At 58.9% G+C, this 54,775-nt stretch carries 62 protein-coding genes and 1 pseudogene (2 of these 63 only partly in view); 44 read left to right on the forward strand and 19 right to left on the reverse strand.

Going from position 1 to position 54,775, the window contains the following annotated elements:
* The 5 genes from amt to V8J85_RS17215 all read left to right on the forward strand — a co-directional run.
* Window positions 1-137, forward strand: the final stretch of a protein-coding gene (gene amt / locus V8J85_RS17195; protein ID WP_339955000.1) for an ammonium transporter. 1,234 nt of this gene lie to the left of the window's left edge; only the last 137 of its 1,371 coding nucleotides appear in the window; the start codon falls outside the window, past its left edge; the stop codon is at window positions 135-137.
* A 228-nt stretch (window positions 138-365) separates the two neighbouring features.
* Entirely contained in the window at window positions 366-1,367 is a 1,002-nt protein-coding gene (dgcN, locus tag V8J85_RS17200) for an N-acetyltransferase DgcN (protein WP_339955001.1), read from the forward strand.
* 45 nt (window positions 1,368-1,412) lie between these two features.
* Window positions 1,413-2,378 (forward strand): N-acetyl-D-Glu racemase DgcA, encoded by a 966-nt coding sequence (dgcA, locus tag V8J85_RS17205; RefSeq protein WP_339955002.1) that lies wholly within the window; start codon window positions 1,413-1,415, stop codon window positions 2,376-2,378.
* Complete coding sequence (locus V8J85_RS17210) at window positions 2,375-3,241, forward strand: D-amino-acid transaminase (RefSeq protein ID WP_339955003.1); 867 nt, start codon at window positions 2,375-2,377, stop codon at window positions 3,239-3,241. The genes dgcA and V8J85_RS17210 overlap by 4 nt, the downstream gene beginning before the upstream one ends.
* A 236-nt stretch (window positions 3,242-3,477) precedes the next feature.
* Complete coding sequence (locus tag V8J85_RS17215; RefSeq protein WP_339955070.1) at window positions 3,478-5,367, forward strand: SLC13 family permease; 1,890 nt, start codon at window positions 3,478-3,480, stop codon at window positions 5,365-5,367.
* 2 nt (window positions 5,368-5,369) lie between these two features.
* On the opposite strand, the gene V8J85_RS17220 is transcribed toward V8J85_RS17215, so the two are convergent.
* Genes V8J85_RS17220 through V8J85_RS17230 form a run of 3 tightly spaced genes read right to left on the reverse strand, consistent with a single transcriptional unit; the run spans window position 5,370 to window position 6,914 of the window.
* Window positions 5,370-5,816 (reverse strand): tellurite resistance TerB family protein, encoded by a 447-nt coding sequence (locus V8J85_RS17220; protein ID WP_339955004.1) that lies wholly within the window; start codon window positions 5,814-5,816, stop codon window positions 5,370-5,372.
* Window positions 5,817-5,871: 55 nt separating this feature from the next.
* The gene (locus V8J85_RS17225; RefSeq protein ID WP_339955005.1) at window positions 5,872-6,165 is read right to left on the reverse strand and encodes a DUF1244 domain-containing protein; all 294 of its coding nucleotides are present in this window, start codon (window positions 6,163-6,165) and stop codon (window positions 5,872-5,874) included.
* Window positions 6,166-6,176: 11 nt separating this feature from the next.
* Window positions 6,177-6,914, reverse strand: coding sequence for an N-formylglutamate amidohydrolase (locus V8J85_RS17230; protein WP_339955006.1), 738 nt, complete (start codon window positions 6,912-6,914; stop codon window positions 6,177-6,179).
* Between the two features lie 115 nt (window positions 6,915-7,029).
* Here V8J85_RS17230 and pyk point away from each other — a divergent pair, with 115 nt between their 5' ends.
* The 4 genes from pyk (at window position 7,030) to rplT (ending at window position 9,415) form a co-directional block, all read left to right on the forward strand.
* A complete protein-coding gene (gene pyk, locus V8J85_RS17235; RefSeq protein ID WP_339955007.1) occupies window positions 7,030-8,475 on the forward strand; it encodes a pyruvate kinase in 1,446 nt (481 codons plus the stop codon).
* 32 nt (window positions 8,476-8,507) lie between these two features.
* Complete coding sequence (locus V8J85_RS17240) at window positions 8,508-8,732, forward strand: hypothetical protein (RefSeq protein WP_339955008.1); 225 nt, start codon at window positions 8,508-8,510, stop codon at window positions 8,730-8,732.
* A gap of 108 nt (window positions 8,733-8,840) precedes the next feature.
* Window positions 8,841-9,041: a 50S ribosomal protein L35 gene (gene rpmI, locus V8J85_RS17245; RefSeq protein ID WP_339955009.1), complete on the forward strand. Its 201-nt coding sequence runs from the start codon at window positions 8,841-8,843 to the stop codon at window positions 9,039-9,041.
* Between the two features lie 14 nt (window positions 9,042-9,055).
* Window positions 9,056-9,415 (forward strand): 50S ribosomal protein L20, encoded by a 360-nt coding sequence (gene rplT / locus V8J85_RS17250; protein WP_339955010.1) that lies wholly within the window; start codon window positions 9,056-9,058, stop codon window positions 9,413-9,415.
* Window positions 9,416-9,451: 36 nt separating this feature from the next.
* On the opposite strand, the gene V8J85_RS17255 is transcribed toward rplT, so the two are convergent.
* Window positions 9,452-9,790 (reverse strand): hypothetical protein, encoded by a 339-nt coding sequence (locus V8J85_RS17255; protein ID WP_339955011.1) that lies wholly within the window; start codon window positions 9,788-9,790, stop codon window positions 9,452-9,454.
* Window positions 9,791-10,062: 272 nt separating this feature from the next.
* Window positions 10,063-11,127, reverse strand: coding sequence for a sensor domain-containing diguanylate cyclase (locus V8J85_RS17260; protein ID WP_339955012.1), 1,065 nt, complete (start codon window positions 11,125-11,127; stop codon window positions 10,063-10,065).
* Window positions 11,128-11,233: 106 nt separating this feature from the next.
* On the opposite strand from V8J85_RS17260, the gene pheS reads away from it, so the two are divergent.
* Window positions 11,234-12,307 carry a phenylalanine--tRNA ligase subunit alpha gene (pheS, locus tag V8J85_RS17265; RefSeq protein WP_339955013.1) on the forward strand — a complete coding sequence of 358 codons (1,074 nt, stop codon included), beginning with the start codon at window positions 11,234-11,236 and terminating at the stop codon, window positions 12,305-12,307.
* Window positions 12,308-12,661: 354 nt separating this feature from the next.
* Here the strand turns inward: pheS and V8J85_RS17270 are convergent, their stop codons facing one another.
* On the reverse strand, window positions 12,662-13,831 hold the full coding sequence (locus V8J85_RS17270) for a MalY/PatB family protein (protein WP_339955014.1): 1,170 nt from the start codon (window positions 13,829-13,831) through the stop codon (window positions 12,662-12,664).
* Between the two features lie 185 nt (window positions 13,832-14,016).
* On the opposite strand from V8J85_RS17270, the gene V8J85_RS17275 reads away from it, so the two are divergent.
* On the forward strand, window positions 14,017-15,414 hold the full coding sequence (locus V8J85_RS17275; protein ID WP_339955015.1) for a peptidoglycan-binding domain-containing protein: 1,398 nt from the start codon (window positions 14,017-14,019) through the stop codon (window positions 15,412-15,414).
* Here the strand turns inward: V8J85_RS17275 and V8J85_RS17280 are convergent.
* Complete coding sequence (locus tag V8J85_RS17280; protein WP_339955016.1) at window positions 15,384-15,593, reverse strand: helix-turn-helix transcriptional regulator; 210 nt, start codon at window positions 15,591-15,593, stop codon at window positions 15,384-15,386. The genes V8J85_RS17275 and V8J85_RS17280 overlap by 31 nt on opposite strands.
* Window positions 15,590-15,997, reverse strand: a complete 408-nt coding sequence (locus V8J85_RS17285; protein ID WP_339955017.1) for a hypothetical protein — start codon at window positions 15,995-15,997, stop codon at window positions 15,590-15,592. Before V8J85_RS17285 ends, V8J85_RS17280 begins: the two co-directional genes overlap by 4 nt.
* A 113-nt stretch (window positions 15,998-16,110) precedes the next feature.
* Here V8J85_RS17285 and def (V8J85_RS17290) point away from each other — a divergent pair, with 113 nt between their 5' ends.
* The 7 genes from def (V8J85_RS17290) to V8J85_RS17320 all read left to right on the forward strand — a co-directional run bounded on the left by def (V8J85_RS17290) (window position 16,111) and on the right by V8J85_RS17320 (window position 19,600).
* Window positions 16,111-16,632 carry a peptide deformylase gene (gene def, locus V8J85_RS17290; protein WP_339955018.1) on the forward strand — a complete coding sequence of 174 codons (522 nt, stop codon included), beginning with the start codon at window positions 16,111-16,113 and terminating at the stop codon, window positions 16,630-16,632.
* Window positions 16,632-17,093, forward strand: coding sequence for a peptide deformylase (def, locus tag V8J85_RS17295; RefSeq protein ID WP_339955019.1), 462 nt, complete (start codon window positions 16,632-16,634; stop codon window positions 17,091-17,093). The genes def (V8J85_RS17290) and def (V8J85_RS17295) overlap by 1 nt, the downstream gene beginning before the upstream one ends.
* Window positions 17,090-17,590, forward strand: coding sequence for a peptide deformylase (gene def / locus V8J85_RS17300; protein WP_339955020.1), 501 nt, complete (start codon window positions 17,090-17,092; stop codon window positions 17,588-17,590). Before def (V8J85_RS17295) ends, def (V8J85_RS17300) begins: the two co-directional genes overlap by 4 nt.
* Window positions 17,587-17,754 (forward strand): cytochrome oxidase subunit III, encoded by a 168-nt coding sequence (locus V8J85_RS17305; protein WP_339955021.1) that lies wholly within the window; start codon window positions 17,587-17,589, stop codon window positions 17,752-17,754. The genes def (V8J85_RS17300) and V8J85_RS17305 overlap by 4 nt, the downstream gene beginning before the upstream one ends.
* Window positions 17,754-18,653, forward strand: coding sequence for a methionyl-tRNA formyltransferase (gene fmt, locus V8J85_RS17310; protein WP_339955022.1), 900 nt, complete (start codon window positions 17,754-17,756; stop codon window positions 18,651-18,653). The genes V8J85_RS17305 and fmt overlap by 1 nt, the downstream gene beginning before the upstream one ends.
* The gene (locus V8J85_RS17315) at window positions 18,650-19,084 is read left to right on the forward strand and encodes a VOC family protein (protein WP_339955023.1); all 435 of its coding nucleotides are present in this window, start codon (window positions 18,650-18,652) and stop codon (window positions 19,082-19,084) included. The genes fmt and V8J85_RS17315 overlap by 4 nt, the downstream gene beginning before the upstream one ends.
* Window positions 19,085-19,159: 75 nt before the next feature.
* Window positions 19,160-19,600, forward strand: coding sequence for a GFA family protein (locus tag V8J85_RS17320; protein ID WP_339955024.1), 441 nt, complete (start codon window positions 19,160-19,162; stop codon window positions 19,598-19,600).
* Window positions 19,601-19,662: 62 nt separating this feature from the next.
* Here V8J85_RS17320 and V8J85_RS17325 read toward each other — a convergent pair whose 3' ends face one another.
* The gene (locus V8J85_RS17325) at window positions 19,663-20,151 is read right to left on the reverse strand and encodes a hypothetical protein (protein ID WP_339955025.1); all 489 of its coding nucleotides are present in this window, start codon (window positions 20,149-20,151) and stop codon (window positions 19,663-19,665) included.
* A 295-nt stretch (window positions 20,152-20,446) separates the two neighbouring features.
* On the opposite strand from V8J85_RS17325, the gene V8J85_RS17330 reads away from it, so the two are divergent.
* From V8J85_RS17330 to V8J85_RS17370, 9 genes are all read left to right on the forward strand, one after another.
* Window positions 20,447-21,220: a L,D-transpeptidase gene (locus V8J85_RS17330; RefSeq protein ID WP_339955026.1), complete on the forward strand. Its 774-nt coding sequence runs from the start codon at window positions 20,447-20,449 to the stop codon at window positions 21,218-21,220.
* 146 nt (window positions 21,221-21,366) lie between these two features.
* Entirely contained in the window at window positions 21,367-22,449 is a 1,083-nt protein-coding gene (locus V8J85_RS17335; protein WP_339955027.1) for a hypothetical protein, read from the forward strand.
* Between the two features lie 161 nt (window positions 22,450-22,610).
* The gene (locus V8J85_RS17340) at window positions 22,611-23,048 is read left to right on the forward strand and encodes a hypothetical protein (RefSeq protein WP_339955028.1); all 438 of its coding nucleotides are present in this window, start codon (window positions 22,611-22,613) and stop codon (window positions 23,046-23,048) included.
* A complete protein-coding gene (locus V8J85_RS17345) occupies window positions 23,049-24,164 on the forward strand; it encodes a hypothetical protein (RefSeq protein ID WP_339955029.1) in 1,116 nt (371 codons plus the stop codon).
* 118 nt (window positions 24,165-24,282) lie between these two features.
* On the forward strand, window positions 24,283-26,223 hold the full coding sequence (locus tag V8J85_RS17350; protein WP_339955030.1) for an ATP-binding protein: 1,941 nt from the start codon (window positions 24,283-24,285) through the stop codon (window positions 26,221-26,223).
* A 134-nt stretch (window positions 26,224-26,357) separates the two neighbouring features.
* Window positions 26,358-26,648, forward strand: a complete 291-nt coding sequence (locus V8J85_RS17355; RefSeq protein WP_339955031.1) for a hypothetical protein — start codon at window positions 26,358-26,360, stop codon at window positions 26,646-26,648.
* A 39-nt stretch (window positions 26,649-26,687) separates the two neighbouring features.
* Window positions 26,688-28,037: a DUF6638 family protein gene (locus V8J85_RS17360; protein WP_339955032.1), complete on the forward strand. Its 1,350-nt coding sequence runs from the start codon at window positions 26,688-26,690 to the stop codon at window positions 28,035-28,037.
* On the forward strand, window positions 28,037-28,312 hold the full coding sequence (locus tag V8J85_RS17365; protein ID WP_339955033.1) for a hypothetical protein: 276 nt from the start codon (window positions 28,037-28,039) through the stop codon (window positions 28,310-28,312). Before V8J85_RS17360 ends, V8J85_RS17365 begins: the two co-directional genes overlap by 1 nt.
* Before the next feature lie 9 nt (window positions 28,313-28,321).
* Entirely contained in the window at window positions 28,322-29,011 is a 690-nt protein-coding gene (locus tag V8J85_RS17370; RefSeq protein ID WP_339955034.1) for a DUF1523 family protein, read from the forward strand.
* A gap of 91 nt (window positions 29,012-29,102) precedes the next feature.
* On the opposite strand, the gene V8J85_RS17375 is transcribed toward V8J85_RS17370, so the two are convergent.
* The 3 genes from V8J85_RS17375 to V8J85_RS17385 form a co-directional block, all read right to left on the reverse strand.
* Complete coding sequence (locus V8J85_RS17375; protein WP_339955035.1) at window positions 29,103-31,421, reverse strand: aldehyde dehydrogenase family protein; 2,319 nt, start codon at window positions 31,419-31,421, stop codon at window positions 29,103-29,105.
* Between the two features lie 319 nt (window positions 31,422-31,740).
* On the reverse strand, window positions 31,741-32,640 hold the full coding sequence (gene deoC / locus V8J85_RS17380; protein WP_445285921.1) for a deoxyribose-phosphate aldolase: 900 nt from the start codon (window positions 32,638-32,640) through the stop codon (window positions 31,741-31,743).
* A 171-nt stretch (window positions 32,641-32,811) separates the two neighbouring features.
* Window positions 32,812-33,645, reverse strand: a complete 834-nt coding sequence (locus V8J85_RS17385) for a helix-turn-helix transcriptional regulator (RefSeq protein WP_339955037.1) — start codon at window positions 33,643-33,645, stop codon at window positions 32,812-32,814.
* Between the two features lie 111 nt (window positions 33,646-33,756).
* On the opposite strand from V8J85_RS17385, the gene rpe reads away from it, so the two are divergent.
* From rpe to V8J85_RS17405, 4 genes are all read left to right on the forward strand, one after another.
* Window positions 33,757-34,437, forward strand: coding sequence for a ribulose-phosphate 3-epimerase (gene rpe / locus V8J85_RS17390; protein WP_339955038.1), 681 nt, complete (start codon window positions 33,757-33,759; stop codon window positions 34,435-34,437).
* Between the two features lie 142 nt (window positions 34,438-34,579).
* The gene (locus tag V8J85_RS17395; RefSeq protein ID WP_339955039.1) at window positions 34,580-36,004 is read left to right on the forward strand and encodes a DUF4153 domain-containing protein; all 1,425 of its coding nucleotides are present in this window, start codon (window positions 34,580-34,582) and stop codon (window positions 36,002-36,004) included.
* On the forward strand, window positions 36,001-36,690 hold the full coding sequence (locus tag V8J85_RS17400) for a response regulator transcription factor (RefSeq protein ID WP_339955040.1): 690 nt from the start codon (window positions 36,001-36,003) through the stop codon (window positions 36,688-36,690). The genes V8J85_RS17395 and V8J85_RS17400 overlap by 4 nt, the downstream gene beginning before the upstream one ends.
* Window positions 36,675-37,598, forward strand: a complete 924-nt coding sequence (locus V8J85_RS17405) for an ATP-binding protein (RefSeq protein ID WP_339955041.1) — start codon at window positions 36,675-36,677, stop codon at window positions 37,596-37,598. Before V8J85_RS17400 ends, V8J85_RS17405 begins: the two co-directional genes overlap by 16 nt.
* A 9-nt stretch (window positions 37,599-37,607) precedes the next feature.
* Here V8J85_RS17405 and malG read toward each other — a convergent pair whose 3' ends face one another.
* The 4 genes from malG to V8J85_RS17425 form a co-directional block, all read right to left on the reverse strand.
* Window positions 37,608-38,498, reverse strand: coding sequence for a maltose ABC transporter permease MalG (gene malG / locus V8J85_RS17410; RefSeq protein WP_339955042.1), 891 nt, complete (start codon window positions 38,496-38,498; stop codon window positions 37,608-37,610).
* Window positions 38,499-38,556: 58 nt separating this feature from the next.
* Window positions 38,557-40,086 (reverse strand): maltose ABC transporter permease MalF, encoded by a 1,530-nt coding sequence (gene malF, locus V8J85_RS17415; protein WP_339955043.1) that lies wholly within the window; start codon window positions 40,084-40,086, stop codon window positions 38,557-38,559.
* A 106-nt stretch (window positions 40,087-40,192) separates the two neighbouring features.
* On the reverse strand, window positions 40,193-41,347 hold the full coding sequence (gene malE / locus V8J85_RS17420; protein WP_339955044.1) for a maltose/maltodextrin ABC transporter substrate-binding protein MalE: 1,155 nt from the start codon (window positions 41,345-41,347) through the stop codon (window positions 40,193-40,195).
* Between the two features lie 24 nt (window positions 41,348-41,371).
* A complete protein-coding gene (locus tag V8J85_RS17425) occupies window positions 41,372-42,991 on the reverse strand; it encodes an alpha-glucosidase (protein WP_339955045.1) in 1,620 nt (539 codons plus the stop codon).
* A 141-nt stretch (window positions 42,992-43,132) separates the two neighbouring features.
* Here V8J85_RS17425 and V8J85_RS17430 point away from each other — a divergent pair, with 141 nt between their 5' ends.
* The 3 genes from V8J85_RS17430 to V8J85_RS17440 are packed head-to-tail and all read left to right on the forward strand — an operon-like array spanning window position 43,133 to window position 46,230.
* A complete protein-coding gene (locus V8J85_RS17430; RefSeq protein ID WP_339955046.1) occupies window positions 43,133-44,176 on the forward strand; it encodes a substrate-binding domain-containing protein in 1,044 nt (347 codons plus the stop codon).
* The gene (locus V8J85_RS17435; RefSeq protein ID WP_339955047.1) at window positions 44,167-45,240 is read left to right on the forward strand and encodes an ABC transporter ATP-binding protein; all 1,074 of its coding nucleotides are present in this window, start codon (window positions 44,167-44,169) and stop codon (window positions 45,238-45,240) included. Before V8J85_RS17430 ends, V8J85_RS17435 begins: the two co-directional genes overlap by 10 nt.
* 9 nt (window positions 45,241-45,249) lie before the next feature.
* The gene (locus V8J85_RS17440) at window positions 45,250-46,230 is read left to right on the forward strand and encodes a hypothetical protein (RefSeq protein ID WP_339955048.1); all 981 of its coding nucleotides are present in this window, start codon (window positions 45,250-45,252) and stop codon (window positions 46,228-46,230) included.
* Window positions 46,231-46,263: 33 nt separating this feature from the next.
* On the opposite strand, the pseudogene V8J85_RS17445 reads toward V8J85_RS17440, so the two are convergent.
* A pseudogene (locus tag V8J85_RS17445) lies at window positions 46,264-46,353 on the reverse strand (urate hydroxylase PuuD); the annotation flags it as partial.
* 243 nt (window positions 46,354-46,596) lie between these two features.
* Here V8J85_RS17445 and V8J85_RS17455 point away from each other — a divergent pair.
* The 3 genes from V8J85_RS17455 to V8J85_RS17465 all read left to right on the forward strand — a co-directional run bounded on the left by V8J85_RS17455 (window position 46,597) and on the right by V8J85_RS17465 (window position 49,492).
* A complete protein-coding gene (locus V8J85_RS17455) occupies window positions 46,597-47,910 on the forward strand; it encodes a uracil-xanthine permease family protein (RefSeq protein WP_339955049.1) in 1,314 nt (437 codons plus the stop codon).
* A gap of 5 nt (window positions 47,911-47,915) precedes the next feature.
* The gene (gene pobA / locus V8J85_RS17460; protein ID WP_339955050.1) at window positions 47,916-49,082 is read left to right on the forward strand and encodes a 4-hydroxybenzoate 3-monooxygenase; all 1,167 of its coding nucleotides are present in this window, start codon (window positions 47,916-47,918) and stop codon (window positions 49,080-49,082) included.
* Window positions 49,083-49,303: 221 nt separating this feature from the next.
* The gene (locus V8J85_RS17465; protein WP_339955051.1) at window positions 49,304-49,492 is read left to right on the forward strand and encodes a YgaP family membrane protein; all 189 of its coding nucleotides are present in this window, start codon (window positions 49,304-49,306) and stop codon (window positions 49,490-49,492) included.
* Between the two features lie 41 nt (window positions 49,493-49,533).
* On the opposite strand, the gene V8J85_RS17470 is transcribed toward V8J85_RS17465, so the two are convergent.
* Both V8J85_RS17470 and V8J85_RS17475 read right to left on the reverse strand, forming a co-directional pair.
* Window positions 49,534-49,821 (reverse strand): type II toxin-antitoxin system RelE/ParE family toxin, encoded by a 288-nt coding sequence (locus V8J85_RS17470; RefSeq protein WP_339955052.1) that lies wholly within the window; start codon window positions 49,819-49,821, stop codon window positions 49,534-49,536.
* Complete coding sequence (locus tag V8J85_RS17475; RefSeq protein ID WP_339955053.1) at window positions 49,808-50,077, reverse strand: ribbon-helix-helix domain-containing protein; 270 nt, start codon at window positions 50,075-50,077, stop codon at window positions 49,808-49,810. Before V8J85_RS17475 ends, V8J85_RS17470 begins: the two co-directional genes overlap by 14 nt.
* 173 nt (window positions 50,078-50,250) lie before the next feature.
* Here V8J85_RS17475 and V8J85_RS17480 point away from each other — a divergent pair, with 173 nt between their 5' ends.
* The 7 genes from V8J85_RS17480 to rplP form a co-directional block, all read left to right on the forward strand.
* The gene (locus V8J85_RS17480; RefSeq protein ID WP_339955054.1) at window positions 50,251-51,000 is read left to right on the forward strand and encodes a hypothetical protein; all 750 of its coding nucleotides are present in this window, start codon (window positions 50,251-50,253) and stop codon (window positions 50,998-51,000) included.
* The gene (locus tag V8J85_RS17485) at window positions 51,000-51,971 is read left to right on the forward strand and encodes a hypothetical protein (RefSeq protein ID WP_339955055.1); all 972 of its coding nucleotides are present in this window, start codon (window positions 51,000-51,002) and stop codon (window positions 51,969-51,971) included. The genes V8J85_RS17480 and V8J85_RS17485 overlap by 1 nt, the downstream gene beginning before the upstream one ends.
* Before the next feature lie 192 nt (window positions 51,972-52,163).
* A complete protein-coding gene (gene rplB, locus V8J85_RS17490) occupies window positions 52,164-53,006 on the forward strand; it encodes a 50S ribosomal protein L2 (RefSeq protein WP_339955056.1) in 843 nt (280 codons plus the stop codon).
* A gap of 3 nt (window positions 53,007-53,009) precedes the next feature.
* Window positions 53,010-53,288, forward strand: a complete 279-nt coding sequence (gene rpsS / locus V8J85_RS17495) for a 30S ribosomal protein S19 (RefSeq protein ID WP_339955057.1) — start codon at window positions 53,010-53,012, stop codon at window positions 53,286-53,288.
* A gap of 3 nt (window positions 53,289-53,291) precedes the next feature.
* Entirely contained in the window at window positions 53,292-53,672 is a 381-nt protein-coding gene (rplV, locus tag V8J85_RS17500; RefSeq protein WP_339955058.1) for a 50S ribosomal protein L22, read from the forward strand.
* Window positions 53,672-54,373 carry a 30S ribosomal protein S3 gene (gene rpsC / locus V8J85_RS17505; RefSeq protein WP_339955059.1) on the forward strand — a complete coding sequence of 234 codons (702 nt, stop codon included), beginning with the start codon at window positions 53,672-53,674 and terminating at the stop codon, window positions 54,371-54,373. Before rplV ends, rpsC begins: the two co-directional genes overlap by 1 nt.
* A gap of 13 nt (window positions 54,374-54,386) precedes the next feature.
* Window positions 54,387-54,775, forward strand: the 5' portion of a protein-coding gene (gene rplP, locus V8J85_RS17510; RefSeq protein WP_339955060.1) for a 50S ribosomal protein L16. Its footprint extends 25 nt past the window's final position; only the first 389 of its 414 coding nucleotides appear in the window; its start codon is at window positions 54,387-54,389; its stop codon lies beyond the right edge, outside the window.

The raw sequence follows: 54,775 nt of genomic DNA on the forward strand, positions 1-54,775 counted from the left end.
TCTTTGTGGTGAGCCTTGTGATCTGGGTCATCCTGAAAGGTGTCATGGGCATTCGCGTGACCGAAGAGGCCGAGATCAACGGTTTGGACATGTCCGAGCTGGGGATGGAAGCCTATCCCGATTTCTCGAAAGGCTGATCTCCTTCCATCAGTCTTATTACTGGCCCGGGCGTTTCTTGCGCCCGGGTTTTTTGTACAGGGTGGGCGGAGGTCGGCCTCGTCAATTCATGCATGATTGTTCGAGAATATAGCTATTTTGCGCATGTTTATCCTGCCATTCCCGCCTGCTCCTGTCGAAATGGCGATGACATCGCTGGTCAGGCGCGCAAACCTTCGCGAGTGAACGAATCTTTTGGGGGCAATGCTATGATCCAGACACCTTATCTTTTGTTTCTTGGCGATGCGCCTGACCAACTGGCGGCCAAGGTCGCCCAAGGGATCAAGGACTGGCGTCCGGAAAACGCCGTGGGCCAGTTGCGCCTGAAAGGTTGCGGTGCCGATCTGGGTTTGCATGATCTGACGTTGGACGAAGCCAAGGCCGCGGGGGCGCAGACCCTTGTCATTGGTGTGGCCAATCGGGGTGGTGTGATTTCGCAGGCGTGGAAGGACGTGCTGGTCGAGGCTTTGCAGAAAGGATTCGACATCGCGTCGGGTCTGCACAATCTGCTGCGTGATGAGGATGAACTGGTCGCGGCTGCGCGTGTGAACGGCCGGACGCTGTTCGATGTGCGAATCCCGTCGGTGGCTTATCCGATTGCCAATGGCAAGAAACGTACCGGCAAGCGGTGTCTTGCGGTGGGCACCGATTGTTCGGCTGGCAAGATGTATACCGCCATGGCGATGGATGCCGAGATGCAGAAACGTGGAATGAAATCCACTTTTCGTCCTACGGGTCAGACGGGCATTCTGATTACGGGCGGCGGGGTGCCGTTGGACGCTGTGATCGCTGACTTTATGGCTGGTGCCGTGGAATATCTGACCCCAGACAATGACCCGGATCATTGGGATCACATCGAAGGGCAGGGGAGTTTGTTTCATGTGTCCTATTCCGGTGTCACGATGGCCCTGATCCACGGCGGTCAGCCGGATGCGTTGATTTTGGCCCATGAGCCGACCCGGACGCATATGCGCGGCCTGCCCGATTATCCGCTGCCGAGTCTGGAGGAGTTGCGGGACACTGCCTTGCCCCTCGCGCGGTTGGCCAATCCCGCCTGTCAGGTGATGGGGATATCTATCAACACCCAGCATCTGGCCGAGAATGAGGCGCTGGCCTATATGGCCGAAGTCGAGGACCGGATGGGCCTGCCGACGGTTGATACCTATCGCCAGGGTGCCGGGCGGTTGGTTGATGCGTTAATAGATCTTTAACTTTTATGCCTTCGACGGGGATATTTTTGGCCAAGAGAGGATGTAATGCAGATTGACGTCACCCGCGATGTGTTTGCCCTCGCTCAGGCCTTTACGATCAGTCGTGGGTCTCGGACTGAGGCGCAGGTTCTGACCGTCTCGGTGACGCAGGATGGCGTGCGTGGGTGGGGGGAGTGTGTCCCCTATGCCCGTTATGACGAGACTTTGGATAGCGTGAGCGCGCAGATCGCAGGCTTGCCGGGGTATGTAACCAGCGAAAGTTTACAAAACCTTCTCCCTGCGGGTGCTGCGCGGAATGCGGTGGATTGTGCGCTGTGGGATCTGGAGGCGAAGCAGGCGGGGCGGCGTGTTTGGGACCTGTTGGGGTTGGCGGCGCCGGGTCCGGAGGTGACCGCCTATACGTTGTCGTTGGACACGCCGGAGGTGATGCAGCGGCAGGCGGCGCAGAACGCACACCGGCCGCTGTTGAAGATCAAGCTGGGCACGCCGGATGATATGGCGCGGTTGGAGGCGGTGCGGCGCGGTGCGCCCGGTGCGCGGATCATCGTGGATGCGAATGAGGGCTGGACGGCGGAGGTTTATGCCGAATTGGCCCCGCACTTGTTGCGTCTTGGGGTGCAGATGGTCGAGCAGCCATTGCCTGCGGATGCTGATGATATGCTGGCGGAAATCGACCGCCCACTACCTGTTTGTGCTGATGAAAGCTGCCATGATCGGGCCAGCCTGCCTGCGCTGAAGGGTAAATATGATATGGTGAATATCAAGCTGGACAAGGCGGGCGGGTTGACTGAGGCCTTGGCGTTGAAAGAGGCAGCGATGGCCGAAGGTTACGGCATCATGGTGGGCTGCATGGTGGGGTCTTCGCTTGCCATGGCCCCGGCCACGATCCTCGCGCAGGGTGTGGCATTCACCGATCTTGACGGGCCGCTTTTGTTGGCCGAAGACCGGGCAACACCTTTGATATTCGATGAGCGTGGCGTGCACCCGCCCGCGGTAGATTTATGGGGATGAGCATGCGGACTGTTTACGTCAATGGCGATTATGTGCCTGAGAATGAAGCGAAAGTCTCGGTCTTTGATCGCGGGTTTCTTATGGCCGACGGGGTCTATGAAGTGACGTCGGTGCTGGATGGTAAGCTGATTGATTTTGCGGGGCACGCGAAGCGGTTGGAGCGGTCGTTGAATGAGCTCGACATGCCGCATCCTGCTGAAATTCCTGATCTTTTGGAGATTCACCGCGAGCTGGTGCGGGTGAATGAGATCGAGGAAGGGTTGGTTTATCTGCAGATCACGCGGGGCGCGCCGGATGATCGGGATTTCGTATTTCCTGATCCCGAGACGACCAAGCCGACCGTCGTCCTGTTCACTCAGAACAAGCCTGGTTTGGCCGACAGCCCGGCGGCTAAGAAGGGGATCAAGGTAATCTCGATTTCCGATCAGCGCTGGGCGCGGCGGGATATCAAGACGGTGCAGCTGTTGTTTCCGTCGATGGGCAAGATGATGGCCAAGGCGGCGGGTGCCGATGATGCCTGGATGGTCGAGGATGGGGCAGTGACCGAGGGGACCTCGAACAATGCTTATATCATTAAAAACAATACGATAATCACCCGTCATCTTGGGAATGAGATCCTGCACGGGATCACCCGCGCGGCCGTGCTGCGTTTTGCCAAAGAGGCGCAGATGAAGGTCGAGGAACGCAGCTTTACCATTGATGAAGCGCAGAGTGCGGATGAGGCGTTTATCACCTCGGCCAGTACGTTTGTGATGCCTGTGGTTGAGATTGATGGCGTGGCTGTGGGTGAGGGCAAACCGGGGCCTGTGGCGGCACGGTTGCGCGAGATTTATCTGGAAGAAAGCCGGAAGGTGGCTGTCTGACTTCACCGTGGCGAAACCTTTACTAACAAGGTTGTTTGTCGAGTTTTTGCCGTCGGAATTCTATCGGACTTTCATATGACTCCTCGTCCAGACAAGCGGCATTAATGCGCCGGACGGTCCAAAGCTGAAGATTGTGCAAACGCCGAGCAATGCATGCGATCTGGCTACGAACCCCGGTTGGACTGGTCCTATGCGCCACCGGCAACTGTCGCTAGGCTCTGGCCCGGGGAGAGATGATGGCAGCGACGGTTCTGACGTTCGAGATGATGGTGGTCCTTGGGCTGCTGGCGTTCACCGTGTTTCTGTTCGTCTCTGAAATTATCCGCATCGATCTGGCCGCGATCCTCGTGATGGTCATTCTTGGGGCGCTGAGCACGTTGCCCGGTCTTGAAAACCTGTCCAACCGCGCCGACCTTTTTGCCGGATTTTCGTCGAACGCGGTCATCTCGATCATCGCGGTGATGATCATCGGGGCGGGGCTGGACAAGACGGGCCTGATGTCCAAGGTGGCGACGCTGATCCTGAAACGCGGTGGGACGACCGAGGCGCGGATTATCCCCATCGTTTCAGGCACCGTCGGTGTAATCAGCTCTTTCATGCAGAACGTGGGTGCGGCGGCGCTGTTTCTGCCGGTGATCAGCCGTATTTCGGCCCGGACCGAAATACCGATGAGCCGCCTTGCCATGCCGATGGGGTTTTGCGCGATCCTTGGCGGGACGATCACGATGGTCGGATCATCGCCGTTGATCTTGTTGAACGATTTGCTGATCTCGGGGAACAGAACCCTGCCTGCGGATCAACAGATGGAGCCTTTCGGCCTCTTTTCGGTCACGCCCATCGGGGTGATGCTGGTGCTGACCGGTGTGCTTTACTTCATGCTTCTGGGGCGCTGGATTTTGCCGGGTAAGCGTGGGCGGGGAGAGGATGCCGGCGCAGCGCGGTCGATGCAGACCTATGTCGAGAACACCTATGGCCTGCGCGCCGACATGTTCGAGGTGCGGGTGCCAGAGGGGTCGATCCTGATCGGTCAGACGCTGGCGGATATCATGGTGGCGCACCATCTTTATATCCTGGGAACGTCGCACAGAGGCCACAAGGTCATCGCGCCGATGGCTGATACGACGATCGAAGCGCCCGCGCGCCTGGCCGTGCTGGGCTTGCGGCGGGTGCTGGAAGATGAATTTGCAGAGCCCTATGGCCTGGAAATTTTGCCTGAACTGAACGTCTTCGCCGATGACTTTGCCGCCACAGAATCTGGCGTTGCTGAGGTGGTGATCCCGCCGGGGTCGGCTGTCATTGGGCAGTGCCCTATCGACCTGCGGCTGCGGCAGACCCACGGTCTGTCCATTCTGGCTATCCACCGTGGCGAAGAAACGATGAGCCATGTGGAAACCGAAGATCATGTCGCAACCCATATCGGCAAGGTCAACCTGCAGGCGGGCGATACGTTGGTCGTGCATGTTCAGTGGGAGCGGCTGACACGGCTCAAATCGGATCAGAATTTTGTCGTCGTGACGTCTGACTTTCCACAAGAGGAATTACGCCCGCACAAGGTGAACTGGGCGCTGGGATTCTTTTTGATGACGCTGGGATTGATCCTGTTCACCGACCTTTTGTTGTCGCTTGCCTTGTTGGCGGGTGCGGTGGGCATGATCCTGTCGCGGGTGCTGTCCATCGATGAAGCCTATGACGCCGTCAGTTGGAGCACGGTGTTTCTGCTGGCCTCACTGATTCCGCTGGGCATGGCGGTGCAGAATACGGGTACGGCGGCGTGGATTGCCGAGCAGGTGCTTGTCTTGCTGGATGGCTGGCCCGTTTGGTCATTGCAGGCCGGTTTGGCGATCCTGGCGACGGTCTTTACGCTGGTGATGTCGAATGTGGGCGCCACCGTGTTGCTGGTGCCGTTGGCGATTTCAATCGCGATCTCGGCTGGCGGCGACCCGGCAATCTTTGCCTTGACGGTCGCGATTTCGACCTCGAACTCATTTCTCATACCGACACATCAGGTGAATGCGTTGATCATGGGGCCGGCGGGCTATCGGGTTGCGGATTTCGTTCGGTCAGGTGGGATCATGACCGTCTTGTTCCTGATCGTGTCGATGGTCGGACTGACGCTGTTCGCCTAAGGCTATTGCGCCGCTTCGGCCTCGGCCTGGATCGCTTTGGCCCGGTCGTCGGGGATGTCGAGCGCCGCCTCGATCTGGTGCAAGAGCCGGTCCTCTTCCTTGTGCATGATTCCGTCGGCATAGGCGACGGACCAGAGGGCGCGCAGCGTCGCCTCTTTCTTTTCCATGCTGACGGCGTTGTTGAGGATGGCGGCGATTTCGACCGTATTGGGGATTTCGCGTTCGAGTTTCTCACAGGCGGCGCGCATCTTGGCAGCCTCGACCGGGTCAAGCCCGTGTTGCCGCGCAAGGACCTTGTCGATGCGTTGGATTTCCGCGACCTGGTATTCGTTATCGACCTTGGCCGCGCGGACGAGGAGCGCGCCCATCGCATGCCGCGCGTCGGCTTCGGGCAGTTCGGTTTCGTAGCCGCCCGGATTACGGAACAATGCGAGAAGACCTTCGAACATGCCACACCCCCTGACCCACGTGTTCAGTTAACGAAGTTATGGTGTCGTGTGCAACCTAGCCGTGCGATTTCTTGAAGGCCTCTTGCGCATCGGACGTGGCTTCGGTCTGGTACTTTGCTTTCCATTCGGCGAAGGGCATGCCGTAAAACGCGTCGCGCCCTTCGTCTTTGCTCATCTCGATGCCCCGTTCGTTCGCGGCCTCTTGATACCAGCGCGACAGGCAGTTCCGGCAGAACCCGGCGAGGTTCATCATGTCGATGTTCTGCACATCTGTCCGGTCTTCCATCAGATGCTGGCGCAGGCGGCGGAAGGCGGCGGCTTCGAGTTCAAGCTGGGTTTGTTCATCCATTTGTTTTCTCCCTAAAGGCCGCTATCGGCCAGTACATCTGTCAATATAGGCGCCAATCGTTCGGCCCACAGGGTTTGTCCGGCCTCATCCGTAATCAGGTCGTGCCGAAGTTCGATCAGGATATTGGGCCGGTCATGCTGTAGCGCGTGGCGGTCGACGGCGTCACCGGGCAGGTGACCCGCATAGGGCTGGTTGTCGCCGGTCACCCAACCGGCGGCCCGGCATGCGTCGATCAGCGGTTTGGCCAGCCGGTCGTCCTCGGCATAAAGGATGCCGATTTCCCATGGACGCGGGTGTCGTCCGCGTAATCGTGGCGTGAAGCTGTGGACCGCGCAGATGATCGGATCGGTCATCTTGTTGGCGAGGTCGGCATAGGCGGCGTGATAGGGGCGGTAGAGACGGCGGAGCCGTTCGTTGATCTCGTCTTCGTCCGCATGCCGGTTGCCGGGGATGATTGTCCCGTCGTAAAGGCGCATGACAAGGGTCGGGTCATCCTCGCCCCGGTTTGGATCGATGACCAGCCGCGAGAATTGGGACAGAATGGCGGGGCTGTCGAGCAGCCTGGCCAATTTCCGGGTGACGCCAGCCGCCCCGATGTCATAGGCGATGTGCCGCGCCATATCTGCCGCAGGCAGCCCAAGATCGCCATCCGATACCCAATCGGGCACGTGATTTGTCGCGTGATCACAGGCCAGAAGCCAGCGTCCGGGTCGATCAGCGCCTTCGATTTTGTAGGGGGTGTCCGTCATGCCGTGTCATTCCTTTGTCACCGCGTTTAGGCTAGTTGTCGCGGGAAGGGAATTGCGCAATAAGGGCGCAACATAGGCTGTTACCGCTAACGGCTCAAAGACCAAGGGGACGTGTATGAGACGCCATCGGAATGTGAAAATTGTCGCCACGCTGGGGCCGGCATCCAATGATTACGAGATGATCCGCGCGCTGCACGAGGCAGGTGCAGATGTGTTCCGGTTGAATATGTCCCACGGTGATCATTCCGAGATCAAGGCGCGGCATGCGATCATCCGTAAGGTCGAGAAAGACCTGGATAGCCCGATTGCCATCCTGGCGGATTTGCAGGGGCCCAAGCTGCGTGTCGGCGTGTTCGCGAACGGCGAGGAAGAACTGAAAGAGGGTGCCCCGTTCCGTCTTGATCTGGATGATGCAGAGGGCGACGCAACGCGGGTGAAGCTGCCGCACAAAGAGATTTTTGATGCGCTGGAACCCGGCGCGCATTTGCTGGTGAACGACGGCAAGATCAAGCTGCGGGTCAAGGAATGCGGCGCTGATTTCGCGAATTGCGAAGTGATCGTGGGGGGCACGATTTCCAACCGCAAGGGTGTAAACGTACCTGATGTGACGCTGCCTGTGGCCGCGCTGTCGCCGAAGGATCGCAAGGACCTCGAATTCGTCTGCGAATTGGGTGTCGACTGGTTGGCGTTGTCATTTGTGCAGCGGGCCGCCGACGTGGAAGAAGCACGCGAGTTGTGCAAAGGCCGTGCGTCGATCCTGTCGAAGATCGAAAAGCCGAATGCGGTGAAATCGTTTGACGATATCCTTGCCGCGTCAGACGGGATCATGGTGGCGCGGGGCGATTTGGGTGTCGAACTGCCAGTGCAGAACGTGCCACCGATCCAGAAGCAACTGGTGCGCAAATGCCGTGCAGCGGCCAAGCCGGTGATCGTGGCGACGCAGATGCTGGAATCGATGATCGAAAGCCCCATGCCGACGCGCGCGGAAGTTTCCGATGTGGCGACCGCAATCTATGAAGGTGCGGATGCCATCATGTTGTCCGCTGAATCTGCGGCCGGATCATATCCGATCGAGGCGGTGACGACGATGAACAACGTCGCGGGTGAGGTCGAGGCCGATCCGAACTATACCGAGATTATCGAGGCATCCCGCAAGGCCGAGGGGATCACGGTTGCCGATGGTATCGTGTCTGCGGCCCGCGAGATCGCGGAGACGACGGATGTGAAAGCGATTTGCTGTTTCTCGCAATCCGGGACGACCGCGCTTTTGGTGTCGCGCGAACGGCCCCGTGTGCCGATCATCGCGCTGACCAACCATATCGAAACGGCGCGCAGGCTATGCCTGTCCTGGGGGACGAATTGTGTCGTCACCGGTCCGGTCCATCGCTTCAAAGAAGCAGTGATCGCGGCCGTCCGCGCCGCAGTGGCGCAGGAATTGGCATCGGAGGAGGATATGATCGTCGTTACCGCCGGGGTGCCATTCAACACGCCGGGGTCGACCAACATTCTGCGCGTCGCCCCCTGTGCCGAGCGTTTGATCTATGCCGCTGATCCGGAGTAGCTTGCCCTGAACATCAATGAAGGGCACGCGCGATGGATCTGGATGTGATTTTCGTCATTGGACTGATCATTGGCGCGTTTTCGATCCCGGCGATGATCAATGCATTTTCCGATGGACGGTGGCCGCGGGGATCGTTCGTGGCCTTGGTGATCGGGGGCGCGATGGTGGGCTTTGCCGCTTGGACGGAACCAGCGACCTATACGTTCGCGCAGGTGGATGACGTCTTTGTCAGCGTGCTGGCCCGTTTCCTGAATTAGGTCTTGCGTGGTATCTTGATCGGCCCTATACGGCGCACTTCACCCGCGCGTCCGGCCAATATGGCATGCCGAGTCGCGCGTTTCGACCGAACCCCAGAGGAGACGGAAATGCCGAAGATGAAGACGAAATCGAGCTGCAAGAAGCGGTTCAAGGTCACGGCCTCTGGCCGTGTTGTGGCGGGCCAGGCTGGCAAGCGCCACGGCATGATCAAGCGCACCAACAAATTCATTCGCAACGCACGTGGCACGACAACGTTGTCGAAGGCTGATGAGCAGATCATCAAGCCGATGATGCCATACGCACGCTAAGGGGGATTTGAGATATGCGCGTTAAAGGTGGAACCGTCACGCATCGGCGTCACAAGAAAGTTCTGGATCAGGCCAAGGGTTATTACGATCGCCGTTCGAAGACCTTCAAGGTCTCCAAGCAGGCTGTCGACAAGGCCAACCAATATGCAACCCGCGACCGGCACAATCGCAAGCGTAACTTCCGTGCGCTGTGGATCCAACGGATCAATGCCGGTGTCCGGGCTGTGGATGAGAGCCTGAATTATTCGAAGTTCATCAACGGTTTGAACCTCGCCGGGATCGAGGTCGACCGCAAGGTGCTGGCTGATCTGGCGGTGAACGAGCCCGAAGCGTTCGCGACGATCGTCGGCAAGGCGAAGGCGGCTATGGCGTAAGCCATACATATAGAATTCTGGAAGGGGTGCGATTTGTTACGGGTCGCGCCCCTTTTTCTTTTTTGTTTCTGATTTTGAACGGAATCGGGTGGTGGCGCTCATCAGGTCGAAGATCGATCCGGTATGCGTTATGGAACGTTCCGCCTTTGTCTTTGTGCTGCATTGTTTGCCTGCATGGGCGGTGGTGACCTTCCAGACCATGGGGATGTGGTCGTGGGTCAGGCGAGCCTGCTGGTTGGCACGATCGGCGGTGCGTAAGGTGGCAACGGGCTGCCGTTTGCGACAGCCGCAGATATGCCTGAGACGTTTTGAAGGTATGCCCGTCGCCGTAAAAATGGCGCGGTTTCCTCGCGACTGCGATACCCGGCGGGTCACGATGATCGTTCCGGACGAGACCGTCGCCTTTGTCCGACGGGTCTATGACGGGTATTACCGCGATGCTATATTCAAGACGGATGAGGTGACCTAACGATCTGTCGGAAACGCGAGATCATGCGATGCGGGCAACAGCCGGATCGGCCGCACATTTTAAGGCGCTGAAGGTGAGTGGATCGCTGGAACGGTTTTGCTGGACGCCGAATTCTCGGACTGAGTCAGAGCTGCGCGGCTGTTGGGCGCGGACACCTTTGCCGGGATACTGCCACCGATCAGGCTGCCATATCCGCCCCTTCGAGCCAGACGACCTGATCACGCCCGCCCTCTTTCGCACGATACAGCGCCCTGTCAGCCCGTTTCAGGACGTCGTCGAATCCGTGATCCGCTGTATAAACTGTGGTGACCCCAAAGCTGGCTGTGACGTCCAGATGCCGGTCGCCGATAGCAAAGGGGCTGCCGCCGATCGTGTCGCAAAGCCGCGCCGCCTGGGCCATCGCGATTTCGATTCCGGTATTTGCCATCAACAACCCGAATTCCTCGCCGCCCATGCGCACGCAGCCATCGTCGGGACGTCCGCGTGCCATGATCCGCTTGACCAATGTGCAAAGGACGCCGTCGCCGACATCGTGCCCGTAGGTGTCGTTGATCTGTTTGAAGTAATCGACGTCCACCGACACGAAAGAGAAAGGCGTTTGGTCCTGTTTCCAGTTCTGCCATAGCTGCGCCGCCTGATCATAGAGCGCATAGCGATTCTGCGCGCCGGTCAGCGGGTCGGTGCGCGCCTGGGTCGCCAATGCCTCCATCTGTTCGACGATCAGCAGTTGCGTGGCGAGGCAGCAGCCGATCGCCTCGAGCTTGGCCTTGATCGCGGCGGGTTGGTCGATCTGTGCGTGAAAGCTCGCGAAGATCACCCCAAGGCAGCGGGACGCGGTGACAAGCGGTGCGGCGGCGAGCGCACGATAGCCCATCTGCGCCAGTTGTATCAGGCCAGGTGAAGGGACCTGTGTGATGTTGGGGACGAAGATCCCTTGTTTGCGTCGGAAAACAGCGCCTGCCAACGTGGTGTGGATGTCATAGTGCGCGCCATGGGCGATGCCCTTGCTTCCGTCCATGCTGCTCACCCGCAGCGTTTGCTGCCCCGTATCCAGCGCGATCGAGCAGCGTTCCGCCCCGACGATCCGCCGTGACCATGCCGAATAGGTCCGCAAAATGTCGGTCTGGGTCGTGGCCGCCCCCAATTCGCGCAGAAATCCGATTGGCACGCTGAGTTCCGCCGCATCATCGTGGGCTTGGGCGGCAGCGTCGAAGATTGCCTGGTATTCGGGCCGTTCGGTCATGCGGGTTGATAGACCGCCAACCCTTAATGTCCGCCTAAGCCGGGCGGGTCCTTGCGCGCTGTCCCCTGTCGCGGTAGCACGTCGCGGCGTATAAGAGGTGCCCACAATGGATGATCTGAAACAGAAATACCTTGGCCTGATCGCCGATGCTGCTGACGAGTCGGCGATCGAGGATCTGCGCGTGCAGGCCGTCGGCAAAAAAGGTGAGATCAGCCTGAAGATGCGCGAATTGGGCAAGATGACCCCGGAAGAGCGGCAGGTTGCAGGCCCCGCGCTGAATGCGCTGAAGGATGAGATCAATTCGGCGCTGTCCGCCAAGAAGGTTGCGTTGGCCGATGCCGCGCTGGATGCACGGTTGAAAGATGAGTGGTTGGACGTGACCTTGCCCGCCCGCGGGCGTCGTCAGGGGACGATCCATCCGATTTCGCAGGTGACCGAAGAGGTGACGGCGATCTTTGCGGATATGGGGTTTTCGGTGGCCGAGGGCCCGCAGATCGAGTCGGATTGGTACAATTTCGATGCGCTGAACATTCCCGGCCACCACCCGGCGCGGGCCGAGATGGACACGTTCTATACCCATCGTCGTGAGGGCGATAACCGCCCGCCGCATGTGCTACGCACCCATACATCGCCGGTTCAGATCCGGTCGATGGAGGCGAATGGTGCCCCTTTGCGTGTGATCTGCCCGGGTCGTGTGTATCGCGCGGATTATGATCAGACCCATACGCCGATGTTCCATCAGATCGAAGGGCTGGCGATTGATCGCGATATCTCGATGGCCAACCTGAAATGGGTGCTGGAAGAGTTCGTGAAGGCGTTCTTTGAGGTCGATGGCGTCGATCTGCGCTTTCGGGCTTCGCACTTTCCATTTACGGAGCCATCGGCCGAGGTCGATATCCGCTGTTCCTGGGAGGGTGGCACGCTGAAGGTAGGTGAGGGGGATGACTGGCTGGAGATTTTGGGGTCCGGCATGGTGCATCCGAAAGTGCTGCAGGCGGGCGGGATCGACCCAGCTGAATGGCAAGGCTTTGCCTTTGGCATGGGGATCGACCGGATCGCGATGCTGAAATACGGCATCCCGGATCTGCGGGCGTTCTTTGATTCAGACCTGCGGTGGTTGCGGAATTATGGGTTTGCCGCGCTGGATATGCCGGATCTGGCGGGTGGGTTGTCGCGTTAGCGATGCACATTTTCGGTGTCGTATTGGCGGCATTCTATGATTGGTGTTTTGCGCAGGTCGGTCGTGTCGGTGAGTTCACCGGTGTACTGATTTGGATGCTTCCGATTGTGATTTGGCCGTTTCTTGCGCAGACTTTTCCGCGCTGGCTTTGGGCTATGGGCATGATTGTCGTATGCGTATTCGCAATCACGATGGCTGTTGCTCACCATAATTACTGGAAAGAGAGACGCGGTCGGTAGGGTGGGTGAAACCCACCCGCGATTGGATTTCGCACGTGTTTCGCTGAAACGGAAAAGGCTCTCTATCCCCGCTCGGCCGTTGTGCTCTTTCTTCGTCGCGTGGGTTTCACCCACCCTACTGTAGGTCTTTGAAGGCGGTTTGGAGGCGGGTTATGGCGTCTTCGACCTGTGATCTTGGGGCGCCGAGGTTGAACCGCAGGAAGCTCTCGCCGCCTTTGCCGAAGGTGGGGCCGTGGTTGGCGGCGATTTTGGCCTTGTCTTCGACGCGGGCGGTGAATTCTTCGCGGTTCATCCCCGTATTCGCGAAATCGACCCAGGCGAGGTACGTGGCTTCCAAAGGCATCGATCGCAGGCCGGGGATCGCGTTGACGCCGTCATCGAAAATCTGTCGGTTGGTGTCGATGTAAGCGCGGCATTCATCGACCCAGGCGGCGCCCTCTGGCGTGTAGGCTGCCGTCGCCATGAACAGGCCGAAGCTGTTGGGCGACATGCCGAGGGCGGCCATGCGCTTGCCGAAGCGGGCGCGCAGGTCCGGGTCTTCGATGATGACGTTGCCGACGTGGCTGCCGGCGATGTTGAAGGTCTTGGTCGTCGCGGTCATCATCACCAGCCGATCTGTGATGCCGTCGATATGCGCCATGGGGATGTGGGTCTGGCCGGGCATGGTCAGGTCGTGGTGGATTTCGTCGGAGACGAGGACCAGTTCGTGCCGTTTGGCAAAGGCGGCGATGGCCTGCAGTTCGGATTTGGTCCAGACCCGCCCGCCGGGATTATGCGGCGAGCAGAGGATGACCATCCGTTCATTGCCGGTCATCTGGGCGTCGTAGGCGGTAAAGTCCATCTCGTACCGCCCGTCATTATTCACCAACTCGCATTCCATCACCTGCCGGTCGGCGGCAGCGATGACGCGGGCGAAGGCGTGGTAGACGGGGGTGAAGAGGACGATGCCGTCGCCCGGTTGCGTGTAGGCGTCGATGCACATGGCGGTGCCGTTGACGAGGCCGTGGGTGGTGAAAATCCATGATGGATCGATCTGCCAGCCATGCCGTTCGGCCATCCACCACTGGATCGCGGCGCGGTATTTGCTTTCGTCGCCGAAATAGCCGTAGACGCCGTGATCGACCATGTCCTGCACGGCCTTCTGGATGGGTGGCGCGGCTTTGAACTCCATGTCGGCGACCCACATGGATAGCCCGTCATCGGGGCTGACGCCGAACAGGTCCTCCATCGCGTCCCATTTCACACAATGAGTGTTGCGACGGTCTGGGGCGTGATCGAATGACATGGGGCTCTCCTGATATTCAGCCTGCGCAGGCTACGACAGGCGGGGCGGAGTGCAAGGGGCAGTTTCGCGGTATGCCGTTTTGTGGTAGGCTTTGCCTGCTGCGCGATATTTTGCAGCACATACTTTGCGAAAATCATTCATCTGCGCGGCTGTGCTGCGCTGTCTATTTGAGAAAGGGATATTTTATGCCGACATTGATCATGTCCTGGTCGGGGGTGAACCCGCTGGGCGATTCAACTGCTGTTATCGAAATCACGAACAACGCGGCGGGTATCATGGTGCCGCCCGAGGCCTGCGGCTTTCGCCTGGAGCGACCGGGTCAGCTGTGGCCGGAGTATTGGGGGTTTCTGACCGGCGATGGTGTGGGCGCGGAGGTTGAGATTGAAACGCCTGGTGGCGGTAATGACCTTGTGCTGTCATCCAGCAATCCCAACATCCCGACGACCGAGTTGATCGAGGCGCGCGGGCCTGTGGGTGGCTGCGCGGGTGGTGGGGGCAACTATGTTTTTGTCACGCCGCTTGGGGCGCTGGGCATCGGGTTGACCTTTCCGACGGATTTCGGTGCGGGGTCGTTTATCGCTGATTTTGCGACCGAGGACGACATTACTTGGCTGGATTTCGACGGCACCGCGATTGTCGTCGATCCGCCCGGAGCGAGTGTGCCGACCGCGACCCTTCCGCCGGAATTCTTTGAACAACCGCCCAGCGTGAAAGGGTGTTTCCGGGATTTCGAAGGGAAGCTGCATTGTCCTGTCGATGCCGATAGCGCCGGTCAGGCGGCGATGGATATGTCAGGGACCGGTTTCGCGATGATCATGGCCCGGAACGCCACTGTTTTGCCGGGCTTCGGCGTGGTGCCGTCGATCGCAGCGACGCCTGCGACCGTGGCGTCTGGTGCCCCGCTGGAGGTCACGTGTCCGGTGGAATTGCGGATGGAGGTCAGGTTCGTGAAGGCGGCGGATGTACCGCCGGGCAATGTCCGCTATCGGTTCCGGTTCGCCCATGGGCCGATGTCGACGACGTTTTCACGTAACGTGATCGACAATGGCGTCACGAGCGTCGTCCATTCCGTCCCGTTGCCGTTGCCCGAGCCGCGTGATCCGCCCCGTGGTGGTGCCGTTGGCCCTGGCGCTGGGGATTTCGCGATCTTTCGTCCGCCGGTCGATCCGCTGCCGCCGGGGAATCCGACGCCGCAGGGCCCGGACGGCCTGACGATCGAACCTTTGCCGGACAATCGCCACAAGGGATCGGTGCGTGTCGAAGTGCTGAACAGCAGCGCCGGGATTATCGTATCGGGTTGGGCCACATATGATGTCATCTGCGCACCGGGGTCGAATATGGGGACGGTGACGCCGGGTCTTGTCGGGCCCGAGGTTGTTTCGTTGCAGGTTTCATTGAACCAATGGCTGGATGAGCAGGATTTGCCCCGGCTCAATGCTGATGGCCGTTTCGCCGCCGAGACCGAGCGTGTGGTGCGCCAGTTCCAGCGGCAGGCAAGATTAGATGAGGATGCTGTCGTCGGCCGCCGGACATGGCGGGCGTTGATGGGGCGTCAATCCTCTGGGAGGGCGAACAGGTCGTGAACGCTGCACTCCAGCTCGTCCGCGAGGGATAGGGCGAGATAGGTTGACGGTGTGAAAACGCCGTTTTCGATCGTGTTGATCGTTTTGCGGGATACGCCGATGGCAGCGGCGAGGTCGGCCTGAGTCAGGCCGGCCTTCGTCCGGTGGGTGCGCAGATGCACGATGAGCTTACCGCTCATTCAGCGTGTCCGCGCAGAATCGCGACAAGGTAGTAGGCGGAGGGGACCGCACCCAGCACCGGCCCCAGCCAGTAGAAGGCCATTGCGGGGTCCATTCTATTGGTCAGGCTGAGGGCGAGGAAGATCAGGAATACCGTCATGACCGACCAGAACCCGAAGATGATGCTGTTGCGATAGGCGTGGCTGTTCTGTTCATCCCAGGCGGCGTCGGCTGCGTCGGGGTGGCGCAGCGAGATGACGAAGGTGAAGATCGCGTAGCTGATCGCGATCCCGCCGATGATCGCGGCCCATGTCAAGCCGGATGGTCCGATGGATAGCAATGCGGCGGCGACAGCGGCGAGTGTGGCGATGACGATGGCGGCGCTGCCGATCAGGCGCGCGCGGCTGACGGGGTTGGTCGACATGGATGCTCCTTTCTCTGAGTAACCTTTGGGTTACATAATAACGCCGGTGTGTAACGTCAAGGTTACATCTCGCATCCGTTGCATTTCCCGCCTTCGCAGCCTAAATCACGCGCATGGCTTTGCGTAATATCCTCATCCATCCTGACCCCCGTTTGAAGAAAATCACCGATCCGGTGGCTGAGATCACGGATGATGTGCGGCGTTTGGCGGATGACATGCTCGAGACGATGTATGACGCGCCAGGCATCGGCCTGGCGGCGCCGCAGGTGGCTGTCATGTCACGTATGATCGTGATGGATTGCGAAAAAGAAGATGATGCCACCCCGCGCCCGATGGTCCTGATCAATCCGCAAGTTGTCTGGTCGTCCGAGGATCGCAACGTTTATGAGGAAGGCTGCCTGTCGATCCCCGAGCAATATGCCGAGGTGGAACGCCCGTCCGAGGTTGACGTCGAATGGTTGGGCCTTGACGGCAAGACACAGCGTGAACGCTTTGACGGGCTTTGGGCGACGTGTGTGCAGCACGAGATCGACCATCTGGATGGCAAGTTGTTCATCGATTATCTGAGACCGCTCAAGCGGCAGATGATCACCCGCAAAATGCAAAAGCTGAAACGCGAACGGGCCCGTGCCTGATGGCCGTTCGACCTTTGCGCTTTGAAGGTGATCAGGTCCTGCGCGAAGTTGCGTCGCCGGTCACCCATTTTGGTGACGAATTTCAGACATTGATCGCCGATCTGTTCGACACGATGTATGATGCACAAGGTCGTGGTCTGGCCGCGCCGCAAGTGGGCGTGTCGACCCGCGCCTTTGTCATCGACACAAGGTGGAAAGAGGGGGAGCGAGAGCCGATCGCTTTCGTCAATCCCGAAATCCTTGACCAGGCCCCGTTCCTGCAGCAGGGACCCGAGGCCTGTCTGTCGATCCCTGAGCGAACGTTCAACGTGCAGCGCCCGGTCTGGGTGGATCTTGCCTGGACCAGCCCGTCGGGTATCCGACAGAACGCACGTTTTCATGGGGTGCAGGCGGTGTGTGTCTGCCATGAGCTTGATCACCTGAACGGTGTCTTGATCACCGATCACGGCACCGAAGTATGAACCATAGGCCTTACGTGATGTGGCCGCATCCACTCTTGCGCCGCGCGGCGACACCAGTTGACGCGATCACCGACGAGGTCCGTGCGATTTGGGACGAGATGATTGACGCGATGGACACGATGCCCGGTGTGGGTCTGGCCGCACCACAGTTGGGGATCGACATGGCCCTTGCGGTCGTCGATGCGTCCGAAGCGCGGGGACAGGCGGTACGGATGGCGAATCCGGAAGTGCTGCATGCGAGCGTCGAACTGCGAGAGCACGAAGAGGGATCGCCCAACCTGCCGGGCGTCTGGGCCAGGTTGAAGCGTCCTCGGGCGGTGACCGTGCGCTTTATGGATGAGGCGGGCGAAGTTGTGGAGCGTGACTTTGTCGACCTTTGGGCCACTTCTGTCCAACACCAGATCGACCATCTGGCGGGCAAGATGTTTTTCGATCGCATGACTCGTGTGAAGCGGGACATGCTGATCAAGAAGGCGCGTAAGGTGGGGCGGGGATGAAGACTCGCCATATGATCCTGCTTGGATGGATATTGTTCACCCTTTCGGCCACCGGCTATATCATCGCCAGCGTTGGCGACTTTTGGGCAATGTTCGGCAGTATCTGTTTTCTTGTCGCCTGCCTTGTTTTTCTGGCCGCCTATTTCAAGGAAGGTGCTGACTGATGAAAATCATCTTTATGGGCACGCCGGAGTTCTCCTTGCCTGTTCTGGATGCGCTGGTCGTCGCCGGGCACGATGTCCTCGCGGTTTATTGCCAGCCTCCGCGTCCCGCGGGGCGGGGCAAGAAGGATCGTCCGTCGCCTGTGCAGCAAAGGGCCGAGGCGCTTGGTCTGGTCGTGCGCTATCCTGTGTCGTTGAAGACGCCGGAGGCGCAGGCGGAATTTGCTGCGTTGCAGGCCGATGTGGCTGTCGTTGTCGCATATGGTCTGATTCTGCCGCAACCGATCCTTGATGCGCCGGCCCGTGGCTGCCTGAACATCCATGCGTCGCTTTTGCCGCGTTGGCGCGGGGCCGCCCCGATTCATCGCGCGATCATGGCGGGCGATGCGCAGACAGGTGTGTGCATCATGCAGATGGAGGCGGGGCTGGACACCGGGCCGGTGCTGCTGCGCGAAGCGACGGCAATCGGCGCGGAAGAGACGACCGGTGCCTTGCATGATCGCCTTTCGGCGATGGGGGCGCGGCTGGTCGTGGATGCTTTGGCACGCCTGCCCCATCTTGAAGCGGTTGTGCAGCCCGACGAGGGCGTCACTTATGCCGACAAGATCGACAAGGCCGAGGCACGGGTGGACTGGACCCGTCCAGCGGTCGAGGTCGATCGTCTGATCCGTGGCTTGTCCCCGTTTCCTGGGGCCTGGTGCGTTGTGGGGACAGAGAGGGTCAAGCTGCTGGGATCAGCTTTGGCGGATGGCGCAGGTGATCCAGGGCAGATATTGGACGGCACCATGATCGCTTGCGGCGACGGCGCTGTGCGCATCACACGCCTTCAGCGTGCGGGCAAAAGGCCGATGGCAGCTGCAGAGGCGTTGCGTGGCCTTGATCTGGGGCAGCGCGTGTCATGAACATCAAAGCAGCCCCGTTCACGCTGGTTGGGATCGACCATGTGGTCTTTCTGGTCGACGATATGGAGCGGGCCTTGGCCTTTTATCGCGACGCACTGGGGTGCCAGATGGGCTATTCCTATCCCGATCTGGGGATGGAGCAGGTCTGGGCAGGCGCGGCCTTGATCGTGTTGTGGGATACCACACATCCTGGTGCCAAAAGCGCGGTGCCAGAGGTCGCGGGTGGGCGCAATGTCGATCACATCTGCATCGCGACAAGCCCCTGCAGCCCGGACGACATGCGCGCGTTTCTTGCTGCCAATGATGTTGCGATCGAACGCGAGGCCGTTCATGGCGGCGCGCGGGGTGTAGGGCATTCGTTCTATGTGTTCGATCCGTTCGGCAACCGGCTGGAGTTGAAGGGCCCCGCGGAATATCCGGATGGGCGGTGAGAGTCTGACCGTCTGGCTTGTGGCAACGAGAAACAACTCTGGACGCTTTCAACGCTTTGCAGCAAGCTCAAGCTGATGCCGGAAACAACAGACATAACAGGCGGATGCCAATGCGGTGCGGTGCGCTATCGTGTGGTCGCATTGGGTCGATCTTCCGTCTGCCATTGCCGCATGTGTCAACGGGCTTTCGGCGCGTTTTACGCGCCGCTTGTCATCGCGCATGGCCTAGAATGGACGTCAGGCGAGCGGCGGCTGTTTGCGAGTTCGAATATCAGCCAGCGTGGGTTTTGCGGTGACTGCGGGACGCCGCTGAGCCTTGAGAACTTCGACGACGATCAGGTCGAGATCGCGACCGGAACGCTGGATGATCCCGAGATCGCGCCGCCGACAGTCCAGATCAATCATCGCTATGCGTGCAGCTTTGCCGATGGCATCGGTGGGTTGCCCGAACCGGATGAGGCAGCGATCGCCGAAAATGAGGCCTGGAACGCCACGGTCGTGTCGCGACAGGGTTAGCCGCCACGCAAAACAACCGGGCGATGGCCCGGTTGTTTTGTTCAGAGGAGAGAGTTTAATGCTTAGGCGTGGGCCGGGGCCAGACGCGCGGCTGGGGCTTTGACCGCGCCGCGCGCTTCCATCACCCAGGCGGCGACGACGGCAAAGACGATATGCCCCCAAAGCGCCACCCAGGTGATGCCGGTGAAACCGAGGAACGGTTTGTTGCCAGCCACCAGATGCGCCATGACGTAAAGGGCGAAGACCCAGAGCACCACGCCATAGGCCGCGGCGGTGACCAGCCATGGCAGGTTGGGCATGATCCGCATCTGGGTCGGGCGCGCGACCCAGAGATAACCCAGTGTATAGGCGACCATGCCGGTGAAGACGTGCAGCAAATGCGCCAGACCCGACGGGTTGGAACCAAAGACGGTCTTGAGCGTTTGACCGGCTAATCCTACGGGGGCGAGCTTCGAATAGCCGAATAGCGGGCTGAGCCCTTGGCCGAATGCATCGAAAGCGATGGTGGCAAAAGCGCCAGCGGCGAGAACGGTAAAGACGGTGGACTTCATGGGCTTCATCCTTTGTATACGTTTGTATGCTGTTGCGATTAACGATCTTATCCGCGATTTTTGCGGGCCTGTGCAGCGGCCTCACGCAAGGGTGACGGCGCAGGTCTGGGATGAAACAGAAAATGTAATATTGTGCGAACGGCTCTGATATCGCCGTGAACGCGGCGTAACACTGTAACAAAATGCAACACAGATGCCCGGAAAGCAGCCGGGTGGTGTTTTGCCCTTTGCCCCCAGAATGTTAAGAGCGGATTCGCGCAACCGAGGTGTGAACGGAATGACGATGAAGACGAAAATGACACGACGTACGTTCGGAGCCATGATGCTGGCGACGACGGCAGCCTGCGCGCGGCCACCCACACCCCCAGCATTGCCTGCGCAAGAGGACTTTCTTGACGGTTACGGGCCGATTGCGGATGCGGGATACAATCTGCCGGGCATTCCGTCGAAATATCTGCAGGGCGTGAACCGCCGTATGTCGGGTATCTATAATGGTGAGCAGGGGCCGAATACGCTGGACGTCGATCCGTTTGCCAAGTTTCTCTATCATGTGCGCGCCGATGGTACGACAACGCGCTATCCCGTTGGTGTCGGCCGCGCGGGCCGGTCGATCCGGGGCTCTGCCACAATGAAACTAAAACGGAAATGGCCCGGCTGGACGCCGACGCAGAACATGTTGCGGACCGAGCCCGAGGTATATGGCCCCTTCCGCGAGGGCATCCCCGGCGGTCTGCGAAGCCCCCTGGGCGCGCGGGCACTGTATCTGTATCGGGGCAATCGTGACACGTTCTATCGTATCCATGGGACGAACGATCTGGAATCGATCGGTAATTCCGGCTCGGCCGGGTGCATCCGCCTGTTCAATCAGGATGCGATTCATCTGTATGATCAGGTTGACGTGCCGATGCGTGTGCATATTCGGTCGCGGGAGGAGTCACTGCGCGTGGATCCCGAAAACTATGAGCGGGGAATCGAGTTGCCGCCCAAGATCATCTCGCCCGAGGAACTTTTGGGTGCGGGAGCTGAAGAGATGGACCGGCCGCCGGAGTTTGATTTCGATCGCATTTAGGGTCAGGCGTTCCATGCCTTTTATTTGTCAAACTGTCGGGCCAGTATAGACCTGAAAGCGCATGTATAATGTATGCGTTATATTGCAATGCGGGCACCAAATACTTATCTACTTGTAAGTATTTGAAAAAATGAGGGACATACTGAATGGCGAATTTCGAAACCCAGATCAAGGAATCGCAGGCGCAGGTCGCCGAGGCGCAAAGCAAAATCTCGGAACTGACAAGCCGTATTGAAACGGCCCGTACCAAGATGGCGGAAGGCACCGATATCGCGGTCGATATCGAGAATGCATCGCTGGACGATGTGCATCAGCACAACGAGGTGATGAACGCCAACATTGCCGAACTGATCATGGGTCTCGATGATGTGACATCCGCCTTTTCCAAGGATTTCGACGAAATGCGGTCGAAGACCGGGATGGAGACGTTTGTCGGCTTTTTCAGCAAGGCCAAGGCGGATTCGATGCGGCAGGAACGCATGCGCACGGCCTCGATTGATGACAAGCTGCAGGACCTGATCAGCAAATCCGACGTGATCATGAAGCTGCTGGAAGGTCAGCTGGGTGTGCTGAACGAACAGAAGGTCAGCGTTGAGAAGAACCTTGCCGGCACGCTGGAAGAGCGTGAGGCGGTTGTCGGTGAATTGGAGACGTTGAAAGCCAATGTGCTGGCGATGGACCCGAAGATCATCGAGCTTGAGAACAAGATTTCGGTTGAACAGGATGCCGCTGCACGCACCAAGCTGGAAACCGAACTGGCTGCGCTCAACACCCAATACAACGAGATGGTGCAGGAAGAGCAGGTCAAGATCGCGAAGTCGCAGACACTCGAGCGCTACATCGAGAAAGGCAAGACCTGGATCGATTCGCTGCAAAACCAGGCGGCGACCCAGATGGTGCTGATCAACAAGCTGCAGACAGACACCAAGCAGCGGGTCGTGTTGTATGACGCCCTGTCCAAGTCGTTGAAAACGGCACAGCAGCAGGATGTGGCGCACAAGATCAACGAGATCGGCGTGCAGACGGATCAGGAAGCACAGACAGCGATGGCGGCCATTGGCTCGGCCACAAATGCGCGGATGGCAGATATGCTGGAAGCGCACGAAGACCATATGGTCTTTGCCCGCGAGGTGCTGGAGCAGAAGGCGAAGGCGGATGAACGCTTTGTTCGCCGGTTCCAGAAGATTGTGGAGAAGCATGACAGTAATGCGTATGGGGCTGAGTCTTGATCTGCCGCAGCCCCGGACGTGATCCGGGGCCTCTTGCTGATGTTGATCATGAGGTCCCGGGTCAAGCCCGGGACTGCGGCAAACCGGGCGGGTTTTGAGACCATTGATTTCTCAGCGAAGAGTCATGCTATCTTGTGTCCCACAACTTGCATGGATTTTAGATGCAGTTAGGTAATATGCTCCGCAACCTTGCCGGGATAGCTTTCTTATCGCTGTTCTTTATAGCGGCGCTCAATGACGATGATCCGGTTGGATCAACGTTGTTCCTAGTAATTGTATTTGGCGCTATCTTTGCGACGAGTGTAAAGGCACCCAAACCTCAAGGGATAGACGATAGTCGGACGCATAGGGATATTCGGTTACCGTCATATGTTGAAAATGCGATGACCGGTCGCTGGTTTGTATTGATACTCGGCGGTTTATTGACCGCAGTAACGAAGTCTGCGTTGCTTTGGGGCCTTACGGTGGCAGGCTTCATACTTTTGACGGACTATGCATCTCGCAAGTATTACCACGAAAATCCTGTCGAATGGGAAATCGCCTTTCACAACGACGTCGATGGCTACCATAATGGTGACGGCGATGGGGATGGCGATTGAATGACTGACCTCCAAGCCGACCATATCAAGCTGGACGATACCCGGGTCACCCGCCGCTATTTTGGGAAGTTTTCCAAGATCACCGGCTACCTCACCAAGGTCGCCGCGACGATAGAGGCGGAGGGGCGGTTTTCGCGGGAGGATATCGAGGCGCTGGCCCGCTATCTGGTCGGGCTGAATTGGACCTTTACAGCGCTGTCGCACAAGTACCATTTCTCGGGCCGGTATCAGCATGCGGGCGCGCTGACCTTTGATCGGCGCGAGAGTGGATTTCCTGTTTATCAGGAGCTTTTGGAAATGGCGAACGATGTGCTGCAGGCGGAACGGCATCTGGCCTCGCAACCCTCGGTGGATGATCTGAAAGACCAGATGGTCCGCGTGATCCTGCGCGATCAGGAGATCCCGACAAAGCTGCAATACGCGCTGTCGCAGCGGCTTTATTATGAAGAGCTTTTGCGGGGGGATCAGTTCTGGGCACGGAATGATCCGCAAGCTGTCTGGATCGAGAATGTCAGTGATCGGCGGAAGTTCATGGTGCATTGGGCGGTCTATGACAGCCAGGTGAACCTGCCAACGATCTATCTGATGGATCTGGAGGATACGGGCCGCACCGGTCTGCCCAAAGATGAGCGGCGCTGGCCGGAAGTGCAGGCCCATTTGATGGCGCAATCGGTGGCGCATTTGAAGCTGCTGACCATTGCCAAGGGCTTTGACGAGGACTTTGGCGACCTGCACCCCACCCGGCTGCGCCGGTTTCATATCGGGCCGATGTATTCACATGCTTTTACGCGACAATCGGGGCCGCTGCGCGAAGTGCTCGAGGCCGCCAATGCGCCTGTGGGCGAGGATTGGGCGCTTGTGTGGACCGAGGAAGAGTTGCGTTCGGAACGGGTCGAGCAGGTGAAATCGGGTTGGTTTGGCACCGTGGAGCGGCAAATCTTTGCGCTGGATCCGTTCGAGGGTGGTGGTGGTGACACCGGGGCCAGCCGGATGGAGCGGTCTTTGATCATGCCGGAGCGGCCGTATCAGGCGCTGGCCGAGCGGAACCCGCCCGGGTTTCGCGATGTGCGCAAGTTTGTCGTCAGCGGCAAGGGGCGGGTGTTGAGTTACAGGTAGGGTGGGTCAAGACCCACCTTACGGTGTGGCGTCTGTATCGCGTTGATCAGACGCTTGGAATGATGACCGACGTCGGAGCCTCCGGCGGGAGTATTTTGAGCAAGATGATGAGGATTTGATGAGCCAGACAAGCGATCAGATGGAATTGCGCGAGGACGATATTCGCGCGCATTATGCGGCGGCTTTGGACCTGTTGGACGGGTTCGATCATGCACCGCGGATCGCGAAGGCCTCGGCTGAGCCTGCTGTGGCGACGGAGCGATCGCCCGGGATCGGGACGCGGCGCGCGTTTCGGTCGACGACGCCGGGTCTGGTCACCCGCCGTGTGGCACGGCAGGAAGGCGTGCAGCTGACGACACGGGTTGAGGCCGTCGAGGGTGGTGATGGTCTGGTGTCGCCGTTGCAGGCGAGTGTTTTGCAGGGGTTGCGCCGGGCCGTGGCGGTCGCCTTGGCCGTGGCCGAACAATACGCAGAGCGCACGCCGCTGAAGGACCTCAAGCGCGCCAATCTGGAGGGATCGCTTGCCGATGGGAAGCGGGCCGAATTTTCAGAGTTTCTGACGGCTGAGGCGCTGATCACCTTATATGTATTCGGGTCCGCCACGGCCTATTTCCTTGGCAGCCATGCAACCGAAGAGGTTGTCGAAGTGGGTGAGATCGACGAGATGCTCGTCGACAATGGTCAGCTTGCCTTGCACGGCGCCTTATGGGAGCTGGATCAGGATATTGCACAACATGCGGCGTCCGAACCCAAGCTGGTGGCGACTGTTCTGGCGTTTGCCGAGAACCTGATGGACAAAGTCGCTGCACGGGCCGCCAATACCGGACGGTTGGAGCCTTTCAATACGGCCTCTTGGCGTGTCGATGCGGATGACTTTGTCGTGCAGGGGTTTTCGCCCGCGCGGAAGGCCAAGGGTTCGACCCTGACGATGACCTTCAAGAAGCCCAATGAGGTCGTCGGCAACCATATCGCCAAGTATCAGGCCATGAAGCTGTCCAAGATGCTGATGGCCTATGATTTCGACCGGCGTCTGAACCCATTCGCGGAATTGGGTGGCTTTATCTTTACCTTCATGGGGGACGGCAAGCCGGGGACGGGCAAGACGACCCTGATCCAGATGATGGCTGGCATGATCAACGAGTATTGCCAGATTGCCGGATATCCTTTCCGTTATCAGAACCTGTCGACCGACAATATCGATAGCTATCAAGGTAAGTCGGGCCAGAATGCGAAGGCGTTTATCAACAACGTGCTTGATCCGCATGTGATCGGCTTTGGCACGATTGATGATATTGATCAGCTGGCGGGCAAGCGCGGGGATCGTCAGTCTTCTGCCGGGCAGTTGGAGATTACGGCTGTGCTGATGGAGAGCTTTGCCGGTGCCAATACCGTCGTGCGCGGAAATTGTACGTTTGGGATGTTTTCGAACTACCCCGAGAATGTGGATGATGCGCTGCGCCAGCGGGCCGGTGCCCGATTCTTGGTCGATGGGCCGCAGACGCGGGATGATTACATCGATATCCTCTATCTACTGATGGGCAAGAACCATGATATTCCAGTTGGCGAGCATGAGGTGTTCAGTGCGCAGGAAATCAAAAAGGCTGTCGCCGCGTCGTTCGACAGCCATGCGAAGCCACACGAGGAAGGTCTGCAGCGCGTGTTCGAGCGGGTGCATGGCCAGATCGGCGATCTGGATACGATTGCAAAGCTGGGAACCTATCTGAAGGGTATTCAGGAGGCGGATGACCGGTTTACGGGCCGCGCGATCAAGAACATCACCGATGCGGTGAAGGTGCGGGCGATGGATTTCGAATTGCCCGATGTGTGGATGGAAGAACCGGACCTGTTCCTGTTCAAGGATTATGAGACCAAGAAGGGCATGATCTCGGAGTTGCGCCAGCCAATTACGGTGGAAATGGTTATCCAGGAGATCAACCGATATGCGGATTCCGAATTCCGCTATGCGGACAAGTCGGATGAGGTCGCGATTGAGGCGATGGTGCGTGATTTTGGCCGTCAGGAAGAGGCGAAGAAGCGGTATCTGGAGGGGAAGGGGTGAGTTTCGTGCGACGCAGTCCCAGACATGATCCGGGACCTCTTGGTTGGTTCAGCATACAGGTCCGGGGCTGCGGTTAGACGATGGGGAACATAATTTCAGAAAGCCTGTTTTTGCCTGCCGCGGTTCTTGCAGTATTGGCATTTTTTGTACCGCGGGTTCTGGGGCGCCTATTGCCAGAAGGGGTGAAGCCGCTTGTGTTGAATACGTTTCTTTCGACAGTTCTGTTGTTTGTCATCTCGGCCCTTTTCTTTCTGTGTTTGTATCTGTGGCAAGGGCTAAGCCCTGCCCAGATCATGGAACCGGGCTTGAGCGCGAATATCCTGCATTTCGGGCGGCTTGGGCTGACCTCAGCACTGATCTGGGCACCGATCATGATTTTGTCGGTGGCTGGTCTGCCGCGCAAATGGATACATGAGACATGGTGATAGCGCGCGTGGGTTTCACCCACCCTACGGAGGGGCGGGATGCATAGGCTGATCGAAAAGGGCCTGATGTTCGGCAACCTTGTCCGGGTGGATTCGCCTATTCTGGTGGAGCGGTATAATCGTGCCTTGCAGCATTTGGTTAGCAAACAGACCAAGCTCACCGATTTTCATATCGACATTTCCGGCTATTCACCCGAGATCGGGGATGAGTTAGGCGACGATCTTTATCTCAACCATCATGGCGTGAACCGGCAGTTTATCCTGCTCACGACCGAGCAGGTGGATGCGCCGCTTTTGAATGCGAAATTCTCGACCTCGCGCGGGATTTTGCAGCAGTTCATGGTGGATAATCGGGCGGAGTTGTTTGCCCTGACCGCGCGGGACGCGGTGGCGGGGGAATTGGTGAATACGGTTTACAATTTCAGTGATCCGGCTGACCTTTTCAAGATCCGCAAAGTGACGATAGAGGCCGATACGACCAGCGGCACGGTCGCCACGGCGAAGAAGCTGGGTGGGCTGATTGACCGGTTCAAGTCCGAGCCCGATGCCTGGTTTGACGATGTCCTCATTGCTGAGATGATCGGGCTGGCCAAGGAAACGGGCGACGTGTCGCGCAATCCGGTCAATCTGCGGCACATGGCGTTCGGGCAGGACAATTTCTGGACGGCGCATTTTGGCGGGATTTATGCTTTTCGTGGGGTGGAGCATCCGGCGGCGATTGTCGCTGGTAACAAGAGCAAGGTGGGCGATTTGCCGATCCCCTACACCTTTGATTTCAGCCAGCGGTCCGCGATTGCGAAGTTCCTCAACCTCAACGATCTTGTCGAGCCGATTACCGATGCGCGTGGCGTCGATGCCGCCGCGATCCTCCGGCAAAAGATGGATTTCATTGTGGTGGCCGTTGCGGCCTCGATGAATGAATACCTGACCGGGGCGATGCGCCGTGATCTGCGTGTGTTGGGCCGTAAATACGCGAAGCTGCTGCCCGAGGCCTGGCATGGTCTGGATGCGCTTGTCCGCTGGGCTGAGGATGACGGGCCCTGGCCCAAGATCACGTCGGACCATCCGGCATATTTCTACACTTTGCGTGCCAAGGCCCACCCGGATGCAAGCCTTGTGAATATGCTCTTGGCCGAGATGACGCCGCTGGACGTCCGGCAGTTATTCATTTGCCACAAAGAGGTTTTCTACAAGGCCTATGCCAAATGGCCCGAGGAAAAAAAGGCCTATGTCGTTGATTTTCTTGACCGCGAATACCAAGTCGATAAGGCGGGAATGCGCGAGGCGTTGTTTGGTCACGATGTCCCGATGGATGCGCCCGCGCCGGCCAAACAGCCGGACCTGATCACGCGGGTCGGCCCGTGGGGGTCAGTGGCGAGGAGGAATTGATGCAGTTCGTCAGGTTGATTATTTTTTGGTTCATCGCGATGACGGTCGTGTATTTTTGCATCTCGCTTTACTCTCGATCGGTCCGACGTGAAAAGCTGGAAGATGCTTTTGACGCCGATCATCCGGATGGCGGTGCGCCCGGTATGCGTGATGCGTTTGTCGCGAAGGGGATGGAAGACTACCATAAATCCATCCGGCCCAAGCTGATCGCCCTTGTCTACGTCATTCCGTTTTTCGTGATTTCGACGATCGTCTACATCGTCAATACAAACTGAGGATTTCTCATGCGTCGTATCCGCATCGTCTTTCGCCTGATCGTTGTTTTGGTATTTGGCCTGTTGTTCCACTACGTCCTGCCGCAGCATGATGTTGTGAAAGTCACTTCGACCGAGATCATCCGGACCGATTTCAGCGCGTATAACCGTATCTTTTACGCGCAGGCCGACAGTGGCGGGTCCGAGCAGCCGACCCGCGATCTGCGCCTGATCAATACGCAAAAGCAGCGCACGATGTTGTTGGGTTTCATCCCGACCGGCGGATCACATGTGATGGTTTATCGGAATGAGGATACGGGTTGGATCTGGCCACCCTATTTCAAGTTCGACAGTTCCGATTTGCAGGCCGAGGCCGCCAATCTGGCGAAAGGTGACGAATGGGCGGTAATCACCCATTACGGATGGCGCGTACGCTGGGCCAGCATCTATCCCAACGCCGTCGCTGTTCGCACCGTGTCGGGCCCGGATGCGACGATTATTCCGTGGTTCAACATCTTCTTTTTCATTTTTCTTGCGGCGGCGTTGTTGTTCATCCGTGCCATGTGGCGCCAATTTCGGGAGCGGACGGTCGATCCGCTTTTGGGCAACGCGGAGGACCGGGTTGACGAAGTGCAGGCCAATGTGGCGGAGAGGCGTGGCCGGTTCCGTCGCTGGCTGAACACGTGGCGATCGAAAGATAATCAGCTTCCGCCAGAATGACGGCTGCGCCGAAGACATTTTGGGGTAGGGGCTTTGCCCCCGTCCCGTACCGGGACTCCCCCAAGGTATTTGTGAACAAAAGAAGCTGGATCTATTCGCCGTAGGGAATCCAGATGTTTTTGATCTCGGTCGCGGCTTGCAGATAATCGTGTATGTTGGGTTCCAGAGCTTTGCCGTTGTTGACCCAGGTCCGTTTAAGGTTGCCCGCGCTTTCACGCTCGATCACGGCGGATAGGTCAGTTGATGAGAAGGACCAGACTGCATCGATATCCATATGGCTGGCGATGGTTGGCGCGAGTTCCGCGTGGCTGCCGGTAAGGATGTTGACCACGCCTGCTGGCACGTCCGAAGTTTCGAGGATCTGGTAGAAATCGGTGGCAGCCAGCGGTAAGGGCTCGCTGGCGATCATCACCGTCCGGTTGCCCATCGCGATCGCGGAGGCCATGGTTTCGATCAGACCTGACAGCGGCTGTGCGTCATCGCAGAGGATGCCGATATTGCCGACGGGTTCCTTCATGGCCAGTGCCACGCCGCGGATCGGGACGCCGTGTGCCTGACCGTCGTATTTGTCGGCCCAAGCGGCATAGGTGAAGAGGGTGCGGATGCTGGTTTCGACCTCGTCCGCACCTGTTTTGCCGCCGGTCATGTTGTTGATCCTGCTGGCGAATTCATCGGCGCGGGCTGAGAGATTTTCGGCCGTATAGTAAAGGATCTGGGCCCGCAGGTGGCCAGTCGTTTTGGACCAGCTTTTCGCGGCATTGCAGGCCTCGACCGCGTTGCGGATGTCTTTGCGGTTGGCTTTTGAGACGTGGCCGAGCAGTTTACCCTTCGGGCTATAGACCGGTGTGGAATAGCCGCCGTCGGGCCGCGCCTGTTTGCCGCCGATGTAGAGCTTGGCCGTTCGGTCCAGCGGGTCGGCGGGGTGGCCGTCTTCGGTCGTGTAGGGGTCGATTTTCTTCAGTTGTTTGGCGGTAGTTTTGGGTTTGGTGTAGCCCGCAAGGCCTTCCCAGCCGCCTTCACGGCCAAACCCGCTTTCACGTACCCCGCCAAAGCCTGCGGCGGCATCCATCATGTTGGTGCCGTTAATCCAGACGATGCCGGCGGCGAGTTTTGGGGCGATATCGAGGGCGAGGTTGATATTTTCCGACCAGACCGATGCGGCGAGGCCGTAGCGGGTGTTGTTGGCGATTTCGACGGCTTCGGATGGTGTGCGGAAGGTGGTTGCCGCAAGGACGGGGCCGAAGATTTCCTCTTGCATCAGGGTTGACGCAGGGGAAAGGCCAGTGATCAGGGTTGGAGGGTAGAAACAGCCGTTTGGTGCGGTGGTCTGGAAGGTTTCGCCTTCGGTGTTGGCGTCGACCATTTTTGTGATCTGGTCGAGTTGTACCGGGTCGACGATGGCGCCTACGTCGATGCATTTGTCGAGCGGGTCGCCGATGCGTAGGTTTTGCATGCGGGCCTTGAGTTTGGTGTAGAACCGGTCGGCAATGCCCTCTTGCACTAACAGCCGTGACCCCGCGCAGCAGACCTGACCCTGATTGAACCAGATGGCGTCGACGAGGCCTTCGACGGCGGAATCCATGTCCGCGTCATCAAAGACGATGTAGGGGCTTTTGCCACCGAGTTCGAGAGAGAGGGCCTTGCCGCTCCCAGCGGTCGCTTCGCGGATTTTGCGGCCCACTTCGGTGGAGCCGGTGAAGGCGATTTTGTCGACGTCGGCATTGACGAGCGCCGCACCTGTTTCGCCGTCGCCGGTCACGATGTTCACGACACCGGGGGGGACGCCAGCCTCGGTACAGATTTCGGCAAAGATCATCGCGGTGAGCGATGTGTATTCGGCAGGCTTCAGGACCACCGTGTTGCCCATCGCCAGCGCGGGCGCGATTTTCCAGGCGAGCATTAGGAGTGGGAAGTTCCATGGGATGATCTGGCCGCAAACACCGAGCGGTTCGCGGTCGGGCAGCTCAGACCGCATCAGTTGGGCAAAGCCCGCGTGATGGTAGAAATGCCGGATGGCGAGCGGCACGTCGATGTCGCGGCTTTCGCGGATGGGTTTGCCGTTGTCGAGCGTTTCCATGACGGCGAGCAGGCGGGAATGCTTTTGCATCAGCCGGGCGATGGCATAGAGGATGCGGGCGCGTTTGTGGCCCGATTTGGCCCATGTTGGCTGGGCTTTGCGGGCCGCAGCGACTGCCGTTTCGATTTCCTCTACCGTGCCCTTTGTGACGCCTGCGAGCTTTCCGCCGGTGGCCGGGTTGTTGGAGGGGAAATCGTCGCGCAGCGGACCCCATTTGCCGTTGATGTAGTGACCCGCGATGCCGCCACGGTCGGCGATCCATTGCAGCGCCTCGGAGACGCTTTCGGGGGCTGGGCCGTAATCCATGGTTTCGAAGATTTCTTTGATGGTCATTGCTTCGCCTGCCTTGTTTGCACCGCGGCTCGTTCAGGTATGGAAATGCCTGCGGCTCGTAGCTGTAGCTCAGGATCCCAACCTTTTGGCGGTGTCTCCAGATTCGACCACCAAGCTGCGTTGCGGCCTACAAACCAATCGGCGCGAACGCTCCTTAGTTGCGCGTTTTCGTTGGGTGACGAGTATTCACATCCTGACTCACATCCGCATGATGGGCAGATTTCCCAAGTTGTGAACCCGTCCTTGAAACAGTTGAATTCAGGGTATCCACATACAATGCAGTGAGTGATGTCTGCTTCGTTATTGTTTTTCATCCCGCTCACCCAATTGCGTGTCGCCACGACGCCGAGTAGGCACCGGTGACGTGGTGTTCGAGTTGGCGTTCGATGTCCCCGAGAAGGCTCGATGCGCCAAAGCGGAAGAGGTCGGGTTGTAGCCAGGCGTCGCCCAATTCGTCCTTGATCATTGACAGATAGACGAGGGCGTCTTTGGCCTTTGAAATCCCGCCTGCGGGTTTGTAACCGACTTTGATGCCCGTCCGGTCCTCATAGTCGCGGATGGCGCGGATCATTGTCAGGGTCACGGGCAGGGTGGCGTTGACGGGTTCCTTACCGGTGGAGGTCTTGATGAAATCGGCGCCGGCCATCATGCAGACGAGGCTGGCACGCGCGACGTTGCGCAGGGTGCCGAGTTCGCCGGTGGCGAGGATGGCTTTTACATGGGCGTCGCCGCAGGCTTCGCGCATTTCTTTCATCTCGTCATAAAGCGCCTGCCAGTTGCCGGTCAGGACGTGGCGGCGGCTGATGACGATGTCGATCTCCTCGGCCCCAGCGGCGACGCTTTCCTTGATCTCGGCGATGCGCAGATGAAACGGGGACAGACCGGCGGGAAAGCCGGTGGAGACGGCGGCGACGGGGATGCCGGAGCCTTGCAGGGCGTCAACGGCAGTGGGGACCATGTCATGGTAGACGCAGATAGCGCCGGTTGTCAGGCCCTCCATGCCGAGCGCTTCGAGGATCGGTTGTGACACAGGTTGCTTGGCCTTGGCACACAGGCGGCGCACGCGGCCTTCGCTGTCGTCACCGGAAAGCGTTGTGAGGTCCATCAGGCTAATGGCCTTGCAGAGCCATGCCGCTTGGTAGTCTTTCTTGACGCTGCGCCTGCCGGGTAGCGTCTTGGTACGCCGTTCGATGGCCGATGTATTGGCCTGCACCGCCATGACCCAATCGAGGTCAAGCGCCGCGCCGTCATTGCGCTGGTGCTGCACTTGCGGCAGCTGTGTTTCGACGATGGTCGGGGATGCGGTGGTTTGCAAAGCGGCCTCCTCGGGTGCCTGATCAGCGTGGCATGGCGCAAGGGTCTTGGCAAGTTTTGACCAAATGGTCAAATGCTATCGCGGCTGCACCACCTGGCGTTGGAATTTCTGACGATACTGCAGTGGAGTCAGGCCATGGGCCGCCCGGAAAAGTTTGTGGAAATGAGACATGTTCGGGATACCGCAATCGGCTGCGATCTGGCTGACGGCTTCGCTATCCGTGGTCAGTGCGCGGGCGGCATAGCGCATGCGGATGTCGTTGATGTAATCCGACGGGGTCAGGCCAAGATAACGGCGCATGGAGCGGCTGACATGCGGATGCGCCTTGCCTGTCAGTGCCACCAGCCCGGCAGCGCCATCGCGGAACACCTCCGGCTCTTGCGCCGCAGCGCAGGCGGTGGTTAGCCAGGCTGGCATGTCTGGGGGAAAGGACTCTGCCGTCAGGTCGGCACAGAGTGGGAGCAGGAATGCCTCTGCCGCCAGTGTATCGCAGGCACTGCGTTCCATTTGCACGGCCGCCTGGTTGAGCGCGGTCAGTTGCCGGATGTCACGGCGCCTGCGCACCGGCCCATGTTTCGCCCAGAACAAATGCCCTTTCAGGCTGGGATGGCGACGTGCCAAGGCATTTACGGTCATCGGGTGGATGCAGATCGAGGCGACAAGCGCGTGCTCACCCCGCCCTTGCAGTCCGTGCGGCTGACCGGGTTGCAGGAAAATGACATCGCCCTCGGTCAGATTCTCGCCACCGTCCGGTAGATGATGACGCACGGTGCCGTTCTGTATCCAGAAAAGCTCGAAAAAGTCGTGATCATGCAGCATTTTAGGCCGCGCGCTGGTCAGCGTGGTACGGGTCAGATGGATCTGAGCGTCGTTTTGCAGGATGTCGCGGTGGTGCAGCGTATAGGTCATGATGGCAAATTAGCACATGAATTTCTGCGCTGCAGCGGAAAAATTCGGACCTGATGGCTGACAAGCCGAAACGCGCGCGTTATGCCCACGCTGACCAGCCGGAGACTCGACATGACTTTTGATCGTTCCCTGAAGATCGCCCCGTCGATCCTTGCCGCGGATTTCGCCAATTTCGGTGCAGAATGTGCGGCAGTCGAAGCGCAGGGGGCGGATTGGGTCCATGTCGACGTCATGGATGGGCATTTCGTGCCCAACATCACATTCGGCGCAGCCATGTGTGCCGCGATCCGGCCTCACATCAAGACGGTGATGGACGTGCATTTGATGATTGCACCGGTTGACAGATTTATCGACGATTTCGCCAAGGCGGGGGCTGATATCATCACCGCCCATGTCGAGGCGGGGCCGCATATCCACCGCACCTTGCAGGCCATTCGCGGCGCTGGCGTGAAGGCCGGCGTCGCATTGAACCCCGGAACGCCCGCCGAAACTGTGGCAGAATTGCTGGACATGGTGGATCTGGTCTGCGTGATGACGGTGAATCCCGGTTTTGGCGGGCAGCAATTCATCGACATGACGGCCAAGGTGCGGGCGCTGCGAAAGATGATCGGGGACCGGCCCGTGCACATCGAGATTGACGGAGGGGTCGATCCAACCACAGCGCCGCTGGTTGCCGCAGCTGGCGCCGATGTGCTCGTGGCGGGCTCTGCGGTTTTCAAGGGCGGGTCAGTGAGTGATCCCGCGCCGTATGGCGCGAATATCAAGGCCATTCGCGAGGCGATTGCCCGTTAGAGGGGGCTCTGCCCCCGCCCTGCGGGCTCCCCCGCGGTATTTTTGAACAAAAGAAGTTTGCTTGAAATCTGCACATTTGTGCGGTGGCTTTTGCACGTGCGCCGCCTAGTCCCGGTCTACAAAGACGAAATGAGGGACAATCATGGTGATCAGAGGCGTGCCAGAGCGGTTGGCAAAGGATGGGTGGTGGCTGGATGGCACACCAGCCTGGCGTATATCGCCGGTTTGGCTGTTGGTTGGCGTTGTACTATGCGCAGACCTTGTGCTGTGGGGGTTGTCGCCGGGCCTTGGCTTTGTCGTCTGGCTATTCTGCGTCGCGGCGGCTGCGCATGTGGCGCTGGGCTGGTCTGTTTCGCTGAAACGGGCTGGTTTGGCTTGGGGTGTCCTGGTCGTGGCGGTGCTGCCCGCTGCTGATCTGGTGCAGGCCGTGTCGGTTGGACTGGCAGTGTTGGGGCTGGCGGCCTTTGCGGTGATCCTGACCACGCCAAGCATGGAGGCTGGGATGGTTGCTCGTGCGTTCCGCCGTCTGCCTTCATGCGGCGCGCTGCAAACATGGGAGGATGCCTTGACTGCGCGATTACCGATCCCGCCTGCGGGGGCATTCGCGGCCATGGCGCGTGACTGGCTGCTGCCTTTGACAATCGGGGCGCTATTTATCGGGTTGCTTGCGATGGCCAACCCGTTTGTGGACACGTGGATAGGGCGGCTGCGGACGATGGACGCGCAATGGACGTGGAACCCTGCGCGCATCACCTTTTGGGTCCTTGTTGCAATCGCGGTCTGGCCAATGTTGCGTCTTGGTCAGATGATCGGCCGCTTGATGAAACCCGCTCGCCCGCTACCCGCGTTGCGCAGTGGGTTGGTGACAGGACGGTCGATGCTGCGCGCGCTGGTTCTGTTCAATATCATCTTCGGGGTGCAGACCGTGCTGGATGCTAGCTATCTTTGGGGCAGCTTGGCTCTGCCCGAGGGGATGACCTATGCGGAATATGCCCATCGCGGGGCTTATCCGCTGCTGGTCGCTGCGTTGCTGGCTGGGGGTTTCGCATTGATCGCCCAACCGTTTCTTAAGGCGCGGCCCGTGCTGCGCGTGCTACTTTACGTTTGGATCGGTCAAACGGTCTTGCTCGTCCTGTCATCGATCCTGCGGCTTGATTTGTATGTCGAGGCTTATGGGCTGACCCGTCTGCGCTTTGCTGCGTTCATCTGGATGATTGTCACGGCGCTTTGGTTGGTTTTGATGATCATGCAGATGGTTGGACGCCAGAGTATCGGGTGGTTCATGATGCGGTCTGCCAGTCTTGGTCTGCTGGCCCTTTATGTGGTGTCCCTGGTCAACGTGGACGGCTTTATTGCCCGCCATAATCTGGCCACGGGCAAGAATGATTACTGGTATCTGTGTCAGCTGAGTGAGGGTGCTGTTGTCGCGATTGCAAAGTATCAACCTGAGCCATGCTATTCCGATACCTTTCCCCAGCTGACCGCACCACAAGACTGGCGCGAATGGGGGTTCCGCAATGCCCGTCTGCGCCGTAGCTTGGCAGAAATGAACGAGGTGCAGGGATGAGTGGTCAGATTCTGGTCGCCGACGATGACAGCCAGATTCGCGATGTGCTGCGGATCGCGCTGACGCAGGCGGGCTTTGGCGTGGCCGAGGCCGGTGATGGACAAGAGGCGTTGGAAATGGCGCACAGCCTGACGCCTGACCTGATCGTCCTCGATATCGGGATGCCCGAGATGGACGGGCTGGCCGTGTGCCGCGAATTACGAAAAGCCTCCGAGGTTCCGGTGGTGTTTCTGACCGCGCAGGGGGATGAGATCGACCGGGTGGTGGGCCTTGAACTGGGTGCGGACGATTATGTGCCCAAGCCGTTTTCGCCACGGGAACTGGTGGCGCGGGTGCGGGCGATCCTCAAGCGGACGCAGAGTGAAGCGGCGGCGCAGCCGGTTTTGCGGCGCGGGGTTCTGAGCGTCGATCCCGAACGGCACCTTTGCCATATCAGCGATGCGCCGGTGACGCTGACCGGGCGCGAGATGCAGCTGCTTGTCCGGCTGATGGGCCGTCCCGACAATGTGATGTCGCGCCCGCAGTTGGTCGACGCGATTTATGGTACGAATATCCACGTCAGTGATCGCACGATGGACAGCCATCTGCGTAATCTGCGGGGTAAGCTGGCCGATGCAGGCTGTTCCGATGCGATCGAGACCGTCCACGGCGTTGGCATCCGGATGGGCGCATGTCGCGGCGGATAAGCCAGAAGTGGCGGCCACCATTGGCCTTGGTGCTGGGTGGGACGCTGGCCGCCGTGTTCTTTTTGCCGATCATCGGGATTGGGTACTTTCAGCTGGCTGGCGGCATCCTGGGCTGGGCCGAGACATCTTGGATGATCGGCTGGATGGCCATGGTGGCGACACTGGTGCTGGGTTATCTGCTGTGGCGGCTGGTGCTGCAGCCGGTACGTGCCTTGACCGAGTATGCGCAGCGTGAAGGGGTGGTCGCACCGCCCGCCCGTTTTGGCACGCCGGAGTTTTCGCAGCTGGGTCGCGCCGTTATCGGGATGACCAAAACCCTGCAGGGGCGTGAGGCTGTATTGCGGTCCTATGCCGACCATGTCACGCACGAACTGAAATCGCCGTTGACGGCGATCAGGGGCGCGGCGGAATTGCTTGAACACCCTGATCTGGTGGATGAGGACCGGGCCAGGATGCTTGCCAATATCGGGGGCGCCGTCGACCGGATGGAAGCCCTGCTGGACGGACAGCGCGCCCTCGCGCGCGCGCAGGAACCATTGGCAGCGGGCTCATGCCTGCTGTCCGATGTGGTGTCGGGCGATGACGTCGCTATCCTGCAGGATGGTGAGGTTCCATTGTCATCAGATGTGGTCGGGATGATCGCAACCCACCTTATCGGGAACGCCCGGGCGCACGGCGCCACACATGTGACCTTTGATTTGCAGTCGGATCGGCTGGTGATCAGCGATGATGGACCGGGCGTCTCAAAGGGCAACCGAGATCGGATTTTCGATCCGTTTTTTACGACGCGCCGGGCCGGTGGCGGGACGGGGATGGGGCTGCCGATCGTGCGGCGAATGCTTCAGGCGCAGGGGGCAGAGATCATGCTGATCGATGGGCCCGGCGCCACGTTCGAGATCAGGTTTTAAGTTGGCGTTCTACCCTTTGACTGCCCCATCGCTGAGCCCCGATACCAAATAGCGTTGTGCGATCAGGAACACCACGGTGATGGGCAATCCGGACAGGATCGCGGCGGCCGCGAAATCACCCCAGAGGTATTTGAACTCGTTCAGATAGAGCCGGGAGCCAACGGCCAATGTCATTTGGCTTTCCGACCTGATTAATACGGAGGCGATAGGGTAGTCATTGATGAACCCGATGAAGGCGAGCACGAAAACGACGCTCATGATCGGCACCGCGAGCGGCAGGAAGATGTGCCGGAACGTCTGCCATGGTGTCGCGCCGTCGATGGCTGCGGCTTTATCCAATGCGGTGTCAATGCTGTCGAAATAGCCTTTGATCGTCCAGATATGCAGCGTGACACCGGACAGATAGATCAGGATCAGCGCGATGTGAGAGTCGAGGCCCAGGACCGGATGGACCTCGCCCAAAGCATCGAAAATCGCGTAGATCGCCACCAGTGCCAGCGTCGTCGGGAACATCTGGATCAGGAACAACCCATCCAGCATAGCGCCCTTGCCTTTGATCCTGATCCGGCTGAACGCATAGGCCGAGATCGTCGCGATCGCCAGCACACCAAGCCCGGCGATCAGCCCGATTTTGACCGAATTCCACATCCACAGCATGACCGGGTAGGGCGGTTCGACCACCGTGCCGTCAGCGCGGGTGTAGTCAAGGCCAAAGGCCAGATACCAATGCTCCAGCGTCGGGTTTTGCGGGATGATGGAGCCGACAGAGAAGTTGCCCTCTCGAAAGCTGATCGACAGGACCATGAAGAACGGGAACAGGATCAGCGCCAGAAAGATCAGCATGAAGCCGTGGGCGAGGATCTTTTTGACCAGCAGGTCGCGGGGGCGTTCAACGATCATTTTGTCCCTCGTTTGCAATGAAGCATAACGCATTCCGGGACTGCGAAGCACTTGGGCATCATACCTGCCTCCCCGACCGCTTCTGCGCAGCCCGCCGCATCGCGACGAAATTGGCGTAGGAAATGGCGGCCACCACGAGGAAGATCAGCAACGTAATCGCCCCCGCCAACCCGAATTGTTGCCCAGCATTGTCGAAAGCCAGACGGTAGGTGAAGCTGGCGAGGATATCCGTCTCCCCCGCCGGAATCACCGTGCCGGGGATATCCGGCAGGCCGCGCGTTAGCAAAAAGATCAGCACCATGTTGTTGAAGTTGAACGCGAAACTCGCGATCAGAAGCGGCAGGAAGGGCGGGATGATCTGGGGCAAGGTGATCGTGAAGAAGACCCGGACAGCACTTGCCCCTTCCAGTGCTGCCGCCTTCTTGTGGTCTTCGGGCACGGCCTGCAGGAAACCCATGGCGAGCAGCATCATGTAGGGATAGCCCAGCCACGTATTGACGATCAGCACCATCGTCCGCGCCAGATTGCCATCGGTGAACCAGCGTGGTTCTATACCGAAAAACGCATCGAGGATCAGGTTGATCTCGCCAAAGTTCTGGTTGAACAGCCCCTTGAAGACGAGAATCGAGATGAATGCCGGGACCGCGTACGGCAGGATCAGCAGGATCCGATAGACCGCTTTGAACCGCAGATGCGGCCATTGGAGAATGACGGCGAGCGTCAGGCCCACAGCGAAGGTCAGCACGACCGAGGCGATGGCGAAGGCAAAGGTCCAGATGAAGATACTGACCATCGGGCCGCGGATGCCTTCGGATTGGAAGATGCGTTCGAAATTGCCCCAGCCGATACCAACGCGCCAGCCGGGCGGGACCTTATCGCCGTTTTCGTCGATGAAAAAGCCAGTGTCGTGATCGGCGACTAGTTTTGCACCATCGAAGCGGGTCAGCGTGTTGGGGCCGGTTTGGACATAATCAGGCGTGACCGTCGCAAAGGTGCGTAGACCTGCATTCTGTATGATGACCCCATCCGGCGTCGTCAGCGTCAGCCCTTGCAGGCCAGAACGCAACTGGATCGCTTCGCGCCGCTCCAGCAATTCTGCCGGTTCACTTGCGGGGGACAGGGTCGCCTCAGCGGCGCCATCCAGCGCGACCGGGTCCGACAGCAGCCCGGCCTCGGGTAGCCAGATGCGATATTGATCGCCGTCAGGTGCGACCGCAAAGGGCTGTTCCGTCTCTGGATCAACCGACCCGCGCGACGTCAGCACCTCGACCGCGCGTTCGTAGGTGAGCAGGTTGAACGACGAGTAATTCGTGAAGCCGATATAGATCGTATAGACGACCGGAAAGGCGATGAAGATCAGGACAGCGGCGACACCGGGAAAGATGAACCGTGCGCCGTAATACTGGTTGAGGCCAAAGATGATCGCGAAACCGGTGGCCAGCACCAGCAGGATCACCCCATAGATCGGCTGCGCGATTTGATAGAGGAAGAATGCCCCGAACAGCAGAGCGACCGAAATGACCCCGACAAGCACAAGGCGCAGGATTGAAACCCCTTCACGCTCTGGAATGTCACTGATCGCGGTCATGCCTGGGTCCTTTGGGGATGCACGTCAGCCGTAGCCTGATGAAACAGGCCGTCAGGACATGCGTCAAGTGAGGGCGGCGATGGGAGGACCGCCGCCCGTCATAGGCTTATTCGCCCAGGATACGCGCTGCGGCGTCGTTCAGCGCATCAGCCGGTGCGGCCGCGCCTGTCGTGATGTTGGTCAGCGCCGGTGCCATGGCGGCCCAAAATGCGCCCATTTCCGGGTTCGATGGCATCGGCACGCCGTTGGCTGCAACGGCCAGCATGTCGGTGACCAGTGGATTATCCTGTGCAACAGCTGCTGAGGCATCGGCGAGCGCACCAAGACCATTCCCAGCATTCCAGATCGCCAGACCCTCATCCGTGGCGAGGTAGTTTTCGATCAGTTCGACGGCCAAATCCTGATTGGGAGAGGCTGCGTTGATCCCAAGGGCCTGCACGCCAAGGAATGGCGGCGACACTTCACCATTCACCGTCGGAATAGGCGCGACGCCGATATTGATCTCGGAATCCGCAAAGGCGGACCATGACCATGGCCCATTCAGCACCATCGCCACTTCACCGTTGTTCATCGCACCGTCCATGACGCCATAGTCAACGCCCTGTGGCATGACGCCGTCGTCAAAGAGCGACTTCAGCACCTCGGCCCCCGCAACCGCCCCGTCGGTGTTCACGCCCGTTGTAGACCCGTCGTAAGAGCCATCCACCTTCTGGAAAGCATAGCCGCCATTCGCCATCAGCATCGGCATGGTGAAATAGGTGTTGTTGTAGTCCCAAAGGATCTTCTGGCCTTCGATATCGAGGTCCTTGATTTCCTCGAAAGACGTAGGCGGCGTATCGATAATGTCCTTGTTGTAGATCAGCGTCACGGCCTCGACGGCGAGGGGGTAGCCCCATGTCTTACCGTCGAATTGTACGGCCTCCATGGCGGCAGGCAGAATATCCGCGGACCAACTTGCAGACGGTTGGACAGGGGCGATCAGGCCACCGCTGGCCCATTCGCCAAAGCGATCATGCGCCCAAAGAACGATATCGGGGCCGTCACCGGTCGCCGCCGCTTGCTGAAATTTCTGCGGCAGGTCGGGATCAACGATCTCGACGGACACTTCGACGCCCAGATCGTCGACAAACGGCTGCACGGCCTCCAGCAAAGCCTCACGATCTCGGTTGTCGCCGGTCCAGATCAGGATTTTCCCGTCTTCCAAGGCAAAAGCGGGCGTCGTGGCCATCAAAACGGCCATCACGGATAGGGTCTTTTTCATTTCTTTCTCCTCCCAAGGTTTTGTTCACGCAGACAGGGCAAGCTCCCCATCATGGGTCAGGTAGGCAAAGCCATTGCCCGGCAGTGTCAGTGTTGGTCCGTCAAGGTTAGCGTGGCGCGGGCCGGTCAGGGCCGCATCGCCGGAAACGGTAATCACCTGCGGTTCCTTGGACAGGTTGAACGCACAGGTTATCGCTTGCCCCTCGGACTTGCGGTGGAATGCAAGGAGAGGCTCAGGTAAGTCTATAAACGAGGTCGCCCCGGCCGTCAGCGCCGGTTGCGCCTTCCGAAAGGCAATCGCGCTTTTGTAGAAATGCAGCACGCTGTCATTGGCGGTCTCTTGCAGGTCGACCGCGCGGGCCGCTTGCGGCTCTTTCACCGGTAACCATGGCCGTCCGGTCGAGAAACCGGCATTCGGCTTGTCGCCTTCCCACACCATCGGGGTACGACAGCCGTCACGGCCCTTCACAGCGGGCCAATAGCGTATTGCGGGCGGGTCGGTCAGTTCTTCATAGGCCAGTTCAGTCTCGGTCTGGCCCAATTCCTCACCCTGATAGATGCCGATCGTGCCTTCGAATGACATCAGCATCGCGCAGGCAAGGCGGGCCATGTCGCCTTCGCTGACCGCATGCTCATCCCAACGGGTCACGTGGCGCGGGACGTCGTGGTTGCTGAAAGACCATTTCGGATGGCCATCTGGTGCGCCTTGCTGAAACCCTTCGATACAGCTGCGGAAATGATCCACGCTGAAATCCGGGCCGAGCATGGCAAAGCTGTAGGCCATATGCAGCCGCGACGTCCCGGCGGTGTACTCGCCCATGATCTGGATCGACTTGCGCCCCATCTCGCCCACTTCGCCGACCATCATGATATCGTCATATTGATCGGTCATGGCACGCAGGCGTTCGAGAAACCCAAGGTTCTCGGGACGGGTCTTGTTGTAGATGTTATCCTGCATGCCATACAGGTCCATCGCCATGACCTGCGGGCGGGTCTGGGCGGGTGGGTTCGAACGCAGTTGCGCATCGTGGTAGTAGTAATTCACGGTATCCAGCCGGAATCCGTCAAGACCCCGGTCGAGCCAGAATTTACAGGTCTCGAGGATCGCATCGACCACATCAGGGTTGTGGAAATTCAGGTCCGGTTGCGCGGCAAGGAAGTTGTGCAGGTAGTATTGGCCACGCTGCGGATCGAATTCCCAGGCAGGGCCGCCAAAATGGCTGTGCCAGTTGGTGGGCGGTGAGCCATCGGGCAGGGGGTCTGCCCAGACATACCAATCCGTCTTTGGATTTTCGCGGCTGACGCGCGACTCTTTGAACCACGGATGCTGGTCGGATGTGTGGGAAAGCACCTGATCGGTGATGACTTTCAGGCCCAATTCATGCGCGCGGGCGATCAGCGCGTCGAAATCTTCCAGCGTGCCGAACAGCGGGTCGATATCGATGTAATTCGACACGTCATAGCCCATGTCCTTTTGGGGCGACGTAAAGATCGGGGACAGCCAGATGCAGTCGGCACCAAGTGCGGCAATATGCGGCAAGCGACGTGTGATGCCCTTCAGATCACCCACGCCATCGCCGTCATCATCCTGAAACGAGCGTGGATAAATCTGATAGATTACCGCGTCGCGCCACCAGTCTCGCATCGGTGCCCTCCTTGATTCGCCATTACGGTAACAAATCGGATGAATTATTCAAATCGTTTTAAATTTGGCTTTCCGCTATGAATGCGCTGGTTTCCGCGCTATAAGCCGGAAAAACCGCAATCGCTTTGAGGAGGAAAGCGCGTGGCGACGCTCAAGCAAATCGGTGCCGAATTGGGGTTGTCGGCCGCCACCGTCAGCCGTGCGCTCAACGGCTTTCCCGAGGTGAACAAACAAACGGTCGAGCGCGTGCGCGAGGTGGCCGATCGCATTGGTTATCGCCCGAACCGAATTGCCCAACGACTTGTAACGGGTCGGTCGAACATGGTGGGTATGATCATTAAAATTCGCGCCGATATGAGCGCCGACCAGACCTTTTTCGAGATGTTGACGGGGTTGACGGCCGCCTTGGGCGCACGTGATGTCGATCTGGTGCTCGCGGTCGATCAGGACGATGACCCGTTGCAGCCATACCGCAAGCTGATCGAACGCGACATCCTTGACGGGTTCCTGCTGAACGCTCCGGTTCCTGATGATCCGCGCATCGCTTTCCTGCGCGAAAAGAATATTCCTTTCGTGATGCACGGTCAAAGCGCCCCTGATGTCGATTACGCCTGCTATGGCATAGACAATGCGGCAGTATCCGAGGATGCGGTGCGGCTGCTGTCTTCGCTCGGCCATAAACGGATCGCGCTCATCAACGGACAGGCGCGCTATACCTACGCCGCCGACCGGCTGCGTGGCTTCCGGCAGGCAGTCAAGGCAGAGGGGCTGACGACGCCCGATCCGTTCATCGCGCAAGATGCGGAGACGGAAAATGACGGCTATACCAAGGCGTTGGAGATGTTGGCGGGGCGCGATGGCGCACGCCCGACAGCCTTTGTCTGCGCCTCGACCCTGATCGCGGCAGGCGTCATGCGCGCGGCGAAAGATCGCGGACTCACGGTACCCGAAGACGTTTCCGTCATCGCCCATGACGACGCATTGCCGCAAATGAAAGCGGTCAGTTTCGAACCCGCGCTGACCGTCACCCGCGCACCGTTGCGCGACGCGTGCGCGCCGCTGGCGAACCTGCTGGTCGACCTCGTCGGCGGGGCGACACCACAACAAAAGATCGACCGGGCCGAGCTGATCGTGAGACAATCAACCGGCCCCGTCCCTGCACAGGAGAGCGAACCATGGCCCTAGACAGCGGCGTCCAACCCGCGCTCGAAACCCGCGGCCTTGCCAAATCTTACGGCGCGGTCGAGGTGCTGCGGGATATCAATATCGAAATGGGGCAGGGGGAGTTCCTTGTGCTGGTCGGCCCATCGGGCTGTGGGAAATCGACTCTGTTGAACTGCATCGCGGGTCTGGAAGGGATCACCGCTGGGTCGCTGATGATCGGCGGGCGCGAGGTCACGCAAGAGCCCCCCAAAGACCGCGACATCGCGATGGTGTTCCAAAGCTATGCGCTTTATCCGACCATGTCCGTGGCCGAAAACATCGGCTTTGGCATGAAAATCCGCAGGGTGCCAAAAGCGCAGATGGATGCGAAAATCATGGAGGTCGCGACGCTGTTGCAGATCGACCACCTGCTTGATCGGAACCCGTCGCAGCTTTCCGGTGGTCAGCGCCAACGGGTCGCCATGGGCCGTGCCTTGGTACGGGACCCGAAACTGTTCCTGTTCGATGAACCGCTATCGAACCTCGACGCCAAACTGCGTGTCGAAATGCGGGCCGAGATCAAGCGCCTGCACAAAACGACCGGCGCCAGTATCGTCTATGTCACCCATGACCAGATCGAGGCCATGACACTGGCCAGCCGGATCGTGGTTCTGAAAGGTGGGGATGTGCAACAGATCGGTACGCCGCAGGAAATTTATGACCGGCCCGCCAATACCTTCGTCGCTGACTTCATGGGCTCACCCCCGATGAATATCATCCCGGCGACTGTAGAGGCGCAAAAGCTGGTGATGGATGACGTGACCCTTCCCGCCCCGACGATCGGCCTGCCCGACAAGGTACAGGTTGGTATCAGACCAGAGCATCTGACGCTGGTGTCGGTCACGCCGGATTTACACGTCAAGCCGACGATGATCGAAAACACAGGGGCAGAGTGTTACCTTAACTTCCAACTCGGCGGTGTGACCGTCACCGCCCGTCTGCCCGGGCGAATGGACGAAGATCACACTGAAATGGTCGGGCTGGGCATTGCGCCGGGTGCGTTGAACTTTTTTGACGCCGGAACGGGTACACGGATTGATTTGTAAGGTCGCGTCATGGCGGTGACCTGGTTCGAAGAACTGACCGGCATTGCCGATGAAAGCCCCGAAGCTGTCTATCGCCACCTGTCGATGGACGGTACCCATCTGGTGTCTGATCTGACGGGCTGGCGGGCCGGGATCGGGCAACTGACCATACCGTCGCTGGCCGAATTACGCAGGGATCTGACGGCCCCGGATGCAGGGCCGCTACAGATCCAAGAGGTTGTGGCTGACGTTCAGCGATTGCACATGCGTCCCGACAATGAAGGTGCGGTATTTCAGGTCGCGTCGCAATTCAATCTGCTGGAAATGGTCGGGCCATCAATAACGCCAGAAATGGGTGTCGCCCGGTACGAACACGACCATACACAGGGTCCGGCCTGCGCGCTCGCCTGCCTCGCCGGGACGATCTATCGCAATTACTTCGTGCCACTGGACGGCGGGATCGGGCAGACGGCTGATCGGCAGATTGATTGTCTTGCCGATATCGGCGCGCTGCTTGGCGCCGATCTGTGGGAGATGCGCAACAGCTATGCATTGCCAACGAGCCAAAGCCTGAAAGAAATCAACGGGCGGATTTTCGGTCTGGACGTCGACCATATCCGCGCGGCCTTGCGCATCGGTGTTCACAGCGACACGCAGGTAACGACAAACGATGCCGGACGACTGGTTACACAGGTCTATTGCAGCGCCATGCCGGTATCCTATTCGGGTCTTGATGTCGGCCTTTGGGCACCCTTCGCGCAGTTGATTTTGGATGCCGCCTACGAGGCAACACTGTTGGCGGCAAGACGCAACGCGGCGCACACCGGTAATCGTCGGCTGTTCCTGACAATGCTGGGCGGTGGTGCATTCGGTAATCGGCAGGATTGGATCGCCACGGCGATGTTACGGGCCTTGCGCCTGCATGATCAAAGCGGGCTTGACGTTCATCTGGTCAGCTATGGTCAGTCAAGCGCGCTGGCGCGCCGGGTGATTGCCGAATGCAACCGATAGGCCGGGCAAGACCCAGCCTTGCACCGTGCGACCGACCCGCTGTTTCGGCATGATGATGAAGACGACGTTTGCAGTCATGATCGTCATCGCGAAAGCGCCGAGATGAAGCAGCGTCGCCCAACCCTCAACGGCCCGGCGGCACGCGGGTCCGCAATCAAAAGCATTCATCATGGCCCTCGCGAATGAGCCGATTTTCCCCTCAAGACGTGGCTTGGTGTGCTGAATCCCTTGACAGGCGCGGGTCTTTTCGCAGTCATCGACCCAGTGGATGACATGCCCAATCTGGAGGAGCACCACTTCACCACGCCATATTGCGTGATTTTTAACGAGTAACCGGCTCTTGGCCGGCAAGACAGTAGGATAACAATGACTGACGCAACCTATACCGATCCGAATGTGACACCGCCATTGGCGCAGGCCGCACCCTTGGGGCTGCAACATGTGTTGGCGATGTTCGCATCCAACGTGACGCCTTCGATCATCGTGGGCCAGGCGGCCGGGCTGGCCTTCGGCTCGCCCGACCTGATCTACCTGATCCAGATGGCGATGCTGTTCGCCGGGATCGCGACGATCTTTCAAACGGTGGGCCTCGGCCCGATCGGGGCACGTTTGCCGATCATGCAAGGGACCAGCTTTGCCTTTGTCGGCGTGTTGGCGGGGGTTGCCGCGACGCTGGGCCTGGGTGTGGCGCTGACCGCCTGCATCATCGGCGGCATCGTCCACTTCCTGCTCGGCGCGGTGATCAAGAACCTGCGCTGGCTGTTTCCGCCATTGGTGACGGGGTTGGTTATTTTGGCCATCGGGCTTTACCTGATCCCTGTCGCGATCAAATACGCCGCAGGTGGTGCCGCGCAGTTCCAGATGGAGGCCGAGAGCTTTGGCTCGCTCAAGCATTGGTCGGTGGCTTTGACCGTGATCATCGTATCGCTGGCGCTGAAATTCTTTACCAAGGGTCTCTTGTCCAATGCTGCGATCCTGATTGGTCTGCTGGCGGGCTACGCCTTGGCATTCGCGCTGGGCATGGTGAATTTTGGCCCCGTCGCCGGCGCGAGCTGGTTCGCCGAAATCAAGCCGCTGCCTTACGGGTTTGAATTCAATCTGGGTGCCGTGATCGCGGTCACGCTTGTCTCGATCGTCTCGGCCATTGAAACGGTCGGCGATGCCTCTGCCACTGCCAAGGCAGGCGCTGGGCGCGAGGCGACGGATGAAGAGATCTCGGGCGCGACTTACGCAGACGGTCTCGGCACGGCTGTCGCCGGTGTGTTCGGCGGTCTACCCAATACGTCTTTCAGCCAAAACGTGGGGATCGTCGGGATGACCGGGATCATGTCGCGGCATGTCGTGACCATCGCCGGTCTGATCATGATCGTCTGCGGGCTGGTGCCGAAGGTCGGCGCGGTGATCGCGTCCATGCCCCTGCCGGTGCTGGGCGGTGGCGTGATCGTGATGTTCGGCATGGTTGCTGCCGCTGGTCTGAACGTACTGGCCGAGGAAAAGATGACTCGCCGCACGATGATCATCATTGCGGTCTCGTTGGCGTTCGGGCTGGGGCTGAACCTGGTGCCGACGGCGGTGCAGTATCTGCCCGACACGCTGCGGGTGCTGGCGACATCGGCCGTGGCACCAACGGCGATCATGGCGATCGCGTTGAACCTGATCCTGCCGAAAGACATGGACTAGGATCGTTGCGCACGCAGGTCGCAATCATCGGAGGTGGCCCAGCGGGTATGCTGCTGGGCCAGCTTTTGCATGTGAGCGGCATCGAAAGCGTTGTTCTGGAACGGAAAAATCGCGACTATGTGCTGTCGCGGATCCGGGCTGGTGTGCTGGAACAGGGCCTCGTCGATCTGATGGATCAGGCCGGTTGCGGGGATCGGATGCGGCGTGAGGGGATCAAGCATGACAGCACCCTGATCGCCTATGGTGATCAGATGTTCGACGTGGATTTCGTGGCGCATTCAGGGCGGTCCGTGATGATTTATGGGCAGACCGAATTGACCCGCGATCTGTATGATGCGCGGGCGGCGGTGGGCGCGCCGTTGATCGAGGATGTGGAGGATGTGCAGGTCATCGATTCGGATGGTGACAGCCCATCTGTCAGTTACCGCAAAGATGGCGTAAACTACAGAATTCATTGCGATTTTATTGCTGGCTGTGATGGGTTTCATGGCGTCAGCCGTCAGAGTATCCCCGCCACCATCCGGCGCGAATACGAGAAGGTTTATCCGTTTGGCTGGCTGGGTATTCTGTCGGAAACACCGCCCGTGAATGAGGCGTTGATCTATGCGAATTCGGACCGTGGCTTTGCCTTGTGTTCGATGCGGAACCCGAAGCTGAGCCGATATTATATTCAATGTTGTCAAGAGGATAGAGTTGAGGATTGGGCCGATGAGGCGTTCTGGGCCGAGCTGAAACGACGCCTGCCTGCGGATGTCGCGGACGTGCTGGTCACGGGGCCGTCGATCGAGAAATCCATTGCGCCGCTGCGGTCGTTCGTCTGCGAACCGATGCGCTGGGGACGGCTGTTTTTGTGCGGGGATGCGGCGCACATCGTGCCGCCGACCGGGGCGAAGGGGCTGAATACGGCAGCGTCGGATGTGCGCTATCTATTTGATGCTATTGCGAAATTTTATGACGGAGATCAAGCTGGGATCGATGGGTACTCTGCCCGTGCGCTGGCCCGTGTTTGGAAGGTCGAACGGTTCAGCTGGTGGTTCAGCAGCCTGATGCATCGGTTTCCGGATCAGACGGAATTCGACCTGAAAATGCAGCGGGCAGAGTTGGATTTTCTGCGTGATAGCCCGGCAGCGCAGGCGGCGTTCGCACAGAATTATGTCGGGTTGCCGTACTAGGCCACAGCAATGGTTAACGGGTGTTTTGGGCGATCGGAAAAGCATCGGAATTCTATCGGAATTTCATCGGACCTTTGCGCGCGGTGCGGGGATGGTTAACGCAACGGTCGTTGGTTGGCGAAATCTGCTCCGCGGACGTCTTTTCACTCATCAAAAACATTTGATTTTTAAAATGTTTAGTGTCCGCTAAAGTGACGTCATACTGAAAAAAAGGAAATCACATGACACGTAATCTGGCATCTTGGGACCGCATCGGGCGGGTCGTTTTGGGCGCACTTCTGGTGCTGGGCGCGCTCAGCGGCGTGATCGGCGTTTGGGGCTGGGTCGGGGTGGTCCTGCTGGCGACCGCCGGGATGAATTTCTGCCCGCTCTACCGGATTTTCGGGTTCAAGACCTGCACCGATTGCTGATTGTGCGACGGAGCCCCTGGCGATAGTCGGGGGCTTTTACGTTAGCGGAGACGGGCGGTGTCTTGGGAACCGATAATCGCCCTGATGTCGGCAACACCCTCTTTCATCACAAAGTACATCGCGTGTGACCGGAATACACTCCGCCTATGGCCCTTTAGGATCTCATCGACACGCGGGAAGCGGAGCGGCTCGCGACCGATCATGTCAAGTTGACCGAGCAAATCGTAGAAATAGGCGTCGGCTTGCACCACACCCCATTGCCGAACACCGTATTGGTGAACACGAACAAGATCATCTTCAGCCCGTTGGCTGAGCTTATAGCTCGCCATTCCGCCGCAGTTCTGCTTTCGATTTCTCCAGAATCTCTTCAGGTGTGAGCGTTGAATATCCACTCTTTGCAGCCCGCTCCAGCTTTTCGCGGATGAACGCGATTTCCTCTGGTGTTTCGCGATAAGCCTCGGTCTCGCGCACGCGGCGGAGGGCGTCGTTGACGGCTTCGGTCTGGGACCGGAACTCGCCGCTTTCCACGCGGGCTTGCAGCCAGGCATAGTTGGGGTCGGTCAGGGTGATGGTCTGGCGGGGCATGGCGGTCTCCTTTGGTGCGAATATGCACCAGATGGGACCAACAAGTAAATGTATCGCAGATCAAAGAACAAGCTCTACGCTATCACCACAGCCGCTTTTTCGGTTGAATTGCTCCGACGTTTTTGTACCGATGCCACAACAACAGACAACCAAGACTTGTATTAGGCGATGGCATGGAAGCTCAGAACTTACTTGATCTGGCGGGTGATGACGATGTTGCAAGTTGTTGCTCGCATTGTAACGAAGGGCGAGCTAACGCCTTCAAGGCGGGGCTACCCACAAAACGTGTGCGTATACAGATCGCGCCGAGCGATACCCGAAGCAAACAGGATTGGGTGCGGTACCAAACCGACAAATGTGGCCCTTTGGAATACAACATTCTCGATCCAAGTTGGTACATGAGTGCCTTTCAGCATATCGGGTATGAGCTGGATCCGCGAAATGCTGTTTGGGCCGATGGTTTGGCGGCAACGCCGCCACCAGCGGCACCTTCTAGCTATAAATTCGGTTGCTGCCTATTGGAGGCGAAGTACTCTCAATCCGACCGAGGATTGGCACTTTATGTTGGTCGCAGAACCTTTGTTAACACGAGGAACCGCAAATGGTGGCTTCGCGCAGCCTATCAGCGATATCGCGACGGCAAGATACTGCAAAATTTTCTTGCGCGTCGATTTGGGCGTAGGCCAAGGCCGATAAGAACTTTCCAGCGATTTGCCGGTGATAAGTGGCTGAGTGCGCGGGCGCGTGCCGTTGCCCAGCTTGCCGCTTACTCAGTGTTTTGCAGAAGTCCAGAGACGCCATTTACGATCTTCGTCGTAATTGCAGGTGAGATGCCATTTGTTCGCAACTACTTTAGACCCATAACGCCGTATCCCGGCTTGGTCGCGCATGCACGGCTCAACGGCCCGAATTGGAGGACGTGATGCAGTTGTCGGTCATTTTCATGCCGCAGGGTGTCAGGCATCAATCGTCGAACCATTCCGAGTTGGATGGTTTCGCAGCGCGTCATAACCTTACACGATCATCGCAATATGTCGTGGCCGGTCACGGGATCAGTATCTTTGATCTAAGGTTTCGCGATGCCGATGATTATCATCCTTATCGTGCGGAATTCCGGGATGGTCAGATTGCGGTCGATTTCTTTTCAAAGGAAATGTCGTTTCATGATGGGATAGCCATTTTGCGCAGTGCCGACATTTACGATCCACGAAAAGATGTTTTCTTGGTCAGCGATCCGATCTTGTTCAATGATTTGTCGCAGGCCGGCTTTGCTGTTTTTCATTTCGATGAGAACCGTCCCGATCAATTGTTGTCGGTCCTAGCGGCGGTCGAGCCCTTCGATTTCGATGAAGAAGCAGAGATGTTCGCGGAACCTGATGTGACGACGATGGAGACCCGGCTTTTGCCTGCGGATCAGCATGTGCCGGACAGTGAACCGTTTCCTGTGGTTTTGGGCCGTGGTGCGTTGGTCGGGGCAGATAATGTCGCGAGTGCTTTGACCTTGATGGATCGCTTGACGGCGCTGATGGGTGGTGAGGCGTATTCCGTCACCAGATCGGATGATCACATTATCGGTGGCTTTTACGAGGCCGATGGACTCAGTATCGAATATTCGGTTGTGCCGTCGTCGGATTTTCCCATGTTAGGTCATGGCGGGCCGTTGGTCGAATTGCATCAGTATTTTGACGCTGTTGAAGACAGTGAAGGTGCGATGATTGAAGAGACCGTTGATGACGGTGTGCAGCGCCTCGCCCGGGCGTTTGGGCTATGTGTGGCGATCGAGGTGCCGTTTGATCAATCGGCGGGGTGGTTGAGTGGCTATAAGGTCGGCCCGGATGGCGTACTTGTGCCGTTGCGGTTTCCTTATGATGCGGAGGCTGACGTTGATGAATAGAGGCTCTTGCCACCTCACCCATCCCCCCCTATAAGCCGCCCATCCCAACCACCCCGGATTCGTCCGGGGTGTTGTGATGTTGTCGGGCGCGTGGATTTTACCCACCCTACGGCAGCTACGAACCGGGGACCTTCGGGGCCCTTCACCACATAGGTCCCACGCGGGGCCGCCAAGCAAACGGAAGAAGCTAACATGGCACTCAAGTCGTACAAACCGACGACGCCGGGCCAGCGTGGGCTGGTGCTGATCGACCGTTCGGAGCTTTGGAAAGGACGCCCCGTCAAGGCCCTCACCGAGGGTTTGACCAAATCGGGCGGTCGGAACAATACCGGACGGATCACCATGCGTCGCATTGGTGGGGGCGCAAAGCGTCTCTACCGGATCGTCGATTTCAAGCGCAACAAGATGGATATGTCCGCTGTTGTCGCCCGCATCGAATATGACCCGAACCGGACGGCCTTCATCGCACTGATCCAGTACGAAGATGGCACCCAGAATTACATCCTTGCCCCGCAGCGTCTGGCTGTTGGTGACAAGGTGATCGCGTCGGCCAAGGCCGACATCAAGCCCGGCAACGCAATGCCCTTCAGCGGCATGCCTATCGGGACGATCGTCCACAATATCGAGTTGAAGCCCGGCAAAGGTGGTCAGATCGCCCGTGCGGCAGGTACCTATGCCCAGTTCGTCGGTCGTGACGGTGGTTATGCCCAGGTCCGTCTGTCGTCGGGCGAATTGCGCCTGATCCGCCAGGAATGCATGGCGACGGTTGGTGCGGTGTCGAACCCTGACAATTCCAACCAGAACTTTGGTAAGGCTGGTCGCAACCGTCACAAGGGCATCCGCCCGTCCGTCCGCGGTGTCGCGATGAACCCGATCGACCACCCGCACGGTGGTGGTGAAGGCCGCACATCCGGTGGCCGGACGCCTGTGACACCTTGGGGTAAAGACACCAAGGGCAAGCGCACCCGTAACAAGAACAAAGCGTCGCAGCGGCTGATCGTCCGTTCGCGTCACGCGAAGAAGAAAGGCCGTTAAGATATGGCACGTTCCGTATGGAAAGGCCCGTTCGTCGACGCTTATGTCCTGAAAAAGGCCGAAGCTGTCCGCGAAAGCGGCCGCAACGAAGTGATCAAGATCTGGTCGCGTCGTTCCACCATTCTGCCTCAGTTCGTTGGGCTGACCTTCGGGGTCTACAACGGCAAGAAGCATATCCCTGTCAACGTCAGCGAAGACATGATCGGTCAGAAGTTCGGTGAATATTCACCGACCCGCACCTATTACGGTCATGCCGCGGACAAGAAAGCGAAGCGGAAATAAGTCATGGGCAAGGATAAAAACCCCCGCCGCGTGGCCGACAACGAAGCAATGGCAAAAACCCGTATGCTTCGGACGTCCCCGCAGAAACTCAACCTCGTGGCTGCGATGATCCGCGGCAAGAAGGTCGAACAGGCATTGACCGACCTGACCTTCAGCAAAAAGCGGATCGCGGCTGACGTGAAGAAATGCCTTCAGTCCGCCATCGCCAATGCCGAGAACAATCACAATCTGGACGTCGATGAACTGGTCGTTGCCGAAGCCTATTGCGGCAAGAACCTGATCATGAAACGCGGACGCCCCCGGGCCCGTGGCCGTTTCGGCAAGATCATCAAGCCGTTTTCAGAGCTGACCATCAAGGTGCGTCAAGTTGAGGAGCAATCATAATGGGTAACAAAGTCAATCCCATCGGCATGCGCCTCCAGGTCAACCGCACCTGGGATAGCCGCTGGTACGCCGATACCAAGGACTATGGCGATCTTTTGTTGGAAGACCTGAAAATCAAGGACTTCATCAAGGAAGAGTGCAAGCAATCCGGCGTCAGCCGCGTGATCATCGAACGTCCGCACAAAAAGTGCCGCGTCACGATCCACGCAGCCCGTCCCGGTGTGATCATCGGCAAGAAAGGTGCAGACATCGAAGGTCTGCGCAAGAAGCTGGCGAACCTGACGTCTTCGGAGCTGCACCTCAACATCGTCGAGGTGCGCAAGCCCGAACTTGACGCGGCCCTGGTTGCTGAAAGCATCGGTCAGCAGCTGGAACGCCGCGTATCCTTCCGCCGTGCGATGAAACGATCGGTTCAGAACGCGATGCGCATGGGCGCCCTGGGGATTCGGGTCAACCTTGCCGGTCGTCTGGGCGGCGCCGAGATCGCACGGACCGAATGGTACCGCGAAGGTCGTGTGCCCCTGCACACCCTGCGCGCCGATATCGACTATGCGCATTACGAGGCGATGACACCTTATGGGATCATCGGCATCAAGGTGTTCATCTACAAAGGTGACATCATGGAGCATGACCCGTCAGCGCATGACCGCAAACATGCTGAGCTGCAAGAGGGCGCTGTCCCTCGCGGCCCGCGTCGCTAAGGAGACCTGAACGATGCTTCAGCCAAAGCGTACAAAATTCCGCAAGATGCACAAAGGCCGGATCAAGGGGCTCGCCAAGGGCGGTTCTGATCTGAACTTTGGCACTTACGGTCTGAAAGCCACTGAGCCAGAGCGGGTCACCGCCCGCCAGATCGAAGCCGCCCGCCGGGCCATGACGCGCCACATGAAGCGTCAGGGCCGGGTCTGGATCCGGATCTTCCCTGACCTGCCCGTGACGTCGAAGCCTATCGAAGTCCGTATGGGTAAAGGTAAGGGTTCGGTCGACTTCTGGGCGTGCAAGGTCAAACCTGGCCGCGTCATGTTTGAAATCGACGGCGTGTCCGAGACCGTCGCGCGCGAGGCCCTGCGTCTTGCCGCGATGAAACTGCCGGTCAAGACGCG

It is taken from the genome of Yoonia sp. 2307UL14-13 (genome assembly GCF_037572755.1).
Lineage (GTDB): Bacteria > Pseudomonadota > Alphaproteobacteria > Rhodobacterales > Rhodobacteraceae > Yoonia.

Coding starts and splice junctions, on each gene's coding strand:
- dgcN (WP_339955001.1), top strand. CDS start 366: ATGATCCAGACACCTTATCTTTTGTTTCTTGGCGATGCGCCTGACCAA.
- dgcA (WP_339955002.1), top strand. CDS start 1,413: ATGCAGATTGACGTCACCCGCGATGTGTTTGCCCTCGCTCAGGCCTTT.
- V8J85_RS17210 (WP_339955003.1), top strand. CDS start 2,375: ATGAGCATGCGGACTGTTTACGTCAATGGCGATTATGTGCCTGAGAAT.
- V8J85_RS17215 (WP_339955070.1), top strand. CDS start 3,478: ATGGCAGCGACGGTTCTGACGTTCGAGATGATGGTGGTCCTTGGGCTG.
- V8J85_RS17220 (WP_339955004.1), bottom strand. CDS start 5,816: ATGTTCGAAGGTCTTCTCGCATTGTTCCGTAATCCGGGCGGCTACGAA.
- V8J85_RS17225 (WP_339955005.1), bottom strand. CDS start 6,165: ATGGATGAACAAACCCAGCTTGAACTCGAAGCCGCCGCCTTCCGCCGC.
- V8J85_RS17230 (WP_339955006.1), bottom strand. CDS start 6,914: ATGACGGACACCCCCTACAAAATCGAAGGCGCTGATCGACCCGGACGC.
- pyk (WP_339955007.1), top strand. CDS start 7,030: ATGAGACGCCATCGGAATGTGAAAATTGTCGCCACGCTGGGGCCGGCA.
- V8J85_RS17240 (WP_339955008.1), top strand. CDS start 8,508: ATGGATCTGGATGTGATTTTCGTCATTGGACTGATCATTGGCGCGTTT.
- rpmI (WP_339955009.1), top strand. CDS start 8,841: ATGCCGAAGATGAAGACGAAATCGAGCTGCAAGAAGCGGTTCAAGGTC.
- rplT (WP_339955010.1), top strand. CDS start 9,056: ATGCGCGTTAAAGGTGGAACCGTCACGCATCGGCGTCACAAGAAAGTT.
- V8J85_RS17260 (WP_339955012.1), bottom strand. CDS start 11,127: ATGACCGAACGGCCCGAATACCAGGCAATCTTCGACGCTGCCGCCCAA.
- pheS (WP_339955013.1), top strand. CDS start 11,234: ATGGATGATCTGAAACAGAAATACCTTGGCCTGATCGCCGATGCTGCT.
- V8J85_RS17270 (WP_339955014.1), bottom strand. CDS start 13,831: ATGTCATTCGATCACGCCCCAGACCGTCGCAACACTCATTGTGTGAAA.
- V8J85_RS17275 (WP_339955015.1), top strand. CDS start 14,017: ATGCCGACATTGATCATGTCCTGGTCGGGGGTGAACCCGCTGGGCGAT.
- V8J85_RS17280 (WP_339955016.1), bottom strand. CDS start 15,593: ATGAGCGGTAAGCTCATCGTGCATCTGCGCACCCACCGGACGAAGGCC.
- V8J85_RS17285 (WP_339955017.1), bottom strand. CDS start 15,997: ATGTCGACCAACCCCGTCAGCCGCGCGCGCCTGATCGGCAGCGCCGCC.
- def (WP_339955018.1), top strand. CDS start 16,111: ATGGCTTTGCGTAATATCCTCATCCATCCTGACCCCCGTTTGAAGAAA.
- def (WP_339955019.1), top strand. CDS start 16,632: ATGGCCGTTCGACCTTTGCGCTTTGAAGGTGATCAGGTCCTGCGCGAA.
- def (WP_339955020.1), top strand. CDS start 17,090: ATGAACCATAGGCCTTACGTGATGTGGCCGCATCCACTCTTGCGCCGC.
- V8J85_RS17305 (WP_339955021.1), top strand. CDS start 17,587: ATGAAGACTCGCCATATGATCCTGCTTGGATGGATATTGTTCACCCTT.
- fmt (WP_339955022.1), top strand. CDS start 17,754: ATGAAAATCATCTTTATGGGCACGCCGGAGTTCTCCTTGCCTGTTCTG.
- V8J85_RS17315 (WP_339955023.1), top strand. CDS start 18,650: ATGAACATCAAAGCAGCCCCGTTCACGCTGGTTGGGATCGACCATGTG.
- V8J85_RS17320 (WP_339955024.1), top strand. CDS start 19,160: ATGCCGGAAACAACAGACATAACAGGCGGATGCCAATGCGGTGCGGTG.
- V8J85_RS17325 (WP_339955025.1), bottom strand. CDS start 20,151: ATGAAGTCCACCGTCTTTACCGTTCTCGCCGCTGGCGCTTTTGCCACC.
- V8J85_RS17330 (WP_339955026.1), top strand. CDS start 20,447: ATGACACGACGTACGTTCGGAGCCATGATGCTGGCGACGACGGCAGCC.
- V8J85_RS17335 (WP_339955027.1), top strand. CDS start 21,367: ATGGCGAATTTCGAAACCCAGATCAAGGAATCGCAGGCGCAGGTCGCC.
- V8J85_RS17340 (WP_339955028.1), top strand. CDS start 22,611: ATGCAGTTAGGTAATATGCTCCGCAACCTTGCCGGGATAGCTTTCTTA.
- V8J85_RS17345 (WP_339955029.1), top strand. CDS start 23,049: ATGACTGACCTCCAAGCCGACCATATCAAGCTGGACGATACCCGGGTC.
- V8J85_RS17350 (WP_339955030.1), top strand. CDS start 24,283: ATGAGCCAGACAAGCGATCAGATGGAATTGCGCGAGGACGATATTCGC.
- V8J85_RS17360 (WP_339955032.1), top strand. CDS start 26,688: ATGCATAGGCTGATCGAAAAGGGCCTGATGTTCGGCAACCTTGTCCGG.
- V8J85_RS17365 (WP_339955033.1), top strand. CDS start 28,037: ATGCAGTTCGTCAGGTTGATTATTTTTTGGTTCATCGCGATGACGGTC.
- V8J85_RS17370 (WP_339955034.1), top strand. CDS start 28,322: ATGCGTCGTATCCGCATCGTCTTTCGCCTGATCGTTGTTTTGGTATTT.
- V8J85_RS17375 (WP_339955035.1), bottom strand. CDS start 31,421: ATGACCATCAAAGAAATCTTCGAAACCATGGATTACGGCCCAGCCCCC.
- deoC (WP_445285921.1), bottom strand. CDS start 32,640: ATGGCGGTGCAGGCCAATACATCGGCCATCGAACGGCGTACCAAGACG.
- V8J85_RS17385 (WP_339955037.1), bottom strand. CDS start 33,645: ATGACCTATACGCTGCACCACCGCGACATCCTGCAAAACGACGCTCAG.
- rpe (WP_339955038.1), top strand. CDS start 33,757: ATGACTTTTGATCGTTCCCTGAAGATCGCCCCGTCGATCCTTGCCGCG.
- V8J85_RS17395 (WP_339955039.1), top strand. CDS start 34,580: ATGGTGATCAGAGGCGTGCCAGAGCGGTTGGCAAAGGATGGGTGGTGG.
- V8J85_RS17400 (WP_339955040.1), top strand. CDS start 36,001: ATGAGTGGTCAGATTCTGGTCGCCGACGATGACAGCCAGATTCGCGAT.
- V8J85_RS17405 (WP_339955041.1), top strand. CDS start 36,675: ATGTCGCGGCGGATAAGCCAGAAGTGGCGGCCACCATTGGCCTTGGTG.
- malG (WP_339955042.1), bottom strand. CDS start 38,498: ATGATCGTTGAACGCCCCCGCGACCTGCTGGTCAAAAAGATCCTCGCC.
- malF (WP_339955043.1), bottom strand. CDS start 40,086: ATGACCGCGATCAGTGACATTCCAGAGCGTGAAGGGGTTTCAATCCTG.
- malE (WP_339955044.1), bottom strand. CDS start 41,347: ATGAAAAAGACCCTATCCGTGATGGCCGTTTTGATGGCCACGACGCCC.
- V8J85_RS17425 (WP_339955045.1), bottom strand. CDS start 42,991: ATGCGAGACTGGTGGCGCGACGCGGTAATCTATCAGATTTATCCACGC.
- V8J85_RS17435 (WP_339955047.1), top strand. CDS start 44,167: ATGGCCCTAGACAGCGGCGTCCAACCCGCGCTCGAAACCCGCGGCCTT.
- V8J85_RS17440 (WP_339955048.1), top strand. CDS start 45,250: ATGGCGGTGACCTGGTTCGAAGAACTGACCGGCATTGCCGATGAAAGC.
- V8J85_RS17455 (WP_339955049.1), top strand. CDS start 46,597: ATGACTGACGCAACCTATACCGATCCGAATGTGACACCGCCATTGGCG.
- V8J85_RS17465 (WP_339955051.1), top strand. CDS start 49,304: ATGACACGTAATCTGGCATCTTGGGACCGCATCGGGCGGGTCGTTTTG.
- V8J85_RS17470 (WP_339955052.1), bottom strand. CDS start 49,821: ATGGCGAGCTATAAGCTCAGCCAACGGGCTGAAGATGATCTTGTTCGT.
- V8J85_RS17475 (WP_339955053.1), bottom strand. CDS start 50,077: ATGCCCCGCCAGACCATCACCCTGACCGACCCCAACTATGCCTGGCTG.
- V8J85_RS17480 (WP_339955054.1), top strand. CDS start 50,251: ATGGAAGCTCAGAACTTACTTGATCTGGCGGGTGATGACGATGTTGCA.
- V8J85_RS17485 (WP_339955055.1), top strand. CDS start 51,000: ATGCAGTTGTCGGTCATTTTCATGCCGCAGGGTGTCAGGCATCAATCG.
- rplB (WP_339955056.1), top strand. CDS start 52,164: ATGGCACTCAAGTCGTACAAACCGACGACGCCGGGCCAGCGTGGGCTG.
- rpsS (WP_339955057.1), top strand. CDS start 53,010: ATGGCACGTTCCGTATGGAAAGGCCCGTTCGTCGACGCTTATGTCCTG.
- rplV (WP_339955058.1), top strand. CDS start 53,292: ATGGGCAAGGATAAAAACCCCCGCCGCGTGGCCGACAACGAAGCAATG.
- rpsC (WP_339955059.1), top strand. CDS start 53,672: ATGGGTAACAAAGTCAATCCCATCGGCATGCGCCTCCAGGTCAACCGC.